The following is a 40676-nucleotide window of genomic DNA, read 5'->3' as shown; positions in this document are numbered from 1 at the left end:
TTGCGCTACAGCCAGTTCCGTGTGCCCGCGCTCGCAACCAAAGACCTGTCCGGACGCACGATCGCCGCGGTCCGATCACGCGGAAAACACCTGCTCATCGACATCGCCGCCACCGCAACGCAACCGGCCGTCAGCATCCACACGCACCTGAAGATGGAGGGCGAGTGGCACATTCACCGGGTCGGCACCCGCTGGCGCAAGCCCGCACACAAGGCGCGAATCATCCTGCGCACCAGCACATATGAGGCCGTCGGATTCGAACTGGGCATCGTCGAGCTACTCACCGATCCCGATGCGACGCTCGCCTATCTCGGACCGGATCTCCTCGGCGACGACTGGGATCCGGTGGAGGCGACCGACCGGATCACCGCCCATCCGGACACCCCGATCGGCGAGGCCCTGCTCGATCAGCGACTGATGACCGGCGTGGGCAACGAGTATCGCAGCGAGATCTGCTTCCTGCGCGGCGTCCATCCCGCCACCCCGGTAGCCGATGTACAGGTGGCGCCGATGGTCGATCTGAGCCGAAGACTGTTGTGGGCCAACAAGGACCGCACGGTCCGCGTCACCACCGGCAACACGTCCACGAACGCACGCCTCTGGGTGTATGGCCGCGACCGCAAACCATGCCGACGGTGCCGAACACCGATCGTGCGCACGATGCTCGGCCCGCCGGACCAGGTCCGGTCGATCTACTTCTGCCCGACCTGCCAGCCCATCTCTCAGACCGGGTAGCGCTCGGGTTCGGGCCCGAACACGAACCGCCGACCGCTGATACTGGAGACGTTGATCGCGACGTAGTTGTACTTGATGGTCGCCACCCACGGTTTGAGCGGCAGTTCGTCTGCCGCGTCGATCTCTCGCATCGACTCCAGCCGCTCGGCCGTTCCCTTCGCGATGACACTCCACCCACCGGCGTCGTCGTAGTTGTCGACCTCGAAGGCCACGTTGCCGTTGATGGCCAGTTCGGCGAGCTTGGTGCCCTCACCGGTCCGGAACACGACGCGTTCGCCGTCGACGACGTAGTTGAGCGGGAAGATGTCGGGTTCGCCGCCGACGCTCAGCCCGATCCGGCCGAGGGCCTGCGACTGCAGCAGCTCCCAGGATTCCTGGTCGCTGAGCACTGTGATCGGTTCGCCTGTCATCGCTGCGCCTCCTTGGTCGTGCCACTCGTCATCGATGAGAGCGGACACCGGGGAACGTCTCCGGACGCCCGTGGCCGTGAGCGACGATAACGGCCGACCCGGCCGGTAGGCCGGACCAACTCACGCCGTCAATCGTATCCCCGACGACCCCTACGGCGGAGGGTCTTCGCAGCTCAAAGGGACTTTCGTCCCCCCTACTCCGGGACCGGCACCGGCTCGAGAATCTGGCCCCGCGACTCCGGTGCCGAGGCACGCAGGGCGTCGGCCGACGCGTCGTCGGGTTCGCGCTGGGAGGCGATCTCGGCTTCCACCCGGGCGCGGTAAGTGTCCACCTCGTAGGCGATGTCCTCGGCCGACCAGCCCAGCGCCGGCGCCATCAGATCCGCCACCTCCTGCGCGCAGTCCACACCGCGGTGCGCGTATTCGATGGAGATCCGGGTGCGCCTGGCCAGCACGTCCTCCAGATGCAGTGCCGCCTCGTTGCGCACGGCGTACACGACTTCCACGCGCAGGTACTGCGGGGCCACTGCGAGCGGTTCGAGCAGCGACGGATCGTCGTCGGCGTACTGGAGCACATCGTCGATGAGGGAGCCGTAACGGTTGAGCAGCCGGCGGATCCGGTACGGGTGCAGGTTGAATCGCTGGCCGAGATGTTCGCACTGGTTGACCAGGGCGAAGTAGCCGTCGGCACCGAGCAGCGGCACTCGCTCGGTGATGGAGTGGGCCACCCGCGTGGGGATGTAGTCGTTGCAGGCGTCGACGGCGTCGGCCGCCATCACCCGATAGGTGGTGTACTTGCCGCCGGCGATCGACACCAGCCCGGGGGTGACCACCGCGACGGCGTGTTCGCGGGACAGTGTCGAGGTGTCGTCGTCCTCACCGGCCAGCAGCGGCCGCAGACCGGCATACACGCCTTCGATGTCGTCATGGGTGAGCTGGGTGACCAGCACCTCGTTGACGCGTTCGAGGATGTAGTCGATGTCGGCGCGGGTGGCGGCCGGGTGCGCGAGGTCGAGGTTCCAGTCGGTGTCGGTGGTGCCGATGATCCAGTGCGTCTCCCACGGGATCACGAACAGCACCGAGTTGACGGTGCGCAGGATGATCGCCGTCTCGCTGACGATGCGGTCGCGGGGCACCACGATGTGCACGCCCTTGGAGGCACGGACCTTGAAGTGACCGCGCTGTTTGCTGAGCGCCTGCACCTCGTCGGTCCACACGCCGGCCGCGTTGATCACACAGTGCCCGCGCACCTCGGCGGTCTCGCCGGTGTCGGTGTCACGCACCCGCACCCCGAGCACCCGGTCGGATTCTTTGAGGAACCCGACCACCTGCGTCGACGTGCGGACGACCGCACCGTAGTGGGCGGCCGTGCGGGCGACGGTGAGGCTGTGCCGGGCGTCGTCGACGACGGTGTCGTAATAGCGGATTCCGCCGATCAGGGAGCTGCGTTTGAGCGCGGGCGCCACCCGCAGCGCCCCAGATCGGGTGACATGCTTTTGTCCCGGAACGGATTTGGAGCCACCCATCCGGTCGTACAGGAAGATTCCGGCGCCGATGTAGGGACGTTCCCACACCCGGCCGGTGAGCGGGAACAGGAATGGCAGTGGCTTGACCAGATGTGGTGCAAGCGTGCTCAGCGACAGTTCACGTTCCCGTAAAGCCTCACGGACCAAACCGAATTCGAGCTGTTCCAGGTATCGCAATCCCCCGTGGAACATTTTCGACGACCGGCTCGACGTTCCGGAGGCGATGTCGCGGGCCTCCACCAACGCCACCCGCAGCCCACGGGTGGCGGCGTCGAGTGCGGCACCCACACCCACCACACCACCACCGACCACGACGATGTCGAACTGCTCGGACCCCAACCGGCGCCACGCCTCGTCGCGGTACAGCGGTCCCATATCGGCGGGGCGGTCCGGATTGAACTCGTCACTCATGATTGCCGAGCCTAATCGAACCCGGCACCCGCCACAGCACGGGACACCGCGGCCCCGGTAGCCGCGACCCCAAACGCACCCGACACCCGGCAAGACGTACAACACCGCGCTCCAGCAGCCACCAACCCCAAACACACCCGACACCCGGCAAGACGTACAACACCGCGCTCCAGCAGCCACCAACCCCAAACACACCCGACACCCGGCAAGACGTACAACACCGCGCTCCGCCCGCCACCAACCCCAAACGCACCCGACACCCGGCAAGACGTACAACACTGCGCTCCGCCCGCCGCCGAGCCCAAACGCACCCGACACCCGGCAAGACGTACAACACCGCGGTCCGGCAGCCGCCGAGCCCAAACGGACCCGATGTCCGACGGGGCGTGTAAAACTGTGCGGCGTGGGTAGCCAAGCGGACACGTATGTGATGGCCATCGATCAGGGGACGACATCCACCCGGGCGATGGTCTTCGACCGATCGGGTGCGGTGATCAGCCGTGAACAGCTCGAACACCGGCAGATCTTCCCAAAGGCCGGGTGGGTGGAACACGATGCCGCCGAGATCTGGGTCAACACCCGGCGAGTGGCGGCGGCCGCGCTGGCCTCGGCCGACCTCCGCGCCGATCACATCGTGGCGTGCGGGCTGACAAATCAGCGCGAAACCACTCTGCTGTGGGACCGGTCCACCGGCGAACCCGTGCATAACGCCATCGTCTGGCAGGACACCCGCACCGGCGCCCTGTGTGAGCGGCTCGCCGGCGACGCGGGCGTCGACCGCTACAAGGATCGCACCGGCCTGCCGCTGTCCACCTACTTCTCCGGCCCCAAGATCACCTGGCTGCTGGAGGAGTATCCGGAGCTCGCCGCCCGCGCCGAGGCGGGCGAATTGTGTTTCGGCACCATGGATTCGTGGCTCGCCTGGAATCTGACCGGCGGCCCGGACGGCGGTCAGCACATCACCGACGTCACCAACGCCTCGCGCACCATGCTGATGGATATCCGTACGCTGCAATGGGATCCGGAGATCTGCGCCGACTTCGGCATCCCGATGTCGTTGCTGCCGGAGATCCGCAGCTCATCGAAGGAATACGGCCCGATGCGCGACAAAGGCCCCCTGCCCGACGTCCCGCTCGCGGGGATCCTGGGCGATCAGCAGGCCGCCATGTTCGGGCAGGCCTGCCTGTCCCCCGGTGAGGCCAAAAACACTTATGGCACAGGTAATTTCCTGCTCATGAACACCGGTGTGGTGCCCGTGTTCAGCTTGCACGGCCTGCTCACCACCGTCTGCTACCAGATCGGCGACGACGACGCCCGCTACGCACTCGAAGGATCGATCGCCGTCACCGGATCACTGGTGCAGTGGCTCCGCGACAATCTGGGTCTGTTCTCCGACGCCGCCGACGTCGAAAAGCTCGCCGCCTCCGTCGACGACAACGGCGGAGCGTACTTCGTACCCGCCTTCTCCGGCTTGTTCGCACCCCGATGGCGTCCCGACGCCCGCGGAGTGATCGTCGGCCTGACCCGGTACGTCAACAAGGGCCACCTGGCCCGGGCTGCCTTGGAGGCCAGCGCTTTTCAGACCCGCGAGGTCATCGAGGCGATGCAGGCCGACTCCGGCGTCACCCTGTCGACACTCAAGGTGGACGGCGGAATGGTGGTCAACGACCTGCTGATGCAGTTCCAGTCCGACATCCTCGACGTCCCCGTCGTGCGCCCCGTCGTCAACGAGACCACCGCGCTCGGGGCCGCCTACGCCGCCGGCCTGGCCGTCGGCTACTGGGACAGCCAGGACGACATCCGAGCCAACTGGGCCGAAGGCAAACGCTGGCACCCCGACATGCCCACCGCCCAACGCGAAGACCTCTACGCCGGCTGGAACCGAGCCGTAGAACACAGCTTCAACCTCGCCTGACTACCTTGATCCCAAAGCAACCGACCTCCTCAACCCCCGAACCCGAAGCAACCACCTTCTCAACCCCCGAACCCGAAGCAACCACCTTCTCGACAACCAAACCCGAAGCAACCACCTTCTCAACAACCAAACCCGAAGCAACCACCTTCTCAACAACCAAACCCGAAGCAACCACCTTCTCAACAACCAAACCCGAAGCAACCAACCTTCTTGATCCCTGAGGCCGAAGCGAGGAACGAGCGAGGGTCACGAAGGGTCCGGCGACCATCCACACCTGACGCAACCACCTCAAAACCCGAGTACCACACCCCGATACACCAGTCAGCGTTCGGCTTCCTGCTCCGACAACAACCGCTCCAACTCCGCCTCGACCACCGACACGGCCTTGTTCGACGCCTGCTCCGGCGACCGCCGCTGCACGGGCCGGTCGACATCGGGCAGCAACCACGCGGGCGGCACGGAGAGAGCGAGCGCGAGCCGATAGATCGTCGATAACTGCGGGTCCGCGATGTACGGATCACGGTTGGAATGATTGCGTTCGAGGTTGGACACCTGGTTGCGGTGCATCCCCGACCGATTGGCCACTTCTTCCTGGGACAGTCCCCGGTGGCCCCGGATGAATGAGAGCCGGCGCGCGACGGAATCTCCGTAGGTCCCCCAGTCGAGGGATCCACGTTCTCGGGCAGGCACCCAACCAATTTGTCGGACACACAACGTATTGTCAGCACATCATGATGTGTGCACCACTGACGATGGCCGACCTCAAGCCGCAGATCCGGCTGCGGGGCCGCTGGCCCGAACCCGTCACCGTCGTCGCGGTGGAACCGCTCGGCCCCGACGCGTCTACGGTGATCCTGCGCCGCACCGACGGGACGATCAGCGAGGAAATGTTCTTCGCAGGCGACCTCGACGGTATCGAGATCGTCTCCGACGACGCCACAACCTGGACATTCACCGCCGACCCCCGCGAGTTCAAACTCGCCACCGAGGCCCTGCGCATCCGGATGGCCGGACTGCACGATCCGATGCTGGCCGTCGGCACCAGCGACATCTCGCCGCTGCCGCACCAGATCCGGGCCGTCTATGGCGAACTGCTCCCCCGCACGCCGCTGCGCTTCCTGCTCGCCGACGACCCCGGCGCCGGTAAGACGGTCATGGCCGGACTCTACGCCAAGGAACTGATGCTGCGCGGCGACCTGACGCGAATGCTGATCGTCGCACCGGGCGGTCTGGTGGAGCAGTGGCAGGACGAGTTGGACTCCAAGTTCGGGATATCGGCCACCATCCTGACCCGCGAGCTGATCAACGCGAGTCTGGGAGGTGATCCGTTCCCCGCCCATCCGCTGCTGATCGCCAGGATGGACCAGCTCGCCCGCGACGACGAGCTGAAGGAGATTCTCAGCCGCAGCGAATGGGATCTCGTCGTGGTCGACGAGGCGCATCGCATGTCGGCCAACTGGTGGGGCGGCGAGCTACGTAAGACCTCCCGCTATGAGCTCGGCGAGCTGCTGGGTTCGATCAGCCGGCATCTGCTGCTGATGACGGCGACCCCGCATTCGGGTATCGAGACGAGTTTCCAGGCGTTCCTGGCCTTGCTCGACCCGGACCGATTCGAGGGCGAGGCACGCGGCGAGACCACATCCACCGACACCACCGGCCTCATGCGCCGGATGGTGAAGGAGGAACTGCTGACCTTCGACGGTAAGCCTTTGTTCCCCGAACGGATCGCCGAGACCGTCCCGTACGAACTGTCCCAGGCCGAACTCGAGCTGTACGAGGCGGTGACCGGCTACGTCCGCAACGAGATGAATCGGGTTGATTCACAGGGTGATTCGCCGCAACGACGAACAGTAGGGTTCGCGCTGACCGTCCTGCAACGACGCCTGGCATCAAGTACCCACGCCATTCTGCGGAGTCTGCAACGACGCCGAGACCGCTTGGCCACCAAACGTGCCGATATGGCCGCGGGCCGGTACACCGCCGCCGACGATCCGGGCAGGGTTCCCCAGCCGGAGGATTTCGACGATCCCGACGAGTTCAGCGCCGAGGAATACGAACGCGTCGAGGAAGAGGTGGTGGACGCGGCCACCGCCGCCCGTACGGTCGCCGAACTCGACGCCGAGATCGCGATCCTCGACAACCTGGTGGAATTGGCGACGCATGTCCGCGACAGCGGCAACGACCGCAAGTGGGCGGAGCTGCGGTCACTGCTCATCGACCGTTCACTGTTGCGCGACGACGACGGAAATCCCCGCAAGCTGATCATCTTCTCCGAGCACCGCGACACCCTCGACTATCTGACCCGACAGGTGCGCAATGTCATCGGCTCCGACGACGCCGTGCTCACCATCCACGGCGGCACCCGCCGCACCGACCGGGTGGCCGTCCGCGAACAGTTCACCCAGGAGCCGCACCGGCAGGTGCTGATCGCCACCGACGCCGCCGGTGAGGGCCTGAATCTGCAGGCCGCGCACCTGATGATCAACTACGACCTGCCGTGGAATCCGAACCGGCTCGAGCAGCGGTTCGGCCGGATTCACCGGATCGGGCAGGAGAAGGTGTGCCGGTTATGGAATCTGGTGGCCGACCAGACCCGCGAGGGACAGGTGTATCAGCGACTGCTGATCAAGATGGAGCGGCAACGAAAGGCCTACGGCGGCAGACTGTTCGACGTCCTCGGTGATGCGTTCAGCGAAACCCCGTTGCGCACACTGCTGATGGACGCGATCCGGTACGGCGACGACCCGGCCCGGATCGCGGAGATCGAGCGGGTCGTCGACGCCCAGGTGGCCGACGGCTGCACCGAACTCGTGGAGGGACGCGCCCTGGCCAGGGAAACGCTGGGACCGCTCGAACTGGACCGGCTGCGCCGAGCGATGGACGATGCGACGGCACGCAGGCTACAGCCGCACTACATCGAGAAGTTCTTCGTCGACGCGTTCGGCGCGTTGGGCGGGCGGGTGAAGCCCCGCGAGAAGGCTCGCTATCAGATCTCGAATGTGCCAGGGGCACTTCGCCATCGGCCGGTTCGTCGCGAGCATGCGGGCCGCCCGGTGGTCACCTCGTACGAGCGGGTCACATTCGAGCCCGCCGCGGTGTCGGGATCCAAACGTGCCGAGTTGCTCGCCCCCGGCCATCCGCTGCTGGACACCCTGCTCGACGTCACCATCGAGCGCGGCCAGCAGGCGTTGAGTGACGGTGCGGTGCTGTTCGATCCGACCGATCCGGGGACGGTGCCCTCGGTGATCGTCGCGATGACCGGCGAGATCGTCGACGGCCACGGCATCACCGTCAGCAAGCGCTTCGCGTTTGTCTCGGTGACTGCCGGCGCCGACGACGAACCGGTGCTCGCCGATGCCGGTTCGGCGCCGCACCTGGATCTCACGACCCTCCCCGACAGCGCCGGGTCGCTCGCCGACCAGGCCCGCACGCAGGTGTCCGCCAACGCACACGTCGCGGCGATGACCTGGGCCGCGGGCGTCGCACAGCCCGAGCACCTCCGCGAAGTCCGGGAACGACTGTTGCCAACTATCGAGAAGACCAGGTCCGCGGTGAAGTCCCGGCTGGTGTCCCAGATCAACTACCTCGACGGTGAAGCCGCGCGCCTGCGTGAGGCTATCGCGGCCGGCAAGGCCGGAAAACGGTTGCGGCACAGTCCCGACCGGCTGCAGAACCAGGCCCGCGACCTGCAGGCCCGCCACGAAGCCCGCATGGCCGACCTCACCAAGGACGCCGCACTCACCGCTCGCCCACCGACGCTGAGCGCCGTGATGTTGGTGATCCCCGCCGGCCTGATCGGTGGCGCGGTGGCCAAGCACGCCAAGGACACAACGATCACCGACGCCCGCGCGGTCGCCGCCGTACTGGCCGCTGAGCGCGCCCTCGGCCGCGAGCCGGAGGAGATGCCCCACAACAACAAGGGCTACGACATCCGCTCGGTTCCCCTCCCCGACGCCGACGGCGTCCGCGGCCCGACGGTGTTCATCGAGGTGAAGGGCCGTATCGAGGGCGCCGATACCTTCTTCGTCACCTACAACGAGATCCTGCACGGCCGCAACACCGGCACCCGCCATCGCCTCGCCCTGGTCTCGGTCAGCGATGCCGGCCCCGACCACGACGACATCCGCTACCTCACCGACCATTTCAGCGGCTTCGACATCGGCGGTACCGACGTCTCCGGCATCGAACTCGACTGGCGCAAATCCTGGGCCAAGGGCAAGCCCCCACACTGATCACAACTGGCCGGCTCCGCTCGCCGACGCTGTACGAATCCATCATCCAGATACTGCGTATCCACCAGCAAAATGGTGCGAATCCACCACTTCAATACTGCGAATCCACCACAGAAATGGTGCGAATCCACCACCTCAGCGCCGCACCACAGCCGCCATGATGCTACTTTAGCCAGGTGAACGGGCATATCGACCGACACGTGACGCCGCGCATCTACGAAGCGCTGGATGACACGAGGATCGTCGCACTCCAAGGATCGCGACAAGTCGGCAAGACCACTCTCGTGCAGGAAATCGTCGCGGCACGCGGCGGTCGCCTGGTCACCTTCGATGACGAGACCACACTGAACCTGGCACGGGCCGATCCGATAGGTTTCCTGCAGCACGACGAGCCCCTCCTCGCGATAGACGAGATTCAGCTCGCACCCGAGATGGTGTCGGCGTTGAAGTACGTGGTGGACCGCGATCAACGACCCGGTCGCTTCCTCGTCACCGGCTCGGCCGATCTGCTGAGACTGCCCGCAGCGAAAGACAGCCTCGCAGGCCGGGTCGAGAGCATCGAGTTGCACGGGTTCAGCCAGGGTGAGCTCGCAGGACATCGCGAGACGTTCGTTGATCGGCTATTCGCGGGCGAACGATTCACCGGTCACACAAGCACTCTGACGCGTTCTGACTACTTGGAACGAGCCGTGTCGGGTGGTTATCCAGAAGCGCTGTCCCGTCCGCCGGGACGCCGCCGGGCAGCCTGGATGGACAACTACCTGAACAGCATCGTGAAACGCGACGCCCGCGAGATCAGCAGCCTGCAACGTATCGATGAACTGCCCCGACTCCTTGGTGTGCTCGCCGCTCGCAACAGCGAAGAACTCAATCTCTCCGACGTGTCGAAGGAATCCGAGATTCCGACGACGTCCCTGAACCGCATGCTCGATCTGCTCGAGACGATGTATCTGATCCAACGGATACCTGCCTGGTCGACGAACCTCACCAAACGAGCCGTGTCCCGCCCCAAAGCATCCCTCCTCGATACCGGTCTCGCGGCCCGACTCCTCAACCTTTCGGCGGCAGGAGCCGGACCGGACAAGTACGGCGAGGTCGCAGGCCATCTGTTGGAGGGGTTCGTCACCGCGGAGATACGCCGCCAACAGGCGTGGGCCGAGGAAACTTTCCGGATGAGCCACTTCCGCGACCGCGCCGCGGGTGAAGTCGACGTGATCCTCGAAACCCCGGACGGCCGCGTAGCAGGAATCGAAGTCAAGTCGAGCTCACGACTGAGCGGTCACGACGCAAAGTGGCTGGGTCAGCTGCGCGACAAACTCGGCAAGAGATTCGTCACCGGCCTCGTCCTCCACACCGGCGGAACAGGCATCCCGGTCGGCGACCGGATCGCAGCAGTTCCGCTGGACACCATCTGGACGGCCTGATGGCCCACGACCATTCCTACCAACCCAGCTGTCCCGTCCCTCGAGTTCGTACTGGCGCAGTGGCGGCCTTCTTCATCGGCATCTGCGGCACCGTATTCGGCGAGCCAGGACGCGACATCTGATCCCTGAGGAGCGGCCGGTGAGCTTGCGAGCCGGACGCGTCACGAAGGGTCCGGTGACATACGTCGAGTAGTTGACCGCCGCCGTCACACTCTCTGATATCCACCGCACGGCGTACCGTGAGAAGGCGTAGTGTCAACGATCACGCGACAGGAGGATGGGATGCGTAAGCCCAGCGCGCGGCCGGAGCCGGTCGTTCGCGTCGGCGACTATCCCCAGCTCCGGACGATCTCCTGGCAACTCCGAGACGACACCGAGGTCAGCGAACCGGAAGCGTTGCGCCTCTATGAACGCAACTGGCGATTCGTCGGACCGATGGACGAACGAGAAGCGGCGTTCGTCCAGCACCTCGCCGACACCTACAGCGCTGGGAGGCTGCTTGTTTGAGGCGCCCACGGACTTCGCCGTGCTATGCGACTCGTGTGCCGGCCGGTCTGCGCCGGACAACGCTGTCGTCTTCGGCAACCAAGGTCAGTGCGACGGACGCATCGGCGGCGGCGAGCCGGTCGAACACATCGAGCGCCCGCTGCTGTTGCTCACCGACGGTAGGGGCATCGACGGTCACGTGCGGGTGTTCGCCCGCCTCACCGCCGATCGTGATCCAGAAGCCGACGCTGTCGCAGTAGTAGCCGCGGGAATTCCGGAACTCACGCCAAGTGCCGCCGACCCCAAACGCCTTCTCCATCAAGGCAACCAGCTCGCCGTCGCCGACCACACCGACGTACAGCAGGTCGTAACGACTGCCGTCAGACATCATCGATCACCACTCTCCGTACGTTGTGTCGTAGCCCTCGCCAATGACCCGAGCATACGTTAGGCACGCATCACCGATCAGGCCGGATACCAGGTCGTCCATCGCGTCAGGATCGATCAGCGACCTGCGTGCATTGACAAACACACGCGAAGCTTGCGCCCCGTGGAGCCTACGACGAAACCCCTCGACGCCGGCGCCAATACTGGTCTTGACCTCAGCGAATTCGCCGTCTACCACCAGGTCCGGGGTCGGTTCCCCTGACTTGCGCCGAACTACATGAGTGACATTTCGACCCTCGGACACAAGCAGCTCAGCGATAACCCGCTCATTGTCATCAAGCACTCCGACCCGATCGTCGAGATGCGCAGGTCGCGAGTTCCCGTCCCGATAGTCATGTACCTGACGGGCCAAGGTCAGCACGTCGGCGAGGGTGACCGAGTCATCCCGAATACGGCGGCGCATCGCGGCATCCAGCAGTCGTTCCAGCCCGCGCTCACCTGAGTCGAGCGATCGACCAGACTCTCCCCGCACGAATCCCCCTCCACTACATATCCGGCGCGCTGACACTACCGGCCACCTACGACATCCAACCGGTGAGTTGTGCACACAACTTGTTGTGCAATAGTCTGCAACGTTCTGGTCTCAAGCGAGAGGGCTGCCATGCCGAGCGGTGCACAACATGTTGGTACGAGAAAGCTGATCGAGGTCAGTCTGCCGTTGGAGACCATCAACGCCGAGTCTGCGCGGGAGAAGTCGATCCGGCACGGGCATCCGTCGACGCTGCACCTGTGGTGGGCGCGACGCCCCCTCGCCGCCGCCCGGGCGGTGCTGTTTGCGCAACTTGTCGACGATCCGTCGTCGCGGCCCGACCTGTACCCGAGCGAGGAGGACCAGACCCTCGCCCGCAAGAAGCTGCACGCCCTGATCGAACGGCTCGTCGTGTGGGAGAACTCCAACGACGGGGCGCTGCTGCGGGAAGCGCACGAGAAGATCCTCGAATCGACCGACGGCAACCCACCGCCGATCCTCGACCCGTTCGCCGGCGGCGGCACCATTCCCCTTGAGGCGCAACGACTCGGTCTCGAAGCACACGCCTCGGACCTGAATCCTGTTGCGGTACTGATCAATAAAGCGCTCATCGAGATCCCGCCCAAGTTCGCGGGCCAACGCCCGGTCTTCCCCGGCGCCGCTGAGGAATCGATTCAGACCTGGCCCCGGGCAACCGGACTCGCCGAAGACGTCCGCCGCTACGGCCAGTGGATGCGCGACGAAGCCGAAAAGCGCATCGGGCACCTGTATCCCAAAGCAACCCTCCCCGACGGCACCAAGGCGACCGTCATCGCCTGGATTTGGGCGCGCACCGTCACCTGCCCCAACCCCGCCTGCGGCATCGCCATGCCCCTCGTCCGATCGTGGTGGCTCGGAAAGAAGAAGGGCAAAGAGGCGTACGTCGTACCCGTCATCGACGGCAAGACCGTCCGCTTCGAGATCGGTCACGACCTGAAAGCCGCGCCCACCAAGGAAACCGACGGAACCGTCGGGCGGACGGGGGCGACGTGTGTGCGGTGTGGGGCGGCGTGCGACCTCAACTACTTGCGCAGCGAGGGAATCAACGGCCACATCGGCGCGCAGCTCATGGCCATCGTTGCCGAAGGAAATCGCCGCCGCGTTTATCTACCGCCGACAGCCGAGCACGTCGAAGCTGCCAATGTTGCCAATCCTGCTGACGCACCGTCCGGTGACGTCGCCACGAACCCTCGGTGGTTTTCACCTCCGGCGTACGGATTCACTACCTTCGCCTCCCTCTTCACCCCACGCCAGCTCACCGCCCTCACCACCTTCAGCGACCTCGCCGGTGAGGCCCGCGACAAAGTCCTCCACGACGCCCTCGCCGCCGGCCTGCCCACCGGCGACCGCCTCGACAACGGCGGCGTCGGAGCCGAAGCCTACGCAGATGCGGTCGCAACGTACTTGGGGCTGGCTGTCAGCAAAATGACGGATCGGAACTCAACGCTCACCAACTGGTACGTCACACGCGAGTCGACAAGCTCAACATTCGCACGTCAGGCATTACCGATGGTCTGGGACCATTCCGAAGTTGATCCACTCGCCGACAATACTGGATCATTCTCGAACTCATTCTTATGGACGGCAGCAGTTCTCGCTGGGCAACGCGCGTCCGCGGTTGGACTGGTACAACAACTCGATGCGCGCGCCGCGGTCGCTAGTCAAGCTGTCATTTCAACAGATCCTCCATACTATGACAACATTGGCTATTCAGACTTGTCCGACTACTTCTATGTATGGCTCAAGCAGATTCTCCGACCTGTTCATCCATCAATTCTCGGAACACTGCTCGTACCTAAATCACAAGAGCTCGTGGCGAACCCATACCGCCACAATGGTGTCGGTGCGGCACAAGATTACTTCGAGTCAGGGTTTCGAGATGTCTTTCGGACCGCTCGCGAGAGTGCTCCATCAGAATTTCCGATGACAGTCTACTACGCGTTCAAGCAGCAAGACTCAGCCGTCGAGGGTGATTCATCGACCGGATGGGAGACACTACTCGAAGGCATGATCCATTCAGGATGGTCCATCACTGCGACGTGGCCAATGCGCAGTGAGGCATCCAACCGCATGGTGGCCAGGGGAACCAACGCCCTCGCGTCCTCCATTGTCCTGGCCTGCCGCCCCCGCCCCGAATCGGCCCCGCGCACGGACCGCCGCGGCTTCCTCGCCGCCCTCAAATCGGAACTCCCGTCGAAACTGCGAGAACTGCAACAGGGTTCGATCGCCCCGGTGGATCTGCCACAAGCCGCGATCGGCCCGGGCATGGCGGTGTTCTCCCGCTACAGCGCGGTCCTGGAGGACGACGGTTCGACAATGACGGTCCGCACGGCCCTGCAGCGGATCAATGCGATCCTCGACGAGGTGCTGACGGAGCTGGAGAACGACTTCGACCGGGAGACGCGGTTCGCGTTGACGTGGTTCCGGCAGAACGGTTTTGACACAGGAAAGTTCGGCGATGCGGAGTCGATCGCGAACGCACGCGGGGTGTCCCTGGACGGCCTGGAACGGGCGGGCATCCTGACCAAGGGCGGCGGCAAGGTGGCGCTGATCGCGCCGTCGGATATGCCGGCCGACTACGATCCGGCCACCGACGAGTCGATCAGCCAGTGGGAGGTGGTGATGCACGTCACCCGCGTGCTGGCCTCCGACGGTGTCCCGGCCGCGGCGTCGTTGCTGGGCCGGGTGCCCCGCGGCGTCGACTGGGATCTGTGCAAGGAATTGGCCCACCTGCTGTTCAAGCTGGCCGAGGACAAGAAGAAGACGAAACTGGCCGTCGACTTCAACAACCTGGGTGCCGCCTGGAACGACATCGCCCGCCAGGCCCCCACCTCCTCCTGGCAACCCACCCTCACCGACTGACGCACGTCGCCCGCGTGATGCGGTAGCGTGCCTGGTGTAGCCCGCCTATCGCGGTAGGTGTGGAAGTGAGCCACGGGATTACTCGCCGGATGACGAGGCCCGTGGCTCGCGGTCTATCTGCCGTCAGATGACCTGGACTTCCACAACCTGGCCCAAAGTCTTGAGGTAGTCGGCCGTTCCACAGCGATCGGCGACAACCGCACCACAGATGATGTCCGCCGCCCACAGCACTGGCTCCAGCCGACCCACAATATGCTTGATTTGCAACGTCGGGGCGATCACCCGCCGGGCACGCAGTTTCTGCAACAGATCCAGATCACTCGCATCCTGTTTGCTTCGTGATTCGAGGGTGACGGTCGAACACGGCAGATCCGCAAGCTGAGGAAGCAAGTGCTCCAAACACTTACGGCGCTGGCGCCGATCCATCGCGCCGACTTCGACATGCACAACTGCGAGACCCACGATCGGCAGCGCCGCAACGGCATCGATGAGGTCGCGCCGACGAAGCTCGCTGCTACCGTGCCAATGCACTTTCGGCTCGGTAGCCCGGAGGGCAGCCATGGTGGCGCGGACAGCACTCACATCGGTGTCATCACAGAGCGCCGCACCCATCAAGTACGCGCCGCCGTCGCGATCAGGTCACGATCCGCTCTCGTCGCCCCACGCAGTCAACATGACTCACCCTCGTACGGTCTGAGTTGCCCCACGAGACAACTCATCGGATCAGTGCGATGTCGATAGGTAGGTCCAGCTCCGCCCAGGCGCGGTCGGAGGTGAGCACTGTTGCCGGGCGGTGCCGCAGACCGAGGGTAAGACAGCACCGGTCACCCAGCGACAGCGCTGTGCCGCCGTCGAGCTGACGGAGTGCCGCTACTACCACCGCGTCGTCGGCCTGCACCGGGGCAACCTGTAGGCCGGCGGCCCGCAGTCGTTCCTCTATGCCGACGATGTCGCCTCCCCAATCACCGACCTTCCCGAGCACCTCGGCGAGATTTGCCGCCGATATCAGCGCGCCCGGTATGGCGTCGGCAACCGTGTCAGCGCCGGGTTCGTCATTGAGAAACGCCAGTACGGCCGACGCATCCAGGATCATCACCGTTTGTCGGCTTCCGCCTCCGCGATGCGGTCAGCGAGCAGTTCCTCAACCAGCGACTTGCCGCGCGTCGCCGGAGTCATAATTCCGCGCAGCTCGCGCAGTGCGTCCACCGGCCGTTCCAGGACTATCCGCCTACCGATGCGCTGAACGTGCAGGACGTCCCCCTCTCCGAGGCCAAGTTCCGTGCGCAGCTCAGCCGGGACCACGAGCCGCCCTTGCTTCCCCAAAGTCACCGTGACACTCATGAGAGAATAATGCCACGATTAACCAAGAGATGCCACATACACCCTCACAATCGCATGTCAATGCTCGCCTGACTGTGCGATCAGTCCCGGAAACCGGGATCACCAGCAACCTCAGACGAAAATGGAACCGAACGCCTCGCCGGTGCGTCTGATCCCCATGGATCTGAACGAGTTCATCATCAGGCACGACGGGGTACTGAGCGCGCGGCAAGCGCGGTTGCACCTGAGTACGTCGGCGATCGGGCGGCGGCTGTCGTCGGGCAAGTGGACAGCGGTCACACCGGGGGTCTACCTCGTGGCCGGGCGGCACCGGTCGGCGCGGGCACAGGCCCGGATCGCCGCACTGTCCGTCGGGGATCACGCAGTGCTCGGCGGAGCGGCCGCAGTCTGGTGGCTCGGCGCACCGACATCTCGCGCGCCCCGGCGACACACTCCGCAAAATCGTCACCGTCCGCCACCAGCTCGCGGCCGCCTGACTGTGCGATCAGACCCGGAAACCGAGACTACCTGCACACTCACCCGGCGACCCCACATGTCGGTGGCGCGGGATACAGTCAGGACTCACAACATGTTGTGTACACGAACGTGAGGCGAGTTATGGCACTGAGCAACCGGGACCGTATCGGCAAGGCGATGGAACTGCTCGGACCTGCACTCAACCGGTTCCTCACCGCGGCGATCGACCCGGAGGTGCCGAATGGCACCTGGCTCGACCTCCTGCGGATCAAGGACCAGGGCAAGGGGGCGGCACCCACCAAGACGTATACCGCCGACGACCCGGCCAACGGGCTGCGGATGATCACCGAGAACGTGACCGGAACCGTTCGCAAGGGCTGGTATCCGCTCAATGGGATGCTGTCGCGGGTCCAGGAGAGTTACGCCTCCGAGCTACGGGATGCACGAAACCGCCAGGCGCACATGGAAAGTTTCGACAACGACGACGCACAGCGCATCCTCGACACCGCCGAACGACTACTCAAGGCGATCAACGCGCCCGCCGAGGCCGAGCAGGTCCGCAAGCTGCGCGTCGACTTGCGTCGGGTCGCCGCCGACCGTGAGGACACCAAGGCGGCCCGCCAACTCGACCTCGCGTCGGTGGCCGCCGACAATCTGCCGCCGTGGCGCGAGATCCTCAGCCCGCACCCCGATGTCGCGAGCGACAACTTCAATGCCGCCGAGTTCGCCGCCGACCTGTACACCGTCGCCCAGGGCAAGGAGGCCGGCGAGTACTCCGATCCCGTGCAGTTCTTCGAGCGCACATATCTGACGCACGGCCTGCGCGACCTCATCGACCGCAATGTGCGGCGCCTGGCCGGCGACATGAACGCCTCACCCGTGGTCAACCTGCAAACCAATTTCGGTGGCGGCAAGACACATTCGATGCTCGCGCTGTGGCATCTCGCATCGGGGCTGGGCAGCATCGAATACCCCGACGACGTCGCCAATCTGGCCAAGCCGCTCGATGCGCTGCCCAACGGGGTGCGCCGGGTCGCGCTCGTCGGCAATCAGATGGAGCCCGCCAAGACCGACACCACCGATGGGCGGCCCGGAATCCGCACCATCTGGGGAGAATTGGCGTGGCAGCTCGGTGGCCAGGAGGCGTACGAGATCGTCGCCGACGCCGACCGCGCCTCCACCAATCCCGGTGCGTCCCTGCGGGAACTGTTCGCCCTGTATTCCCCCGCCGTGATCCTCATCGACGAATGGGTGGCGTACGCACGGCAATTGGTGAACTCGAGCGGGCTGCCCGCCGGCGACTTCGACACCCAGTTCACCTTTGCTCAGACACTCACCGAAGCGGCCAAGGCCACCAAGGGAATTCAGGTGGTCATCTCCATCCCCGCGTCGTACGACAACCGGCCGGACAGCAGCACATCCGGCGACGATGTCAACGACGAAGAGGTCGGCGGCGAGTACGGCCGTGAAGCGCTCAACCGGCTCAAGTCGATCGTCGGCCGCACCGCCGACCACTGGCTGCCCGCCAACCCGCAGGAGAGTTTCGAGATCGTGCGGCGCCGCATCTTTGCCGCGCCCGACGGCGCGACGCTGGCCAAGATCAGTTCGATCGCCAAGAGCCTCGTCGACTACTATCGTCGGCACAGCACCGAATTCCCCAGCGAGGCACTCGAACCCGCCTACATCGACCGCATCAAGGCGTCGTATCCGATCCATCCCGAACTGTTCGACCGGCTGTACGAGGATTGGTCGACGCTGCACCGTTTCCAGCGGACCCGCGGCGTGCTGCGGATGATGAACCGCATCGTCGGCACCCTGTGGCGTAGTGAGGACGCCGGGCCGCTGATCATGCCGGGTTCGGTTCCGCTGGACCGGGATTCGGTGACCACCGAGATCACCCAGTATCTGGAGGACAATTTCCGGTCGGTGCTCACCCAGGATGTGGCGGGCGAGGAATCCACCCCGTTCGCCATCGACAAGGAAAGCGAACTGTACGGCAAACGCCGCACCACCCAGCGCCTTGCCCGGTCCGTCTTCATGGGCGCCACCCCCACCCTGCACACCGCACACAAGGGCGTCGACAAGCCGCGAATCTTTCTGGGCACCGCCATTCCCGGCGACGTTCCGGGCAACTTCCATTCCGCGCTCGATCACCTCGCCAACCGCGCCACCTACCTGTACACCGATGCCGGCCGCTATTGGTATGACACGCAGGCAAATACGACCCGTGCCGCCCGCGACCACGCCGCCAACCTCCCCGACGCCGACGTGTGGGCCGAGGTCGCCGAACGGTTGCAGGCCGCACGCCAGAAGTCACGGGACAGGAGTTTCGTGGGAGTTCATGTCTGCCCCGACGGAACGTCCGACGTCCCCGACGAGGCCGCGACACGTCTGGTGATCGCCCCGCTCAAGGTCACCCACACCGCACGTTCCACGTCGTCGACGGCGCTGGGGTGGGCCAAGGACCTCCTCGAACACCGGGGTGCGGCCAACCGGGGCTACCGCAACAGTCTCATCGTGCTCGCCGCCGACGACAAGCGCGCCCGCGAGCTCGACGAAGCAGTCCGTGAGTTCCTCGCGTGGCGCTACGTTCACCAGAACGCCGACACCCTCGGCCTCGGTGGCCAGCAGACCAGACAGGCCCTGACCCGGATGCAGCGCCACGACACCGTCGTCGCCGATCGCCTCCTGGAGACATACATCTGGGCGATCCTGCCCACACAGGCGCCCGACGCGCCCACCTACACACTCGACACCCTCAACACCGGCGGCACCACCGACGACCTCGTCGCCCGCACCGGCACCAAGATCTCCGACAACAGTCAGCTCGCCACCACCCGGTCGTCGACGCTCATCGGGATGGACCTGTCCGGTCCCATCGCGCCGGTATGGGCATCGGGGCATGTGAGCGTCGGTGACCTGTACAACCTGTACGCCACCTACCCGTATCTCACACGGCTGCGCGACAAGACCGCCCTGACCGACGGGCTGCTCTCGGTGTACAACGACACCTCCTGGAGCGTCAACGGCTTCGCCTTCGCCTACGGCTGGGACGACACCGAGCAGGAGTACATCGACCTGCACCTGCCCACCGACGCCGCGACCCCACAACTCACCGACTCCACCCTCATCGTCAAACCCGATCTGGCACAGGCACAACGCGAACGCGAAGCCGCCCGCTACGGCCCCGGTGACGACCCCGTCGACGTACCCGGCCCCATCAAGAACACACGCAAACCGGCGGACCCGACCCAGCCGAAACCGGTGGTGACCCGCTACTGGGGCGCGATGACCCTGAACCCCGATTTCCCGGCCAAGGACTTCTCCACCGTCCAGCAGGAGATCCTGCACCACCTCGCGGCCACACCGGGCTCCTCGGTCGAGGTCCGTATCGAGATCAGCGCCACCGCACCGTCGGGCTTCGACGAGGCCTGCCAACGAACGGTCCGCGAGAACGGCAACACCCTGGGCTTCGACGATTCCGGCTTCGACATCGGCTGACGTCCACAACGTCGCCCAGACACACCATCGACTATGCGCTCGATCCCGGTTTCCGGGATCAACCGCACACTCAGCCGAATATGGAACCAAACGGTTGTCCGCTGCGTCAGACTCCCATGGATCTGAACGAGTTCATCATCAGGCACGACGGGGTTCTCAGTGCTCGGCAGGCGCGGGGGTTCCTCAGCACATCGGCTATCGGCCGACGACTGTCGTCGGGAGCGTGGGTCGCCGTCACCCAAGGGGTGTATCTCGTCGCGGGACACCACAGGTCGGACCGGGCACAAGCGCGGATCGCCGCGCTGTCCATCAGCGACGACGCCGTACTCGGCGGCCATGCGGCCGCATGGTGGCTGGGCATCGTCGATGACGTTCCGCGTAAGCATCTGGTGTTCTCCGATACGTGCGGCAGGTTCGGGAGGGCGTCACCGACGGCAGTGGTGCGTCATCGACGTCTCGACCCGTGCGATGTCACCGTCGTCGACGGTCTGTCGGTGACCGCACGCGATGTCACCGTCCTCGATGCCGCCCTCATGCTCGGAGTCTCGGTCATCGACTCCGCGCTGCTCCAAGGCTTCGTCACTCTCTCTAGCCTCGACGCCGCACACCACAGATACCCGGGCCGCCGGGGGATCGCGACGATCTCCCGGCTACTCACGCTCCTTCGCTCGGGCGCCCGATCCGAAGCCGAGCGAGTCGTCATCAGACTGTTCCGCAAAGCACGCGTGCGTGGATGGATCGCCAACTATCCGGTCGACGGCTACCTCGTCGACTTCGCGTTTCCTGATATCAAGCTGGCCGTCGAGATCGACGGCTTCGGCTGGCACCGTGACATCCAGGCGTTCCAGCACGACCGGCGACGACGCAACGCACTGGTCACGTCAGGCTGGACGGTCCTCAACTTCACCTGGGCCGATCTGCTCGAACGCCCCGACGAGACGGTCGATGCCGTCCTCTCCACACGTCGACGACTGTCAGCCGCCTGAACATGCGATCTGTCCCGGTTTCCGGGATCAACCGCACAGTCAGGCGGGAACATACTCCGACAACGCTGCGCTCACCGCCTCGCGGCCGATCGCCGCGGCGGCCTCGTAGACGACCTCGGTGAACGCTTCCCGGGACAGTCCCGGGATGGTGGCGCGCAGGAGGCAGTCGAGGGCGCGGGCCCGGCAGAACGCAGCGAGCTGACCCGCGGGGTCGTCGTTCTGGCGGCAGGTGTGGGCGGTGAACTCGGCGCGGATGCGGGCGGCGTCGAGTTCGATGCGCAGGCCCGTGGGCAGTGCACCGTGAGTTCGCCACTGCGCCAGCGTGTCCCGCACCTCGGCAAGATCGTCGACGCCGGTGCCGTCGACGACCGCCACGATCAGCAGGTTGGTGCAGGCCGCCACGTCACCCTTGTCCAGCTCGTCGACGAGCCCGGTCATCCGGCTACCGAGATGATCGATTCTGCTCACAGTTCCTCCCCGAACTGACAATTCCACACCGTGAAGTAGGGTGCGGAATTGTAAGTCTAGGGCGTGTCTCCCATATCCACTGTGCGGTATCGGCGGATCCGCTGTGCGGCTGGCAAGGCGGAGGAGAGAGCGGTAGCGGCGCTACCGTGCCGGGCGAGCGCAGCGACGGGATAGTTTGATCGACGACAACGCGGCCAGGCGTGCAGTGGGCCGTCGAGACCGTGCAAAGGGACATGGGAGACACGCCCTGGTGAGGAGCCACCGGCCCGGTCAGTCCAGGTCGTCGTGGCGGACCAACTGCCGGGCGGCCTCGGTGATGGACCCCGACAGCGACGGGTACACCGAGAACGTCTGCGCCAGATCACTCACGGTGAGCTTGTTCTGTACGGCGAGAGCGATCGGCAGGATCAACTCGGATGCGTTGGGGGCCACCGTGACTCCGCCGATGACCACGCCGGTGGCCGGGCGGCAGAAGATCTTGACGAAGCCGCGGCGCAGCCCGCTCATCTTGGCGCGCGGGTTGGTGGCCAGCGGCAGCATCACGGTTCGGGCAGGGTACTCGCCGGCGTCGATCGCCTTCTGCGACACCCCGACACTCGCGATCTCCGGACGCGTAAAGATCGCCGACGCAACGGTTTTCAGTTTGATGGGACTCACACCCTCACCGAGCGCGTGGTACATTGCGATGCGGCCCTGCATGGCGGCCACCGACGCGAGCGGGAAGAGCCCGGTGCAATCGCCGGCCGCGTACACGCCCGGCACCGACGTGCGCGAGACCCGGTCGACCGTGATGTAGCCACCGCGATCGGTTTCCACACCGGCCTCGTCCAGCCCGAGCGTCTGTGTGTTGGGCACCGAACCGACCGTCATCAGCACATGCGAGCCCACCACCTGCTGACCGTCGGCCAGATACACAGTGACCGAATCACCTTCGTGGACAACCTTGTCCGCACGGCCATGCTTGATAAGGTCGACGCCGCGTTCGGCGAGGACGTCTTCGAGGACCAGTGCGGCGTCCTCGTCCTCATGCGGCAGCACCCTGTCGCGGCTGGACACCAGCGTCACCTTGACGCCCAATTCCGTGTAAGCGTGTACGAATTCGGCGCCGGTCACACCCGAGCCGATGACGATCAGATGCTCGGGTAGCTCATCGAGGTCGTACAGCTGACGCCAGGTGAGGATCCGCTCGCCATCGGGCTGAGCGTCGGGCAGAATCCTGGGCGAGGCGCCGGTCGCAATCAAAATCACCTCGCCGGAATAGGTTTCGGTTGTTCCGTCGGCCAGCGTCGCGACGACGTTGTGCGAACGCACCCCGGTCTGTGTCGGTTCGAGCCGCGCCGACCCCGACACCAGCCGGACACCCTCGCTGATCAGCCGAGACCTGATGTCGGCGGACTGGGCGAAGGCCAGATCACGCACCCGCTGATGGATCTGCGACAGCGCCACCGTCGTGTGGTCGGTCTCCAGGCTGATACCGAGGTCCGCGGCCCGGCGGATCTCGGTGCGGATGCCGGTCGAGGCGATGAACGTCTTGGACGGGACACAATCCCACAGCACACAGGCGCCACCAATGCCGTCGGAATCGATCACGGTGATGTCGGCGCCGTACGCCGCCGCGGCCAGCGCCGCCTCATAGCCGGCCGGTCCCCCACCGATGATCACGATATTGGTCACGTCGTCACTCCTGTTCTGGCCGACAGCATTTCTCACCAGGACAGCGCAGACGCGGTCCGGGCCGGGCTGAGCGTCGGCCGGGCTCCGGGTACCAACTTAGTGGTCGGCACCGGGTGTCCGCGACCGAAACGGCCCGCTCAACATTCCTTCTTCAGCGAACGGTAGTGCCGGCGTCGTTCAACGGTCAGGTGCTCGACGGCATAGCCGAGCATTGTGCGTGGCATCCGGGCCGCGTACTCGTCGAGAAAGCCGATCAGAAGATCACGATCGACGCGCTTGCCCACCTCGCGCAGCATCCAGCCGGTCGCCTTCTGTAACAGGTCATCCGGGTAGTCGAGGTAGATCGGGGCGAGTTCAAGAGTCGTCGACGCATCGCCCCGATTGATGAACTCCTGCGTGGCGATGATGGCGATCCGCCGCAGCCACAGATCATTCGGTCCGCCGCCGGTGCTACGCGCGAGTTCGAACAGCAGACCACGCGGACGGTCATACAGCAATCCGCCGAGGATCGGACCCGCGGACGTATCGACGATGTCCCAGTTGTTGATACGTCCTCGATACGCCGCATCCAGGTACCAGCCGCTGATGGCCTCCCGCTCGCCGGTACCACGGCGAAAGCGTTCGGTCGCACCGATCACCGCACACAGCCGATGTTCGTGAAAGGGGGAGTCGATCAGCCTCGTGAGTTCGGTGAGCGGCAGATTCCGGAACGATCGCAGCACCTTGCGCTGGTCCGGAACGGTGACGCCGACGAACAGGTCGCCCTCCCCGTACTCGCCGGGCCCCGTCTTGAAGAAGCGGGCGCTGCTTGCCGCGCGTTCGGGTGAAGCGATCCGGGACAGCGCGTCCATGACGGCCTGCGCGGTCTGTTCGGGAGCCTGCACCGTCGATGGGGACACAGCCACGACTGTAGATCGTCCCGCAAACCGAACAGGGGCATACGGCCCGGATCACAGTCCTTATCCGACACGTATCCGGCACGGGCCACTAGGATTGGTCGGCGGACCATCGTTGCGTGGTCCGAGGCAGGACGAGGAGCCGGACCCTGGGTGTCGTCAGGGCGCGGGCGGAGAGGACGACGTGCCGACTTACGCGGCGTATGGGTCGAATATGCACCCCGAGCAGATGGCCGAACGGGCACCACATTCGCCCATGTCGGGGACGGGCTGGCTCAACGGCTGGCGGCTCACCTTCGCCGGCGGCGACATCGGCTGGGAGGGTGCCCTCGCGACGGTTGCCGAGGATCGGGACAATCCGGACGCGCGGGTGTTCGTCGTGCTCTACGACGTGACCGGAGAGGACGAGGAGACCCTCGACCGCTGGGAGGGTTCCGAACTCGGGATCCACCGCAAGGTCCGGGCCCGCATCGACACCGCCGACGGACCGGTCCTGGCATGGCTGTACGTCATGGACGCCTTCGAGGGCGGCCTGCCGTCGGCGCGGTATCTCGGCGTGATGGCCGAGGCTGCGGAGATCGCGGGAGCTCCCGCCGACTACGTCCAGAACCTGCGGCTGCGCGAATCACGCAACGTGGGTCCCGGTTCCGGCGAACTCTAGGTTCACACCCCCAGGACGACGCCCGCGAGCGCCCGCACCCCGACGTCGAGCGCGCGCTCGTCGATGCGGAAGTTGGGGCTGTGCAGGTCGACCTGCGGGCCGAGTCCGTCCCACACCCCGAGACGGCCCATCGCGCCGGGCACGTGTTCGAGGTACCAGGAAAAGTCCTCGCCACCGGGAGACTGCGGGGTGTCGGCAACGGCATTCGGGCCCACAGCGCTGACCGCCGTCGACAACGTGGCGATAGCCACCTCGTCGTTGACGACCGGCGGCACACCCCGGAAGTAGTTGAGGTCGTACTGCACCCCGAGCGGAGCGACCAGCTCGCCGATGATACTGCGCACCAACGGTTCCAGTTCCACCCAGATCTCACGCTCCCCGGTACGGACGGTACCGCGCAGACGGCCCTCCTGCGGAATGGCGTTCGGAGCACTGCCCGAATGCACCGACCCCCACGCCATCACGGTCCCCGACCGCGGATCCACCCGCCGCGACAGCACGCCGGGCAGCCCGGTGATGACGGTCCCGATGGCGTAGATCAGGTCGGCGGTCAGGTGCGGCCGGGACGTGTGCCCGCCCTTGGAGTGGAAGGTGATGTCGACGTGGTCGGCGGCCGAGGTCAGCGCTCCGGCCCGCAGACCCACCGACCCGACGGGCAGCCGCGGATCGCAGTGCAGGGCGAAGATCCGGCTCACCCCGGCCAGCACGCCGGCGTCGATCGCGTCGAGCGCACCGCCCGGCATCACCTCCTCTGCGGCCTGGAAGATCAGCCGCACCCCGACCGGCAGGTCGTCGACACCGGCCAGCAACGCACCGGTGGCCAGCAGCATCGCCGTGTGCGCATCGTGCCCGCACGCATGGGAGACGGCGTCGACGGTGGAACTGAACGGCAGACCGGTGTGTTCGGTGATCGGCAACGCATCCATGTCGGCGCGCAACGCGATCCTCGTGTCGGACTCGGGCCCCAGATCGCACACCGCACCGGTCCCGAGCGGCAGGCGCCGCGGCTTCAGGCCGAGAGCGGACAGCTCGGCCATCACCAGATCTGTGGTGACCACCTCCTGCCGCGACAACTCGGGGTGGGCATGGATCTGCCGCCGCCAGGCGACCAGCTTCTCGCGGTTGGCGGCGAGCCAACCGTCGATCACCGCCGAGCCGGATGGCCCGGTCACAACACTGTCGCCGGCGTGACCACCGCCAGGTCGGCGAGCAGCGGTGCACGCAGCCCCTTCTTGATCACCCCGATGTTGGGTCCGGCGATGTGCTGCCGCTCGGCGGCCACCGCACGTGCCCGCTCCAGCAACTGATCGACGGGCACGGCCTCGCCGACGATCCCGGCCGCGGCCGCATCGTGGGCGCCGTAGCGGCGGCTGGTCAGCATCGCCTCGGTGGCGGCGGCGTCGCTGAGCCTCGTGCGCACCAGCGCGGCCATGCCCCGGGTGAACGGCATCGACAACGCGGCCTCGGGCAGTGACCAGAAGCCACGGTCGTCGCGCATGACGCTGACATCGGCGCACAACGCGAGCATCGCTCCGGCACCGAAGGCGTGGCCGTTGATCGCCGCGACGGTGTGCACCGGCAGCGTCAGCAGCTTGGCGTACAGGGCATGCACCGCGTCGAGGTAGGCCGGCAGCTGCGCGTAGTTGGCGGCGACGTAGTCGGTGTCCAGGCCGTTGGTGAAGTACTTGCCGGTCGCGGTGATCACCAGGCCCTTCGCGTTGGCGGCGGCCTCGTCGAGTAGACCGGTCACGGTCTCGATCCACTCGAGGCCGAACCGGTTCTCGGGGTTGTCCGGGTCGAGTTCGACCCCCTCGGTGCCGAGGTAGAGCTCGTAGATGTCGCCGTCGGCGTTCAGAAAAGGCATGCACAGACAATATCGCCCGGCACGCGCCGTGCCCGTGCGACTCCCGCCCGAACGTGAAGTTGCACGTTCACCGGCATGGGCGATGCCTGTCCGCGGGTCGGCAGACATAATCGGGACATGACAACCGGCGGACCAGCAGATCAGCACGGCAACGGATACCCGGCGTTCCAGGGTGACCAGTCACCGTATTACGGGCAACAGAGCGACGGCTATCAGCAGGGGTTTCCCGGGAGCGGCTATTCCGGTGGGGGCTATCCGGCGCCGGAACGGTCACCCTGGGCGTCGCCGGTTGTACTGGTGGCGGCGGCCGCCGGTGTCCTGCTGGTGGTCGGCGGAATCCTGGCCGCGGTCCTGCTCATTCCGTCCGGCGACGACGACGATCCCGTCGCGACTCCCGGCACGAGTATCACCACCCACACCGTCACGTCGTCGCAGGACGGCCAGTCCACGCAGCCGGTCGGCACACAGACGGTGACCCTCACCCCGCCGCCCGGCACGACCACGACGGTCACCGATCGCCCGTCGCCGACCGTTCCCGGCGCCGACTGGCAGGGTTTCGCCGACGGACCGCGCTGCGATGCCGCGGACGATCCCGCGATCGCCATCCTGCGCACCAACCGCTCTCGGGTGATCATCTGCCGGGTCGGTGAGGCAGGCGGCTTGTACTACAAGGGCGTTGCCGACGGAAACCTCAAGCACATCGACTTCCCCACGCAGGAAGGCAAATACTTCATCGCACGATCGGGATCGTACGAGTACTTCGTCACCCCGTCAGGGCTGGTGATCCGCCAGGACGGCACCACCATCGCCGACGAACCCGCCATCGCCTACTGGTCGAAGTAGCCGTCGCGTAAACATGGCACGTCAACCGATACTCGACGCCGTCAGCCTCGACGTCGTGCGCAGCGGCCGCCTGCTGCTCGACGACGTCAGCATGCGGGTACTGCCCGGCGAGCACTGGGCATTGCTCGGCCCGAACGGCGCGGGCAAGTCGACGCTGATGACGATGCTGGGCGCGCGCGGATTCCCCACCCGTGGAACCGTCGACGTGCTCGGCCACCGGCTCGGCCGGGTCGACATGCGCGCCTTGCGCACCCACATCGGGCACGTCGATCCGCGCTGGCGTATCGACATTCCGTTGTCGGCGCACCAGGTGGTGCTCACCGGCCTGACCAACACCCCCGAACTCGACAATCGGCACAACTACACCGATGCCGAACACGCCCACGCGGATGCGCTGCTGGCGATGCTGGGAATGACCGAGCGCCGGGACTCGTTGTGGCCGTTCATGAGTCAAGGTGAACGGGGACGCACCCTGATCGCCCGGGCGTTGATGCCGCAACCCCCACTGCTACTGCTCGACGAACCGGCCACCGGCCTCGACCTGGCCGCCCGCGAGAAGCTGCTCGCCGGCATCGACTTGCTGCGCGCCGAAGTACCCACGCTCGCAACGGTTCTGGTGACCCACCACCTGGAGGATCTGCCCGCCAGCACCAGCCACGCCCTGCTGTTGCGCGACGGAAAGACCGTCGCCGCAGGCACCGTCGATGAGGCACTCACGTCCGCGACCATCAGCACCTGCTTCGACCACCCCGTCGATGTGCGCCGGACGGCCGGCCGCTGGTCCGCGGTGGCCGTGTAGCCGAACTACCGCCCGAGCAGGCGCCCGACGTTCCTGGCCAGCCGAGCCGGCAGACGTGTCGCGATGGCGGTCGCACCCGTGGTGCGGCGTGGCCGCGGGACGAGCTCACCCGCACAGTTCGGGCAGGTGCCCACACGTTGCGCGCACTCGTCGCAATAGGTGCATTCATAAGAGCAGATCCACGCTGCTCCGGCCGGTTCCAGTGCTGCGGAACATAGTTCGCAGGCAGCTTTCATCGACAGCATCAGCCCACCTTGTAGTTGCCGAGCGCCTTGGCGACCAATGTCCCCGAGACAATGCGGATTTCGGCCTCGCACGAGGTGAGGGACTGGCCGCCGGACGGTGAACCGATATCGGAAGTTTTCACATACATAGTGAATGTCACATGCATCTTGTATGTCAAGGTACATTCGAGGGCGTGCCACCAGATGTACCCGGACCGACACTCCGGCAAACCCGGGCCCTCGCGACCCGCCGGCGCCTCCTCGATGTCGCGACCCGCTTGTTCTGCGACGACGGGTTCTCGTCGGTCACCACCACCGGCCTGTGCGCGGCTGCGGGCGTGACCCGCGGCGCCCTCTACCACCACTTCGCCAACATGACCGAGGTCATGGAGGCGGTGTTCGGCGACATCGAGGGCCAACTGGTCGACTGCGTCGTCGCCGGACTGTCCGGCGTCGAACCGGCCCGGGCTCAGCTCACCGCACTCGGACCCGTCATCCTCGACGCCCTCGCCGCCGACGATCGCACCACCCGGATCGTGTTCGTCGAAGCGCCGTCCGCCTTGGGCTGGTCACGCTGGCGCTCCCTCGACGGCGGCCGATCACTGACCCTGATCGCCGACATCCTCCGGCGGTGCGCCGACGACGGCGATCTCCGCGACGACGTCGACCCACTCCTGTCCGCCCAGCTACTCCTGGGTGCACTCAACGAAGCAGGCATGTACATCGGAACCCACCACACCACCCACGCCCCCATCGCCCACCAACTCACCATCCTGACTGAAGGCCTCCTTCACCAATAGCCTTCCCGCTCAACGCTTTCCTTGCGCACCAAACGGATCCGCTCAGCGGTGAAAGAAACGGTTGCGCGGGAAGTCAGCGGGGGCCGTATTGGCGGTCGCCGGCGTCGCCCAGGCCGGGGACGATGTAGTAGGCGTCGTTGAGGCCTTCGTCCACTGCGGCGACTACCAGGCGTAACGGGTGGCCGGAGTTTTGCAGGGCGGTGACGCCTTCGGGGGCTGCTACTACGCAGACGGCGGTGATGTTCTGGGCGCCTCGTTCGACCAGCAGGTCGATGGCGTGCAGCATCGAGCCGCCGGTGGCGAGCATCGGGTCGAGTACGAACACCGGGATGTCCGACAGGTCGTCGGGCAGTGATGCCAGATACGGGACCGGTTTGGCCGTCGACTCGTCGCGGGCGATGCCGATGAATCCGAGATTGGCCTCGGGCACCATCGCATGAGCCTGATCGACCATCCCGAGCCCGGCCCGCAGCACCGGGACGAACAGCGGCGGAGCGCTGAGCCGCCGGCCCGTGCACGCGGTGACCGGCGTCTCGATCGGCAGGTCCTCAACCGGTGCCGACGCCAGCGCCTCGTAGACCAGCATCTTCGTCAACGCCGACAACGCCTGCCGGAACTCGGCATTGGTGGTGCGCTTATCACGCAAGGTGGTCAGCCGGACGGCCGCGAGCGGGTGACTGACGATCTGCAGATCCATGGGCATCACCTTAGTTCGGACAACACCGCTCCGCGTGGGGGAACACGAACTATTCATCGAACAAAAATTCGATGGAACCAAACGGGCTTCCGCTGCGTCAGACTCCCATGACGAACACCCAGGTTCAGGCCGACCCGGCCGCGATCAGCCGCTTCGCCCAGCAACAGAGCACCATCGCCGGCGAGATCCGCAGCTCCGCTACCAGCACAGACTCGGCTGCGGCCGAACTCGCGCCCACGTTCGGCATCATCGGCGCCGACTTCCTCACCGTCCTCACTGGAGTGCTCGACGCCAAGTCGACGGAGGTCACCGCGATCGCCGACAAACACGCGACGATCGGCAGCCAGTCGGGGACTGCGGCCGGCACCTATGTCACCACCGACAACAGCGCCGCGCAGACGGTGACGACCAGCGACAAGGCCTCCTCCCACGGCTCCACACCTGACAAGGTCACCTCACACGGGGCCACTCCCGACGGGACATCCCCGTCGACCACCACGACATCGACCACCACGACATCCCCCACTGGAACGACAACGACGACGACCGTCACGACCACCAAGGCCGGCGGCGCCGACAAGGAGCTGTCCCTGCGATGATCAACCTGCTGATCGCACCCCTGCACACACTCGTCGATGCCCTCGGCACCGGCGTGCTGCCCGCGGACAATCCGGTCGCGAGGCTGCGCACCACCGCACAGAATCTCGCCGAAGCGGAGAAGAACTCGGCTGCCGCGACGACGACCGTCCTCAAGTCGTGGTCGGGTGACGGCGCCCGGAACATGGCCACTCAGATCAAGGCCACCAGCACCGCCGCAACGACTTTCACCACCGACACCGACTCCATCGTTACCATCGTCGACGATGCCGCAGGCAAGATCGCCACCGCCGCAAAGCAACTCGACGCACTTGTCGACTCCTTCGGCCGCACGGCGTCGACGCTCGGCGGCAACGCCCTGACGGTCGGTGGGCTCACACTGCTGGTGCCCGTCGCGATCGATCACGTCAACCGCGGCATCCAGATCGTCGAAAAGACGCGCACGCAACTGGAATCCGATTCAGCCCGGCTGTGGGCGCTCAGCCGCACAACCACCGAATCCGCCGAAACCCGGACGGGCAGCACACCCACAACCACCCAGACCGCGATCACACCGGCCCGGAACACGACCACACCCGTCACCACCAACACCCCGACGACACCGACGACACCGACGACACCGACGACGCTGGCAACAACGACGACACCGACGACACCGACGACCGGAACGAACCGTCGGACACCCACGACGACGGCCTCGCAGGACACCCCGACCATCGCGACCGCCGCCCACACCCGCGCCACCGGGTCGGGCATCCCGATCACCCTCCCCGACGGCTCCGTCGCCTACGCACCCAACCAGAAGGCCGCGACCGCCGTCACCGCCGCACTCGGCCGGCAGGGCACCCCGTACGTGTGGGGCGGAACCAGCACGGCCGGATTCGACTGCAGCGGCTTCACCCAGTGGGCCTACCGGCAGGCGGGTGTCGAACTGCCCCGCCTCGCACAGGACCAGGACACCGCCGGCAGGCAGATCTCGCAGGCAGAGCTACAGCCCGGCGACCTGGCCGTCTGGTCCGGCCACGTCGCCATGTACATCGGCAACGGCCAGCTCGTCGAAACCGGCGGCGATCCCGTCGGTGTGACCCCGCTGCGCACCACCAACGCGGGCCAGACCTTCGAGGGCTTCTATCGTGTCACCTGAAAATGCGGGTCGTGACCTACCATGGTGACGCGCTGCCCACCTCTAGCGTTAGGCTTTCTGCTCATGGCCGGAGACATCGTCCCCATCGAACTCGGATTGACCAACGGAAACGTCTTCACCCTCTGGGCGCCACGCTGGCGCGAGGGTGACGACGAGTGGGAAGCCTTCCTCGGGCTCGAGGAGGATCTGTACGGGCTGCCCGGCGTCGCCGAACTGGCGGCGTTCATCAGGTCCGGCGCCGAGAACGACCTCGAGGACCACCCCACCTGGGAAACCCTCAAGCAGGTGTCCGCCGACGAGCTGCTGCCCGACGACCGGCACACCTACGACCTCGTCGGCGTGCCCGAACTCGCCGCCGAAGACCCCACCCCCGAGGTCATCGCCGAGCTCGAGGACGCACTCGAGATCGTCCGCATCCTCGGTGAGGTGTGCGAGCTGAACGTCGTCACCAAGTTCTTCAACGGCAACCCCATCCTGGGCGCGGTCACCACCGGTACCCGCAACTTCGTCGGCCGCGACGGCGTCGACCTGTGGGTGCGGATCGGCCGGCTCATCGCCAAGCACTGGGACGACGTCGTCGACGCCATCGACGGCGTGCTCACCAAGCCGCCCGTCGACCCCGGAGCGGTCGCGGTCGCCGAGGCCGAGCTCGAAGCCGCCGCCTCCGCCGAGGACGAGGACGAACCGGTCGATGACGAACTCGAGCGGGTTGAAAGCGGCGCCGACGACGATGACGCCGCCGAGGACGACGCCGACGATTACGACGACGACAGCCTGTGGGCGCAGGTCGGCATCGACCCCATCCGGATCGTCACCGGCAACGACGAGTACCTGACGTTGCGCTGCTATCTCGGCGACGATCCGGTGTTCCTCGGCGCCGACGGCAAGATTTTCGTGTTCACCTCACCGCGGGTGCTGAGCAAGTTTCTCGCCGACAGCAACGACCACGACCTGCTCGACGTGACCACCTTCGACCGTGTTCGGGTGGAGGCCACCGACGGCTCCCTGGAGTTCGACGTCATCGACGAGAACGTGTACGTGCTCACCGGCCTGGCCACCGACATCGCCGACGGCCCCCGCCGCATCGACCGCAACCAGCTCGACCTCGCCGTCGAACTCTTCACCGACGCAGCCGATTTCGGCGACGACGATACTGTCAGCGAGGCGCTGGGTTCGTCCACGCCGCTCGGTTGGTTCGTCGACTACGCCATCAATCCCGACCCCAAGCGGCTCGCACCCTCGGGTCCGTTCGACAACGAGTCGGAGGCGTGGCGGGCTCTCGAGCACGACTTCGAGGCCCGGCTCATCAAGAAGAACTGAGTCTCAGCCGAGGAGGACGGCGTATCCGGGTTTGATGACCTCGTCGATGATCCGGATACGTTCGTCGAAATGCAGGAACGCCGACTTCATCGCGTTGACGGTGAAGCGCTCCAGATCGGCCCAGCCGTAACCGAAGTGGTCGACAAGGACCTTGAACTCGTTGCTCATGCTGGTGTCGCTCATCAGCCGGTTGTCGGTGTTGACGGTGACCCGGAAACGCAGGCGCGCAAGGATATTGAACGGATGCTCGGCCAATGACGGTACCGCGCCGGTCTGTACGTTGGAGCTCGGGCACAACTCCAGCGGAATCCGTTTGTCGCGCACCGTCGCCGCAATGTCCCCGAGCACCGCACCGTCGAAGGAGTGCGCCGCCGGGGTGAGGCCCGGTGGCAGCGTGATGTCGTCGATGACGCGGACGCCGTGGCCGAGCCGGTCGCACCCGCAGTGGGCCAGCGCCTCGTGGATCGACGGCAGCCCGAAGGCCTCACCGGCGTGGATCGTGAACCGGGCGTTATTGGCACGCATGTACTCGAATGCGTCGAGGTGCCGCGTCGGCGGATTGCCGGCCTCCGCGCCGGCGATGTCGAAGCCGACGACGCCGCGTCCGGCGAATCGCACGGCCAGTTCGGCGATCTCGCGCGAGCGCGCGGCGTGGCGCATCGCGGTGACCAGGCAACGCACGACGATCGGCCGACCCTGTCCGGCCGCGTCCACCTCGCCCTTGGCGAAGCCGGCCAGCACCGACTCCACCACCTCGTCGAGGGTCAGCCCACTCTCCAGATGCTGCTCGGGTGCGAACCGGACCTCCGCGTACACGACGCCGTCTGCCGCCAGGTCTTCGACGCATTCGCGCGCGACCCGTTCGAGGGAGGAAGCGGTCTGCATGACCGCCACCGTGTGCGCGAACGTCTCCAGATACCGTTCGAGCGAACCGCTGTCGGCGGCCTCCCGGAACCACGTCGCCAGCGACTCCGCGTCGTCGGCGGGCAGTTCGGTGTAGCCGCAGTCGCTGGCCAGCTCCAGGACCGTCGCGGGCCGCAACCCGCCGTCGAGGTGATCGTGCAGAAGCGCTTTGGGGGCGAGGGCGAGATTCTGAGGATCGAGTGGTCGGGGCGTCATCTCTCAGACGGTAACGCGATCGAGCACCAGCGGCCGGGTGAGCGGGCGAGAATCCCGATCCGCACCGACCACCATGGGGCCGATCACGGCCGCACCCTCGAGCGCGGCGACGGCCCCGGCGATAGCCTCGGGCGTCCGGGTGTGCAGGCTGTACAGGGGTGTTCCCGCGACCACCGCGTCGCCGGGTTTGGCGTGCAGCACCACGCCGGCCTCGGCCTGTACCGCGGCGCCCGGCACGGCCCGGCCCGCACCCAGGCGCCAGGCCGCCACCCCCACCGCATGTGCGTCCAGGCTCGTCAGCACACCCGACGACGCTGCCCGCACCACCTCCACGTGTGGGGCGACCGGCAGCGGGGCATCCGGGTCGCCGCCCTGTGCGGCGATCATCGACCGCCAGGTATCCATCGCCCTGCCGTCGGCCAGGTGGGCGGCGGGGTCGGCGTCGGGCAGCCCGGCGGCGACCAGCATCTCCCGCGCCAGTGCGAGGGTGAGTTCGACGACGTCGGCCGGGCCGCCCCCGGCGAGCACCTCCAGAGACTCGGCCACCTCCACCGCGTTGCCCGCGGTCAGGCCCAGTGGCGTGGACATGTCGGTGAGCAGGGCCGTGGTCCGCACCCCGGCGGCGGTGCCGAGTGAGACCATCGTCTCAGCCAGCCGCCGCGCGTCGTCGGACGACGAAAGGAACGCGCCGGAACCGGTTTTCACGTCCAGTACGAGCGCACCGGTTCCCTCGGCGATCTTCTTGCTCATGATCGAACTGGCGAGCAGCGGTATCGATTCGACGGTCCCGGTGACATCACGCAGCGCGTACATCTTGCGGTCGGCCGGCGCGAGATCGGCACCCGCCGCGCAGATCACGGCGCCGACCGACTCCAGCTGCGAATGCATCTGCGCCGTCGTGAGATCCGCCCGCCAGCCGCTGATCGATTCCAGTTTGTCGAGGGTTCCCCCGGTGTGCCCGAGGCCGCGCCCGGACAGTTGCGGTACGGCCACCCCGAACGACGCGACGAGCGGCGCCAGCGGCAGGGTGATCTTGTCGCCCACCCCACCCGTCGAATGCTTGTCGACGGTCGCGACCGGCCTGCCCGCGCGCCGCAGGCCGCCGAAGTCCATCCGCGTGCCGCTGTCGATCATCGACCGCGTCCAGGTGACGATCTCCCGATCGGTCATCCCGCGCAGGTAGATTGCCATCAACAGCGCCGACATCTGCTCGTCGGCGACGCCATCGGCACGGGTGTACCGGTCGATGGTCCAGGTGATCTGCTCGTCGGTCAGCTCGCGGCCGTCGCGTTTGTCCGCGATGACCGACACCGCGTCGATGACCGGCGTCACCGGGTGATCCGATCCAGGTCCGCCGGCCCGAACGCGTCGGGCAGCAACTCGCCGAGGGTGCGCGGGGCGTCGGCGTGGTCGACCAGCAGATCGGGCCCGCCGTGTTCCAGGAGCACCTGCCGGCACCGGCCGCACGGCATCAGTGGCGACCCGTCGGCGTCACAGACCGCGACGGCCCGCAGCCGCCCACCGCCGGTGGCCACCAGCTGAGCCACCAGTGTCACCTCGGCGCAGATCGTGAGTCCGTATGAGACATTCTCCACATTGCATCCGAACACCACACGACCGTCGTCGGTGATCGCGGCAGCACCCACCGGGTATCTCGAATACGGTGCGTAAGCCTTGTCGATCATCATCCTTGCGTTGTCGCGCAACGTCTTCCACTCGGCAGTACCGACCATCACAACCTCCTCGACATCACTTCGCGGACCGGATGTGACCAGCCCGACGTCATAGATGACATTGGTAAGGCAAACCTAATTCGAGTTATCTTGTCTCTCAAATGTGTTCGGGTAATTAAACGATGGCCTCAGCATAGGTTTAAAGTCTCATGCATGGGTCGCCCGCAGCTTCGTGAGCAGTCGGCCCAGCCAATCCATCGACGGTGTTGGAGGCCAACTTTCCGATGAGCACGCCGACCGAGGTAGCACCAGATCCGGTGCGTAAGCGTTCCCTCTACCGAGGCGATCCAGGCATGTGGTCCTGGGTGTTGCACCGTATTACCGGTGTCACTATTTTCTTCTTCCTGTTCGTCCACGTTCTCGATACCGCGGTCATCCGTATCGACCCGAACAAGTATTCGGAGATCATCGAGACGTACAAGACCCCGATCATCGGCCTGATGGAGATCGGCCTGGTCGCGTGTGTCCTGTTCCACGCGCTCAACGGCCTGCGGTTGATCCTGGTCGACTTCTGGGCCAAGGGACCCAAGTACCAGCGGCAGATGCTGTGGGGCATTCTCGGCCTGTTCGTCGTGCTGTTCGGCGCGATGACTGTCCGGCTCCTGCAGATCCTGATCCAGCACTCGCTCTAGGAGCCGACGGACATGACCACTTCAGCAAGCCCGAAACTGGCCAAGACGCTCGAAAAAGAACACGTCCGGCCGGCCAGCCTCGACAACCCGCGCTCCCCGCGCAAGCCCAAGGGCGGCAACTTCGAGAAGAACGCATGGATGTTCATGCGCTTCTCCGGCCTGGCGCTGATCATCCTCACTTTCGGTCACATGTTCATCATGCTGGCGTGGGAGGACGGCGTGCACCGCATCGACGCCTCGTACGTCGCCGAGCGGTGGGACTCACCCTTCTGGCAGATCTGGGATCTGACCATGCTGTGGCTGGCCCAGCTGCACGGTGGTAACGGTGTGCGCACCGTGATCGCCGACTACACCCGTAAGGACTCGACCCGCTTCTGGCTCAATGTCCTGCTGGCCCTGTCGATGCTGCTCGTGCTGGTTCTCGGCACGTACGCCCTTCTCACCTTCGACGTCGCCAGCGTCGACTGACCCTGCGCGTCGGACAAAGGAGACCAAGACTTATGCAGGAACACCGCTACGACGTGCTCATCGTCGGCGCCGGCGGAGCCGGGATGCGTGCGGCCATCGAAGCCGCTCCCCGGGCGCGCACGGCAGTGCTCACCAAGCTCTACCCCACCCGCTCCCACACCGGCGCGGCGCAGGGCGGCATGTGCGCCGCGCTTGCCAACGTCGAGGAGGACAACTGGGAGTGGCACACCTTCGACACCGTCAAGGGCGGCGACTACATCGTCGACCAGGACGCCGCCGAGATCATGGCCAAGGAGGCCATCGACGCGGTGCTCGACCTGGAGAAGATGGGTCTGCCGTTCAACCGCACCCCCGAGGGCCGCATCGATCAGCGCCGCTTCGGCGGACACACCCGCGACCACGGCAAGGCGCCCGTGCGACGGGCCTGTTACGCCGCCGACCGTACCGGCCACATGATCCTGCAGACGCTTTATCAGAACTGCGTCAAGCACGACGTCGAGTTCTTCAACGAGTTCTACGCCCTCGACCTGTGCCTGTCGGAGAACGAGGACGGCGAACTGACCGCCACCGGCATCGTCGCCTACGAGCTGGCCACCGGTGAGATCCACGTCTTCCACGCCAAGTCGATCGTCTTCGCCACCGGCGGTTCGGGACGCATGTACAAGACCACGTCGAATGCGCACACGCTGACCGGCGACGGCATGGGCATCATCTTCCGCAAGGGACTTCCCCTGGAAGACATGGAGTTCCACCAGTTCCATCCGACAGGTCTGGCCGGCCTGGGCATCCTCATCTCCGAGGCGGTCCGCGGTGAGGGCGGCATCCTGCGCAACGTGGACGGCGAGCGGTTCATGGAACGCTACGCCCCCACCATCAAGGACCTCGCGCCCCGCGACATCGTCGCCCGCTCGATGGTGCTGGAAGTTCTCGAAGGCCGCGGCGCGGGCCCCAACAAGGACTACGTCTACATCGACGTGACACACCTCGGCGAAGACGTCCTGAACGAGAAGCTGCCCGACATCACCGAGTTCGCGCGCACCTACCTCGGCGTCGACCCGGTCACCGAGTACGTCCCCGTGTACCCGACCTGCCACTACGTCATGGGCGGTATCCCGACCAAGATCAACGGCCAGGTCCTGCGGAACAACGACGAGGTGGTCCACGGACTCTTCGCCGCGGGCGAATGCGCCTGCGTGTCGGTGCACGGCGCCAACCGCCTCGGCACCAACTCGCTGCTCGACATCAACGTCTTCGGCCGTCGTGCCGGTATCGCGGCCGCCGAATACGCCGCCACCGCCGAGTTCGTCCCGCTGCCCGAGGCCCCGACGGCCATGGTCGACGAGTGGCTCGCCGGAGTGCTCTCCGAGCACGGCAACGAGCGTGTCGCCGACATCCGCAGGGAACTGCAGCAACTGATGGACGACAACGCATCGGTGTTCCGTACCGAGGAGACCCTCACCCGAGCACTCGAGGGTGTGCGTGCGCTCAAACAGCGCTACGAGCATGTCCGCGTGCACGACAAGGGCAAGCGCTTCAACTCCGACCTCCTCGAAGCCGTCGAGCTCGGCTTCCTCCTGGAAATGGCCGAGGTCACCGTCGTCGGTGCGCTCAATCGCAAGGAATCGCGCGGCGGTCACGCCCGCGAGGACTACCCGAAGCGCGATGACGTGAACTACATGGTGCACACGATGGCGTACAAGAAGGGCACCGACCTCACCTCCGACATCGAGTTGGGCTACAAGCCGGTGGTTCAGACTCGCTACGAGCCGATGGAGCGTAAGTACTGATGACCGCAATCCTGGACAACCCCGCCGCGCGCTCCGACGAGCCGCCGCTGCCCCCGGTGCCGGCCGAAGCGACCATGATCACGCTGAAGATCTACCGCTTCAACCCGGAGAACCCCGACGCCCAGGGCTTCGAGAGCTTCCGTGTCCCGGCGCTGCCGACCGACCGGTTGCTGAACCTGCTGCTCTACGTGAAGGGCTACCTCGACGGCACCCTGACCTTCCGCCGCAGTTGTGCACACGGCGTGTGCGGTTCGGACGCGATGCGCGTCAACGGCGTCAACCGGCTGGCCTGCAAACTGCTGATGAAGGACTTCCTGCCCAAGGACTCGTCCAAAGAACTGACGATCACCGTCGAACCCATCAAGGGCCTACCGGTGGAAAAAGATCTCGTCGTCGACATGGAGCCGTTCTTCGACGCGTACCGGGCGATCAAGCCGTTCCTGATCACCTCGGGCAACGAGCCGACGTACGAACGCATCCAGAGCCAGACCGACCGCGCACGTTTCGACGACACCACCAAGTGCATCCTGTGTGCGTGCTGCACCACCAGTTGCCCGATCTTCTGGAACGAGGGCAGCTACTTCGGTCCGGCCGCCATCGTCAACGCGCACCGGTTCATCTTCGACAGCCGCGACGAGGCCGCCGTCGAGCGGCTGGACATCCTCAACGATGTCGACGGCGTGTGGCGCTGCCGTACCACTTTCAACTGCACCGACGCCTGCCCGCGCGGTATCCAGGTGACCCAGGCCATCTCCGAGGTCAAGCGCGCCCTGATGTTCTCGCGCTGACCCACATCGCTTCAGCCCCAGTGCGGCCCGCGGACCGAAACGTCCACGGGCCGTTCTGTTTTCGGCATCCGCGTGGAAATGCTTTCAGTTGCCGAGTTCGGCCGGCACCACGCTCAGCGGGAGCGGTTGTTCCACCGTGAATGTGTCGTCGCCGATGACGTGCGCCGTCTCCCGGTATTCGCCGTCGGCGAGTTCCCAGGCCAGTATCGACGGCTCGCCGGGATCGACAACCCAATAGTGTGGGCAGCCTGCGCGCCGGAGACGATCCTTCTTGAGCAGCAGATCGAAACTGCGCGTCGACGGTGAGAGCACCTCGATGGCCAGCAGCGGCGCCGACGGCAGGTCCCGTTCGGTGGTGGCCGAGCGGGACGCGACCAGCAGATCGGGCTGCATCACGGTGTCGTCGGAGAGCGCGACGTCGAACGGCGCCAACAGTACTTCAAGGTCCGCCGGGCAAGACTGCCGCAAAGCGAGGTACAGGTTTCCGACGGCCCGCTGGTGCACGCGCCGGGGTGCCGGACTCACGATGAGTATTCCGTCGATGAGTTCGTACCGGTACCCGTCATCGGGCATCGCATCGAGATCATCGCGCGTCAGATCCCGTCCTCGTGGTAACCCCAACGCTTCGGTCGGCATAGCAGTCATGGTAATTCTCCTCCCAGGTCACGACTACCAGTATCGGCCCGCAACGGCTGATTTTCGGAGACCACTTACCCGGCTGTGGACAACTCGCACAGCTCCGGCGACTCAGCGCCGCACAAGACCCCCGACAACCGCGCCGACAGCTGCCCCCGCCGCCAATGCACCGGCGATCACCGACGGCCGCGGCGTCGGGCTGACCGTATACGTCGGCGAAACGACGACGGTTCGTTGCTCGTCCTCTTCGGTCGGCGGCTCGATCTGGTCGACCACCTGGTATGCC

Annotated in this window: 39 protein-coding genes and 1 pseudogene; 20 read left to right on the top strand and 20 right to left on the bottom strand. The window is 65.9% G+C overall.

What is annotated here, in order from left to right; all coding sequences use genetic code 11:
* A partial coding sequence (locus KDB67_RS20795) for a DNA-formamidopyrimidine glycosylase family protein (protein WP_291020163.1) occupies positions 1–735 on the top strand: 735 nt, incomplete at its 5' end.
* On the opposite strand, the gene KDB67_RS20790 is transcribed toward KDB67_RS20795, so the two are convergent.
* Both KDB67_RS20790 and glpD read right to left on the bottom strand, forming a co-directional pair.
* Positions 723–1145, bottom strand: coding sequence for a pyridoxamine 5'-phosphate oxidase family protein (locus tag KDB67_RS20790; protein WP_291020160.1), 423 nt, complete (start codon positions 1143–1145; stop codon positions 723–725). The genes KDB67_RS20795 and KDB67_RS20790 overlap by 13 nt on opposite strands.
* A 194-nt stretch (positions 1146–1339) precedes the next feature.
* Entirely contained in the window at positions 1340–3082 is a 1743-nt protein-coding gene (gene glpD, locus KDB67_RS20785; protein WP_291020157.1) for a glycerol-3-phosphate dehydrogenase, read from the bottom strand.
* Positions 3083–3509: 427 nt separating this feature from the next.
* Between glpD and glpK the strand changes: the two genes are divergently transcribed.
* Positions 3510–4997, top strand: coding sequence for a glycerol kinase GlpK (gene glpK / locus KDB67_RS20780; protein WP_291020174.1), 1488 nt, complete (start codon positions 3510–3512; stop codon positions 4995–4997).
* On the opposite strand, the gene KDB67_RS20775 is transcribed toward glpK, so the two are convergent.
* Together KDB67_RS20775 and KDB67_RS20770 are read right to left on the bottom strand one after the other, a co-directional pair.
* On the bottom strand, positions 4984–5265 hold the full coding sequence (locus KDB67_RS20775; RefSeq protein ID WP_291020154.1) for a hypothetical protein: 282 nt from the start codon (positions 5263–5265) through the stop codon (positions 4984–4986). The two genes, glpK and KDB67_RS20775, sit on opposite strands and share 14 nt — an antisense overlap.
* 53 nt (positions 5266–5318) lie before the next feature.
* On the bottom strand, positions 5319–5687 hold the full coding sequence (locus KDB67_RS20770) for a helix-turn-helix transcriptional regulator (protein WP_291020151.1): 369 nt from the start codon (positions 5685–5687) through the stop codon (positions 5319–5321).
* Positions 5688–5728: 41 nt separating this feature from the next.
* On the opposite strand from KDB67_RS20770, the gene KDB67_RS20765 reads away from it, so the two are divergent.
* The 3 genes from KDB67_RS20765 to KDB67_RS20755 all read left to right on the top strand — a co-directional run bounded on the left by KDB67_RS20765 (position 5729) and on the right by KDB67_RS20755 (position 11160).
* Entirely contained in the window at positions 5729–9229 is a 3501-nt protein-coding gene (locus tag KDB67_RS20765) for a helicase-related protein (protein WP_291020148.1), read from the top strand.
* A 176-nt stretch (positions 9230–9405) separates the two neighbouring features.
* On the top strand, positions 9406–10653 hold the full coding sequence (locus tag KDB67_RS20760; RefSeq protein ID WP_291020146.1) for an ATP-binding protein: 1248 nt from the start codon (positions 9406–9408) through the stop codon (positions 10651–10653).
* Between the two features lie 282 nt (positions 10654–10935).
* Complete coding sequence (locus tag KDB67_RS20755; protein ID WP_291020144.1) at positions 10936–11160, top strand: hypothetical protein; 225 nt, start codon at positions 10936–10938, stop codon at positions 11158–11160.
* A 22-nt stretch (positions 11161–11182) separates the two neighbouring features.
* Here KDB67_RS20755 and KDB67_RS20750 read toward each other — a convergent pair whose 3' ends face one another.
* The gene (locus KDB67_RS20750; protein ID WP_291020142.1) at positions 11183–11527 is read right to left on the bottom strand and encodes a hypothetical protein; all 345 of its coding nucleotides are present in this window, start codon (positions 11525–11527) and stop codon (positions 11183–11185) included.
* A gap of 276 nt (positions 11528–11803) precedes the next feature.
* Between KDB67_RS20750 and KDB67_RS20745 the strand changes: the two genes are divergently transcribed.
* Both KDB67_RS20745 and KDB67_RS20740 read left to right on the top strand, forming a co-directional pair.
* Positions 11804–12028, top strand: coding sequence for a hypothetical protein (locus KDB67_RS20745; protein WP_291020140.1), 225 nt, complete (start codon positions 11804–11806; stop codon positions 12026–12028).
* Between the two features lie 159 nt (positions 12029–12187).
* Positions 12188–14956 carry a DUF1156 domain-containing protein gene (locus KDB67_RS20740; RefSeq protein WP_291020137.1) on the top strand — a complete coding sequence of 923 codons (2769 nt, stop codon included), beginning with the start codon at positions 12188–12190 and terminating at the stop codon, positions 14954–14956.
* Between the two features lie 123 nt (positions 14957–15079).
* On the opposite strand, the gene KDB67_RS20735 is transcribed toward KDB67_RS20740, so the two are convergent.
* The 3 genes from KDB67_RS20735 to KDB67_RS20725 form a co-directional block, all read right to left on the bottom strand.
* Positions 15080–15568, bottom strand: coding sequence for a hypothetical protein (locus KDB67_RS20735; RefSeq protein ID WP_333716648.1), 489 nt, complete (start codon positions 15566–15568; stop codon positions 15080–15082).
* A 103-nt stretch (positions 15569–15671) separates the two neighbouring features.
* Complete coding sequence (locus tag KDB67_RS20730; protein WP_291020169.1) at positions 15672–16049, bottom strand: type II toxin-antitoxin system VapC family toxin; 378 nt, start codon at positions 16047–16049, stop codon at positions 15672–15674.
* On the bottom strand, positions 16049–16297 hold the full coding sequence (locus tag KDB67_RS20725) for an AbrB/MazE/SpoVT family DNA-binding domain-containing protein (protein ID WP_291020134.1): 249 nt from the start codon (positions 16295–16297) through the stop codon (positions 16049–16051). Before KDB67_RS20725 ends, KDB67_RS20730 begins: the two co-directional genes overlap by 1 nt.
* Before the next feature lie 597 nt (positions 16298–16894).
* Here KDB67_RS20725 and KDB67_RS20720 point away from each other — a divergent pair.
* Positions 16895–20254, top strand: coding sequence for a DUF499 domain-containing protein (locus KDB67_RS20720; protein ID WP_291020131.1), 3360 nt, complete (start codon positions 16895–16897; stop codon positions 20252–20254).
* 116 nt (positions 20255–20370) lie between these two features.
* Positions 20371–21240 carry a DUF559 domain-containing protein gene (locus KDB67_RS20715; protein ID WP_291020128.1) on the top strand — a complete coding sequence of 290 codons (870 nt, stop codon included), beginning with the start codon at positions 20371–20373 and terminating at the stop codon, positions 21238–21240.
* A gap of 39 nt (positions 21241–21279) precedes the next feature.
* Here KDB67_RS20715 and KDB67_RS20710 read toward each other — a convergent pair whose 3' ends face one another.
* The 3 genes from KDB67_RS20710 to KDB67_RS20700 all read right to left on the bottom strand — a co-directional run bounded on the left by KDB67_RS20710 (position 21280) and on the right by KDB67_RS20700 (position 24281).
* Entirely contained in the window at positions 21280–21708 is a 429-nt protein-coding gene (locus tag KDB67_RS20710; RefSeq protein WP_291020125.1) for a hypothetical protein, read from the bottom strand.
* Between the two features lie 270 nt (positions 21709–21978).
* Positions 21979–23382: an NAD(P)H-quinone dehydrogenase gene (locus KDB67_RS20705; RefSeq protein ID WP_291020123.1), complete on the bottom strand. Its 1404-nt coding sequence runs from the start codon at positions 23380–23382 to the stop codon at positions 21979–21981.
* A 137-nt stretch (positions 23383–23519) separates the two neighbouring features.
* On the bottom strand, positions 23520–24281 hold the full coding sequence (locus KDB67_RS20700) for a DNA alkylation repair protein (RefSeq protein WP_291020121.1): 762 nt from the start codon (positions 24279–24281) through the stop codon (positions 23520–23522).
* Between the two features lie 181 nt (positions 24282–24462).
* Here KDB67_RS20700 and KDB67_RS20695 point away from each other — a divergent pair, with 181 nt between their 5' ends.
* Positions 24463–24939 carry a gamma-glutamylcyclotransferase gene (locus KDB67_RS20695; RefSeq protein WP_291020119.1) on the top strand — a complete coding sequence of 159 codons (477 nt, stop codon included), beginning with the start codon at positions 24463–24465 and terminating at the stop codon, positions 24937–24939.
* Positions 24940–24941: 2 nt separating this feature from the next.
* Here KDB67_RS20695 and KDB67_RS20690 read toward each other — a convergent pair whose 3' ends face one another.
* The gene (locus tag KDB67_RS20690) at positions 24942–26111 is read right to left on the bottom strand and encodes an amidohydrolase (protein ID WP_291020117.1); all 1170 of its coding nucleotides are present in this window, start codon (positions 26109–26111) and stop codon (positions 24942–24944) included.
* Positions 26108–26803 (bottom strand): enoyl-CoA hydratase/isomerase family protein, encoded by a 696-nt coding sequence (locus KDB67_RS20685; protein WP_291020115.1) that lies wholly within the window; start codon positions 26801–26803, stop codon positions 26108–26110. Before KDB67_RS20685 ends, KDB67_RS20690 begins: the two co-directional genes overlap by 4 nt.
* A gap of 117 nt (positions 26804–26920) precedes the next feature.
* Here KDB67_RS20685 and KDB67_RS20680 point away from each other — a divergent pair, with 117 nt between their 5' ends.
* Both KDB67_RS20680 and KDB67_RS20675 read left to right on the top strand, forming a co-directional pair.
* A complete protein-coding gene (locus KDB67_RS20680) occupies positions 26921–27646 on the top strand; it encodes a hypothetical protein (RefSeq protein ID WP_333716547.1) in 726 nt (241 codons plus the stop codon).
* Between the two features lie 13 nt (positions 27647–27659).
* Positions 27660–28445, top strand: coding sequence for an ATP-binding cassette domain-containing protein (locus tag KDB67_RS20675; RefSeq protein WP_291020113.1), 786 nt, complete (start codon positions 27660–27662; stop codon positions 28443–28445).
* Between the two features lie 5 nt (positions 28446–28450).
* Here KDB67_RS20675 and KDB67_RS20670 read toward each other — a convergent pair whose 3' ends face one another.
* Positions 28451–28681 (bottom strand): DUF1272 domain-containing protein, encoded by a 231-nt coding sequence (locus KDB67_RS20670; protein WP_291020165.1) that lies wholly within the window; start codon positions 28679–28681, stop codon positions 28451–28453.
* Positions 28682–28689: 8 nt separating this feature from the next.
* Positions 28690–28779, bottom strand: a pseudogene (locus tag KDB67_RS20665) (PaaI family thioesterase); the annotation flags it as partial.
* An 84-nt stretch (positions 28780–28863) separates the two neighbouring features.
* Between KDB67_RS20665 and KDB67_RS20660 the strand changes: the two are divergent.
* Positions 28864–29469, top strand: coding sequence for a TetR/AcrR family transcriptional regulator (locus KDB67_RS20660; RefSeq protein WP_291020110.1), 606 nt, complete (start codon positions 28864–28866; stop codon positions 29467–29469).
* Between the two features lie 73 nt (positions 29470–29542).
* Here the strand turns inward: KDB67_RS20660 and upp are convergent, their stop codons facing one another.
* On the bottom strand, positions 29543–30166 hold the full coding sequence (gene upp / locus KDB67_RS20655; protein ID WP_291020108.1) for a uracil phosphoribosyltransferase: 624 nt from the start codon (positions 30164–30166) through the stop codon (positions 29543–29545).
* Between the two features lie 107 nt (positions 30167–30273).
* On the opposite strand from upp, the gene KDB67_RS20650 reads away from it, so the two are divergent.
* The 3 genes from KDB67_RS20650 to KDB67_RS20640 all read left to right on the top strand — a co-directional run bounded on the left by KDB67_RS20650 (position 30274) and on the right by KDB67_RS20640 (position 33227).
* The gene (locus KDB67_RS20650) at positions 30274–30765 is read left to right on the top strand and encodes a type VII secretion target (protein WP_291020106.1); all 492 of its coding nucleotides are present in this window, start codon (positions 30274–30276) and stop codon (positions 30763–30765) included.
* Positions 30762–31907, top strand: coding sequence for a C40 family peptidase (locus tag KDB67_RS20645; RefSeq protein ID WP_291020103.1), 1146 nt, complete (start codon positions 30762–30764; stop codon positions 31905–31907). Before KDB67_RS20650 ends, KDB67_RS20645 begins: the two co-directional genes overlap by 4 nt.
* 63 nt (positions 31908–31970) lie before the next feature.
* On the top strand, positions 31971–33227 hold the full coding sequence (locus KDB67_RS20640; protein ID WP_291020101.1) for a primosomal protein: 1257 nt from the start codon (positions 31971–31973) through the stop codon (positions 33225–33227).
* Between the two features lie 3 nt (positions 33228–33230).
* Here KDB67_RS20640 and KDB67_RS20635 read toward each other — a convergent pair whose 3' ends face one another.
* From KDB67_RS20635 to KDB67_RS20625, 3 genes are read right to left on the bottom strand one after another with little or no spacing between them, the layout of a single operon-like run.
* Positions 33231–34346 carry an adenosine deaminase gene (locus tag KDB67_RS20635; protein WP_291020098.1) on the bottom strand — a complete coding sequence of 372 codons (1116 nt, stop codon included), beginning with the start codon at positions 34344–34346 and terminating at the stop codon, positions 33231–33233.
* Between the two features lie 3 nt (positions 34347–34349).
* Positions 34350–35678, bottom strand: coding sequence for a thymidine phosphorylase (locus KDB67_RS20630; RefSeq protein WP_291020095.1), 1329 nt, complete (start codon positions 35676–35678; stop codon positions 34350–34352).
* Positions 35675–36079, bottom strand: a complete 405-nt coding sequence (locus KDB67_RS20625; protein WP_291020093.1) for a cytidine deaminase — start codon at positions 36077–36079, stop codon at positions 35675–35677. The genes KDB67_RS20630 and KDB67_RS20625 overlap by 4 nt, the downstream gene beginning before the upstream one ends.
* Positions 36080–36303: 224 nt before the next feature.
* Here KDB67_RS20625 and sdhC point away from each other — a divergent pair, with 224 nt between their 5' ends.
* From sdhC to KDB67_RS20605, 4 genes are read left to right on the top strand one after another with little or no spacing between them, the layout of a single operon-like run.
* A complete protein-coding gene (gene sdhC / locus KDB67_RS20620) occupies positions 36304–36711 on the top strand; it encodes a succinate dehydrogenase, cytochrome b556 subunit (protein WP_291020092.1) in 408 nt (135 codons plus the stop codon).
* Positions 36712–36723: 12 nt separating this feature from the next.
* Complete coding sequence (locus KDB67_RS20615; protein ID WP_291020090.1) at positions 36724–37179, top strand: succinate dehydrogenase hydrophobic membrane anchor subunit; 456 nt, start codon at positions 36724–36726, stop codon at positions 37177–37179.
* Positions 37180–37211: 32 nt separating this feature from the next.
* Complete coding sequence (sdhA, locus tag KDB67_RS20610; protein ID WP_291020088.1) at positions 37212–38966, top strand: succinate dehydrogenase flavoprotein subunit; 1755 nt, start codon at positions 37212–37214, stop codon at positions 38964–38966.
* Positions 38966–39754 carry a succinate dehydrogenase iron-sulfur subunit gene (locus KDB67_RS20605; protein ID WP_291020086.1) on the top strand — a complete coding sequence of 263 codons (789 nt, stop codon included), beginning with the start codon at positions 38966–38968 and terminating at the stop codon, positions 39752–39754. Before sdhA ends, KDB67_RS20605 begins: the two co-directional genes overlap by 1 nt.
* Positions 39755–39838: 84 nt before the next feature.
* Here KDB67_RS20605 and KDB67_RS20600 read toward each other — a convergent pair whose 3' ends face one another.
* Complete coding sequence (locus tag KDB67_RS20600) at positions 39839–40399, bottom strand: Uma2 family endonuclease (protein ID WP_291020084.1); 561 nt, start codon at positions 40397–40399, stop codon at positions 39839–39841.
* Positions 40400–40676 lie beyond the last annotated feature (277 nt).

It is taken from the genome of Gordonia sp. (in: high G+C Gram-positive bacteria), from assembly GCF_020438995.1.
Taxonomy (GTDB): domain Bacteria; phylum Actinomycetota; class Actinomycetes; order Mycobacteriales; family Mycobacteriaceae; genus Gordonia.
Note: the sequence above shows the minus strand (reverse complement) of the source record. Positions and strands in the feature narration are given on the sequence as shown.

Bases quoted from the DNA above. Each gene is read 5' to 3' on its own strand.
- sdhA (WP_291020088.1), top strand. From the start codon at position 37,212: ATGCAGGAACACCGCTACGACGTGCTCATCGTCGGCGCCGGCGGAGCC.
- KDB67_RS20735 (WP_333716648.1), bottom strand. From the start codon at position 15,568: ATGGGTGCGGCGCTCTGTGATGACACCGATGTGAGTGCTGTCCGCGCC.
- KDB67_RS20600 (WP_291020084.1), bottom strand. From the start codon at position 40,399: ATGACTGCTATGCCGACCGAAGCGTTGGGGTTACCACGAGGACGGGAT.
- KDB67_RS20685 (WP_291020115.1), bottom strand. From the start codon at position 26,803: ATGCCTTTTCTGAACGCCGACGGCGACATCTACGAGCTCTACCTCGGC.
- KDB67_RS20615 (WP_291020090.1), top strand. From the start codon at position 36,724: ATGACCACTTCAGCAAGCCCGAAACTGGCCAAGACGCTCGAAAAAGAA.
- KDB67_RS20640 (WP_291020101.1), top strand. From the start codon at position 31,971: ATGGCCGGAGACATCGTCCCCATCGAACTCGGATTGACCAACGGAAAC.
- KDB67_RS20790 (WP_291020160.1), bottom strand. From the start codon at position 1,145: ATGACAGGCGAACCGATCACAGTGCTCAGCGACCAGGAATCCTGGGAG.
- KDB67_RS20650 (WP_291020106.1), top strand. From the start codon at position 30,274: ATGACGAACACCCAGGTTCAGGCCGACCCGGCCGCGATCAGCCGCTTC.
- KDB67_RS20645 (WP_291020103.1), top strand. From the start codon at position 30,762: ATGATCAACCTGCTGATCGCACCCCTGCACACACTCGTCGATGCCCTC.
- KDB67_RS20675 (WP_291020113.1), top strand. From the start codon at position 27,660: ATGGCACGTCAACCGATACTCGACGCCGTCAGCCTCGACGTCGTGCGC.
- KDB67_RS20755 (WP_291020144.1), top strand. From the start codon at position 10,936: ATGCGTAAGCCCAGCGCGCGGCCGGAGCCGGTCGTTCGCGTCGGCGAC.
- KDB67_RS20720 (WP_291020131.1), top strand. From the start codon at position 16,895: ATGGCACTGAGCAACCGGGACCGTATCGGCAAGGCGATGGAACTGCTC.
- KDB67_RS20680 (WP_333716547.1), top strand. From the start codon at position 26,921: ATGACAACCGGCGGACCAGCAGATCAGCACGGCAACGGATACCCGGCG.
- KDB67_RS20745 (WP_291020140.1), top strand. From the start codon at position 11,804: ATGAGTGACATTTCGACCCTCGGACACAAGCAGCTCAGCGATAACCCG.
- KDB67_RS20670 (WP_291020165.1), bottom strand. From the start codon at position 28,681: ATGAAAGCTGCCTGCGAACTATGTTCCGCAGCACTGGAACCGGCCGGA.
- KDB67_RS20740 (WP_291020137.1), top strand. From the start codon at position 12,188: ATGCCGAGCGGTGCACAACATGTTGGTACGAGAAAGCTGATCGAGGTC.
- sdhC (WP_291020092.1), top strand. From the start codon at position 36,304: ATGAGCACGCCGACCGAGGTAGCACCAGATCCGGTGCGTAAGCGTTCC.
- KDB67_RS20605 (WP_291020086.1), top strand. From the start codon at position 38,966: ATGACCGCAATCCTGGACAACCCCGCCGCGCGCTCCGACGAGCCGCCG.
- upp (WP_291020108.1), bottom strand. From the start codon at position 30,166: ATGGATCTGCAGATCGTCAGTCACCCGCTCGCGGCCGTCCGGCTGACC.
- KDB67_RS20625 (WP_291020093.1), bottom strand. From the start codon at position 36,079: ATGGTCGGTACTGCCGAGTGGAAGACGTTGCGCGACAACGCAAGGATG.
- KDB67_RS20750 (WP_291020142.1), bottom strand. From the start codon at position 11,527: ATGTCTGACGGCAGTCGTTACGACCTGCTGTACGTCGGTGTGGTCGGC.
- KDB67_RS20635 (WP_291020098.1), bottom strand. From the start codon at position 34,346: ATGACGCCCCGACCACTCGATCCTCAGAATCTCGCCCTCGCCCCCAAA.
- KDB67_RS20725 (WP_291020134.1), bottom strand. From the start codon at position 16,297: ATGAGTGTCACGGTGACTTTGGGGAAGCAAGGGCGGCTCGTGGTCCCG.
- KDB67_RS20715 (WP_291020128.1), top strand. From the start codon at position 20,371: ATGGATCTGAACGAGTTCATCATCAGGCACGACGGGGTTCTCAGTGCT.
- KDB67_RS20730 (WP_291020169.1), bottom strand. From the start codon at position 16,049: ATGATCCTGGATGCGTCGGCCGTACTGGCGTTTCTCAATGACGAACCC.
- KDB67_RS20765 (WP_291020148.1), top strand. From the start codon at position 5,729: ATGATGTGTGCACCACTGACGATGGCCGACCTCAAGCCGCAGATCCGG.
- KDB67_RS20775 (WP_291020154.1), bottom strand. From the start codon at position 5,265: ATGGTCGCCGGACCCTTCGTGACCCTCGCTCGTTCCTCGCTTCGGCCT.
- glpD (WP_291020157.1), bottom strand. From the start codon at position 3,082: ATGAGTGACGAGTTCAATCCGGACCGCCCCGCCGATATGGGACCGCTG.